The 54,003-nt window shown below is 60.4% G+C and carries 48 protein-coding genes, 1 tRNA gene and 1 pseudogene; 33 read left to right on the top strand and 17 right to left on the bottom strand.

Annotated features, from left to right (window positions below; genetic code table 11):
* Positions 1-53: 53 nt before the first annotated feature.
* Entirely contained in the window at positions 54-1,253 is a 1,200-nt protein-coding gene (gene tyrS, locus ACW9H9_RS21290) for a tyrosine--tRNA ligase (RefSeq protein WP_457345113.1), read from the bottom strand.
* Between the two features lie 208 nt (positions 1,254-1,461).
* Between tyrS and ACW9H9_RS21285 the strand changes: the two genes are divergently transcribed.
* Positions 1,462-2,880 carry a peptidoglycan DD-metalloendopeptidase family protein gene (locus tag ACW9H9_RS21285; protein ID WP_457345112.1) on the top strand — a complete coding sequence of 473 codons (1,419 nt, stop codon included), beginning with the start codon at positions 1,462-1,464 and terminating at the stop codon, positions 2,878-2,880.
* Positions 2,881-2,883: 3 nt separating this feature from the next.
* Positions 2,884-3,975 carry an anhydro-N-acetylmuramic acid kinase gene (locus ACW9H9_RS21280; RefSeq protein WP_457345111.1) on the top strand — a complete coding sequence of 364 codons (1,092 nt, stop codon included), beginning with the start codon at positions 2,884-2,886 and terminating at the stop codon, positions 3,973-3,975.
* A gap of 66 nt (positions 3,976-4,041) precedes the next feature.
* Here the strand turns inward: ACW9H9_RS21280 and erpA are convergent, their stop codons facing one another.
* Positions 4,042-4,392 carry an iron-sulfur cluster insertion protein ErpA gene (gene erpA, locus ACW9H9_RS21275; protein WP_003176443.1) on the bottom strand — a complete coding sequence of 117 codons (351 nt, stop codon included), beginning with the start codon at positions 4,390-4,392 and terminating at the stop codon, positions 4,042-4,044.
* A 133-nt stretch (positions 4,393-4,525) separates the two neighbouring features.
* On the bottom strand, positions 4,526-5,560 hold the full coding sequence (gene argC, locus ACW9H9_RS21270) for an N-acetyl-gamma-glutamyl-phosphate reductase (RefSeq protein WP_457345110.1): 1,035 nt from the start codon (positions 5,558-5,560) through the stop codon (positions 4,526-4,528).
* Positions 5,561-5,695: 135 nt separating this feature from the next.
* Between argC and hemJ the strand changes: the two genes are divergently transcribed.
* From hemJ to coq7, 6 genes are all read left to right on the top strand, one after another.
* Positions 5,696-6,124, top strand: a complete 429-nt coding sequence (hemJ, locus tag ACW9H9_RS21265) for a protoporphyrinogen oxidase HemJ (RefSeq protein WP_457345109.1) — start codon at positions 5,696-5,698, stop codon at positions 6,122-6,124.
* A 24-nt stretch (positions 6,125-6,148) separates the two neighbouring features.
* A complete protein-coding gene (locus ACW9H9_RS21260; RefSeq protein WP_457345108.1) occupies positions 6,149-7,117 on the top strand; it encodes an NAD(P)H-dependent flavin oxidoreductase in 969 nt (322 codons plus the stop codon).
* A gap of 58 nt (positions 7,118-7,175) precedes the next feature.
* Positions 7,176-8,123, top strand: a complete 948-nt coding sequence (locus ACW9H9_RS21255; RefSeq protein ID WP_457345107.1) for a DUF805 domain-containing protein — start codon at positions 7,176-7,178, stop codon at positions 8,121-8,123.
* A gap of 62 nt (positions 8,124-8,185) precedes the next feature.
* On the top strand, positions 8,186-8,974 hold the full coding sequence (locus ACW9H9_RS21250; protein WP_457345106.1) for an SDR family NAD(P)-dependent oxidoreductase: 789 nt from the start codon (positions 8,186-8,188) through the stop codon (positions 8,972-8,974).
* An 83-nt stretch (positions 8,975-9,057) separates the two neighbouring features.
* Positions 9,058-9,396 carry a histidine triad nucleotide-binding protein gene (locus tag ACW9H9_RS21245; RefSeq protein ID WP_457345105.1) on the top strand — a complete coding sequence of 113 codons (339 nt, stop codon included), beginning with the start codon at positions 9,058-9,060 and terminating at the stop codon, positions 9,394-9,396.
* A 116-nt stretch (positions 9,397-9,512) separates the two neighbouring features.
* The gene (gene coq7, locus ACW9H9_RS21240) at positions 9,513-10,160 is read left to right on the top strand and encodes a 2-polyprenyl-3-methyl-6-methoxy-1,4-benzoquinone monooxygenase (RefSeq protein WP_457345104.1); all 648 of its coding nucleotides are present in this window, start codon (positions 9,513-9,515) and stop codon (positions 10,158-10,160) included.
* Between the two features lie 48 nt (positions 10,161-10,208).
* Here the strand turns inward: coq7 and ACW9H9_RS21235 are convergent, their stop codons facing one another.
* Positions 10,209-10,631, bottom strand: a complete 423-nt coding sequence (locus ACW9H9_RS21235) for an OsmC family protein (RefSeq protein WP_457345103.1) — start codon at positions 10,629-10,631, stop codon at positions 10,209-10,211.
* 218 nt (positions 10,632-10,849) lie between these two features.
* Between ACW9H9_RS21235 and crp the strand changes: the two genes are divergently transcribed.
* Positions 10,850-11,494 (top strand): cAMP-activated global transcriptional regulator CRP, encoded by a 645-nt coding sequence (gene crp / locus ACW9H9_RS21230; protein WP_457345102.1) that lies wholly within the window; start codon positions 10,850-10,852, stop codon positions 11,492-11,494.
* Here the strand turns inward: crp and ACW9H9_RS21225 are convergent.
* Genes ACW9H9_RS21225 through ACW9H9_RS21210 form a run of 4 tightly spaced genes read right to left on the bottom strand, consistent with a single transcriptional unit; the run spans position 11,491 to position 14,677 of the window.
* Complete coding sequence (locus ACW9H9_RS21225; protein WP_457345115.1) at positions 11,491-12,168, bottom strand: lipoyl protein ligase domain-containing protein; 678 nt, start codon at positions 12,166-12,168, stop codon at positions 11,491-11,493. The genes crp and ACW9H9_RS21225 overlap by 4 nt on opposite strands.
* A gap of 20 nt (positions 12,169-12,188) precedes the next feature.
* Complete coding sequence (trpC, locus tag ACW9H9_RS21220; protein WP_457345101.1) at positions 12,189-13,028, bottom strand: indole-3-glycerol phosphate synthase TrpC; 840 nt, start codon at positions 13,026-13,028, stop codon at positions 12,189-12,191.
* Entirely contained in the window at positions 13,025-14,074 is a 1,050-nt protein-coding gene (trpD, locus tag ACW9H9_RS21215; RefSeq protein ID WP_457345100.1) for an anthranilate phosphoribosyltransferase, read from the bottom strand. The genes trpC and trpD overlap by 4 nt, the downstream gene beginning before the upstream one ends.
* A 9-nt stretch (positions 14,075-14,083) precedes the next feature.
* Entirely contained in the window at positions 14,084-14,677 is a 594-nt protein-coding gene (locus tag ACW9H9_RS21210) for an aminodeoxychorismate/anthranilate synthase component II (RefSeq protein WP_457345099.1), read from the bottom strand.
* 398 nt (positions 14,678-15,075) lie between these two features.
* Between ACW9H9_RS21210 and estP the strand changes: the two genes are divergently transcribed.
* Entirely contained in the window at positions 15,076-17,004 is a 1,929-nt protein-coding gene (gene estP, locus ACW9H9_RS21205) for an esterase EstP (RefSeq protein WP_457345098.1), read from the top strand.
* 57 nt (positions 17,005-17,061) lie between these two features.
* On the opposite strand, the gene trpE is transcribed toward estP, so the two are convergent.
* The 3 genes from trpE to rpe all read right to left on the bottom strand — a co-directional run bounded on the left by trpE (position 17,062) and on the right by rpe (position 20,101).
* The gene (trpE, locus tag ACW9H9_RS21200; RefSeq protein WP_457345097.1) at positions 17,062-18,543 is read right to left on the bottom strand and encodes an anthranilate synthase component I; all 1,482 of its coding nucleotides are present in this window, start codon (positions 18,541-18,543) and stop codon (positions 17,062-17,064) included.
* A gap of 68 nt (positions 18,544-18,611) precedes the next feature.
* On the bottom strand, positions 18,612-19,430 hold the full coding sequence (locus ACW9H9_RS21195; protein ID WP_457345096.1) for a phosphoglycolate phosphatase: 819 nt from the start codon (positions 19,428-19,430) through the stop codon (positions 18,612-18,614).
* Positions 19,427-20,101, bottom strand: coding sequence for a ribulose-phosphate 3-epimerase (gene rpe, locus ACW9H9_RS21190; protein ID WP_457345095.1), 675 nt, complete (start codon positions 20,099-20,101; stop codon positions 19,427-19,429). The genes ACW9H9_RS21195 and rpe overlap by 4 nt, the downstream gene beginning before the upstream one ends.
* 183 nt (positions 20,102-20,284) lie before the next feature.
* Between rpe and ACW9H9_RS21185 the strand changes: the two genes are divergently transcribed.
* Positions 20,285-21,259 carry an alpha/beta hydrolase family protein gene (locus ACW9H9_RS21185; RefSeq protein ID WP_457345094.1) on the top strand — a complete coding sequence of 325 codons (975 nt, stop codon included), beginning with the start codon at positions 20,285-20,287 and terminating at the stop codon, positions 21,257-21,259.
* Positions 21,260-21,299: 40 nt separating this feature from the next.
* Here ACW9H9_RS21185 and ACW9H9_RS21180 read toward each other — a convergent pair whose 3' ends face one another.
* The 3 genes from ACW9H9_RS21180 to ACW9H9_RS21170 are packed head-to-tail and all read right to left on the bottom strand — an operon-like array spanning position 21,300 to position 23,765.
* Positions 21,300-22,067, bottom strand: coding sequence for a TerB family tellurite resistance protein (locus tag ACW9H9_RS21180; RefSeq protein ID WP_457345093.1), 768 nt, complete (start codon positions 22,065-22,067; stop codon positions 21,300-21,302).
* Position 22,068: 1 nt separating this feature from the next.
* Positions 22,069-22,743 (bottom strand): N-acetylmuramate alpha-1-phosphate uridylyltransferase MurU, encoded by a 675-nt coding sequence (gene murU / locus ACW9H9_RS21175; protein ID WP_457345092.1) that lies wholly within the window; start codon positions 22,741-22,743, stop codon positions 22,069-22,071.
* The gene (locus ACW9H9_RS21170) at positions 22,740-23,765 is read right to left on the bottom strand and encodes an aminoglycoside phosphotransferase family protein (RefSeq protein ID WP_457345091.1); all 1,026 of its coding nucleotides are present in this window, start codon (positions 23,763-23,765) and stop codon (positions 22,740-22,742) included. Before ACW9H9_RS21170 ends, murU begins: the two co-directional genes overlap by 4 nt.
* A 130-nt stretch (positions 23,766-23,895) precedes the next feature.
* On the opposite strand from ACW9H9_RS21170, the gene ACW9H9_RS21165 reads away from it, so the two are divergent.
* From ACW9H9_RS21165 to ACW9H9_RS21115, 11 genes are all read left to right on the top strand, one after another.
* The gene (locus ACW9H9_RS21165) at positions 23,896-26,703 is read left to right on the top strand and encodes an LPS-assembly protein LptD (protein WP_457345090.1); all 2,808 of its coding nucleotides are present in this window, start codon (positions 23,896-23,898) and stop codon (positions 26,701-26,703) included.
* A complete protein-coding gene (locus ACW9H9_RS21160; RefSeq protein ID WP_457345089.1) occupies positions 26,684-28,009 on the top strand; it encodes a peptidylprolyl isomerase in 1,326 nt (441 codons plus the stop codon). The genes ACW9H9_RS21165 and ACW9H9_RS21160 overlap by 20 nt, the downstream gene beginning before the upstream one ends.
* Positions 28,006-28,995 carry a 4-hydroxythreonine-4-phosphate dehydrogenase PdxA gene (gene pdxA / locus ACW9H9_RS21155; RefSeq protein WP_457345088.1) on the top strand — a complete coding sequence of 330 codons (990 nt, stop codon included), beginning with the start codon at positions 28,006-28,008 and terminating at the stop codon, positions 28,993-28,995. Before ACW9H9_RS21160 ends, pdxA begins: the two co-directional genes overlap by 4 nt.
* On the top strand, positions 28,992-29,804 hold the full coding sequence (gene rsmA / locus ACW9H9_RS21150; protein ID WP_457345087.1) for a 16S rRNA (adenine(1518)-N(6)/adenine(1519)-N(6))-dimethyltransferase RsmA: 813 nt from the start codon (positions 28,992-28,994) through the stop codon (positions 29,802-29,804). Before pdxA ends, rsmA begins: the two co-directional genes overlap by 4 nt.
* Before the next feature lie 109 nt (positions 29,805-29,913).
* Complete coding sequence (apaG, locus tag ACW9H9_RS21145; RefSeq protein ID WP_457345086.1) at positions 29,914-30,294, top strand: Co2+/Mg2+ efflux protein ApaG; 381 nt, start codon at positions 29,914-29,916, stop codon at positions 30,292-30,294.
* Positions 30,294-31,145 (top strand): symmetrical bis(5'-nucleosyl)-tetraphosphatase, encoded by an 852-nt coding sequence (locus ACW9H9_RS21140; RefSeq protein ID WP_457345085.1) that lies wholly within the window; start codon positions 30,294-30,296, stop codon positions 31,143-31,145. Before apaG ends, ACW9H9_RS21140 begins: the two co-directional genes overlap by 1 nt.
* A gap of 32 nt (positions 31,146-31,177) precedes the next feature.
* Entirely contained in the window at positions 31,178-31,507 is a 330-nt protein-coding gene (gene glpE / locus ACW9H9_RS21135; protein WP_457345084.1) for a thiosulfate sulfurtransferase GlpE, read from the top strand.
* 285 nt (positions 31,508-31,792) lie between these two features.
* Entirely contained in the window at positions 31,793-33,715 is a 1,923-nt protein-coding gene (locus tag ACW9H9_RS21130; RefSeq protein WP_457345083.1) for a PrkA family serine protein kinase, read from the top strand.
* Positions 33,716-33,819: 104 nt separating this feature from the next.
* A complete protein-coding gene (locus ACW9H9_RS21125; RefSeq protein ID WP_457345082.1) occupies positions 33,820-35,091 on the top strand; it encodes a YeaH/YhbH family protein in 1,272 nt (423 codons plus the stop codon).
* Positions 35,088-36,650 carry a SpoVR family protein gene (locus ACW9H9_RS21120; protein WP_457345081.1) on the top strand — a complete coding sequence of 521 codons (1,563 nt, stop codon included), beginning with the start codon at positions 35,088-35,090 and terminating at the stop codon, positions 36,648-36,650. Before ACW9H9_RS21125 ends, ACW9H9_RS21120 begins: the two co-directional genes overlap by 4 nt.
* Positions 36,651-36,713: 63 nt before the next feature.
* Entirely contained in the window at positions 36,714-37,943 is a 1,230-nt protein-coding gene (locus ACW9H9_RS21115; RefSeq protein ID WP_457345080.1) for a multifunctional CCA addition/repair protein, read from the top strand.
* Between the two features lie 9 nt (positions 37,944-37,952).
* Here the strand turns inward: ACW9H9_RS21115 and folK are convergent, their stop codons facing one another.
* On the bottom strand, positions 37,953-38,471 hold the full coding sequence (gene folK, locus ACW9H9_RS21110) for a 2-amino-4-hydroxy-6-hydroxymethyldihydropteridine diphosphokinase (RefSeq protein ID WP_457345079.1): 519 nt from the start codon (positions 38,469-38,471) through the stop codon (positions 37,953-37,955).
* Entirely contained in the window at positions 38,462-38,815 is a 354-nt protein-coding gene (gene folB / locus ACW9H9_RS21105; protein ID WP_457345078.1) for a dihydroneopterin aldolase, read from the bottom strand. Before folB ends, folK begins: the two co-directional genes overlap by 10 nt.
* Positions 38,816-38,889: 74 nt before the next feature.
* Here folB and plsY point away from each other — a divergent pair, with 74 nt between their 5' ends.
* Positions 38,890-39,459 (top strand): glycerol-3-phosphate 1-O-acyltransferase PlsY, encoded by a 570-nt coding sequence (plsY, locus tag ACW9H9_RS21100; protein ID WP_457345077.1) that lies wholly within the window; start codon positions 38,890-38,892, stop codon positions 39,457-39,459.
* Positions 39,460-39,492: 33 nt separating this feature from the next.
* Here plsY and tsaD read toward each other — a convergent pair whose 3' ends face one another.
* A complete protein-coding gene (gene tsaD / locus ACW9H9_RS21095) occupies positions 39,493-40,518 on the bottom strand; it encodes a tRNA (adenosine(37)-N6)-threonylcarbamoyltransferase complex transferase subunit TsaD (protein ID WP_457345076.1) in 1,026 nt (341 codons plus the stop codon).
* 202 nt (positions 40,519-40,720) lie between these two features.
* Between tsaD and rpsU the strand changes: the two genes are divergently transcribed.
* The 10 genes and pseudogenes from rpsU (at position 40,721) to ACW9H9_RS21045 (ending at position 53,945) form a co-directional block, all read left to right on the top strand.
* Positions 40,721-40,936 (top strand): 30S ribosomal protein S21, encoded by a 216-nt coding sequence (gene rpsU, locus ACW9H9_RS21090; RefSeq protein ID WP_002551877.1) that lies wholly within the window; start codon positions 40,721-40,723, stop codon positions 40,934-40,936.
* Positions 40,937-41,380: 444 nt separating this feature from the next.
* Positions 41,381-43,354: a DNA primase gene (gene dnaG, locus ACW9H9_RS21085; protein ID WP_457345075.1), complete on the top strand. Its 1,974-nt coding sequence runs from the start codon at positions 41,381-41,383 to the stop codon at positions 43,352-43,354.
* Positions 43,355-43,421: 67 nt separating this feature from the next.
* A complete protein-coding gene (gene rpoD / locus ACW9H9_RS21080; protein WP_457345074.1) occupies positions 43,422-45,272 on the top strand; it encodes an RNA polymerase sigma factor RpoD in 1,851 nt (616 codons plus the stop codon).
* A gap of 117 nt (positions 45,273-45,389) precedes the next feature.
* On the top strand, positions 45,390-49,133 hold the full coding sequence (locus tag ACW9H9_RS21075) for an EAL domain-containing protein (protein WP_457345073.1): 3,744 nt from the start codon (positions 45,390-45,392) through the stop codon (positions 49,131-49,133).
* Positions 49,134-49,148: 15 nt separating this feature from the next.
* A tRNA-Ile gene (locus tag ACW9H9_RS21070) sits at positions 49,149-49,225 on the top strand.
* 125 nt (positions 49,226-49,350) lie between these two features.
* Positions 49,351-50,397: pseudogene (locus tag ACW9H9_RS21065) on the top strand (site-specific integrase); the annotation flags it as partial.
* Positions 50,398-50,504: 107 nt separating this feature from the next.
* Entirely contained in the window at positions 50,505-50,828 is a 324-nt protein-coding gene (gene tnpA, locus ACW9H9_RS21060) for an IS66-like element accessory protein TnpA (RefSeq protein ID WP_457345072.1), read from the top strand.
* Positions 50,825-51,160, top strand: a complete 336-nt coding sequence (gene tnpB, locus ACW9H9_RS21055; protein WP_457345071.1) for an IS66 family insertion sequence element accessory protein TnpB — start codon at positions 50,825-50,827, stop codon at positions 51,158-51,160. Before tnpA ends, tnpB begins: the two co-directional genes overlap by 4 nt.
* 61 nt (positions 51,161-51,221) lie before the next feature.
* The gene (gene tnpC, locus ACW9H9_RS21050) at positions 51,222-52,748 is read left to right on the top strand and encodes an IS66 family transposase (protein ID WP_457345114.1); all 1,527 of its coding nucleotides are present in this window, start codon (positions 51,222-51,224) and stop codon (positions 52,746-52,748) included.
* A gap of 657 nt (positions 52,749-53,405) precedes the next feature.
* Entirely contained in the window at positions 53,406-53,945 is a 540-nt protein-coding gene (locus tag ACW9H9_RS21045) for a plasmid mobilization protein (RefSeq protein ID WP_457345070.1), read from the top strand.
* The last annotated feature ends 58 nt before the right edge of the window (positions 53,946-54,003 follow it).

The following is a 54,003-nucleotide window of genomic DNA, read 5'->3' as shown; positions in this document are numbered from 1 at the left end:
AGTGGGGCGAATTATAGACAGATATAATTCGCCGTCAACCCTTTATTTCGCTTTTATTCAGCCTTGAGCGTAATACGCGCAAAGGCCTTCTTGCCGGCCTGGCAAACATGGGTAGCGCCCAGCTCGTATATAAAGGTGCGATCAACGACCTCACCATCTATACGTACGCCGCCAGAACCCAGCAGGTCGCGGGCCACCGCCGAGTTTTTCACCAAGCCCGCCTTATTAAGGACAGCCGCAATCGGCATCGCCTCGGCAGCAGTCAATTCAATCTCTGGCAGATCGTCCGGCAGTTCGCCATCCTTCATGCGATTGCCTGCACCGCGGTGAGCATTGGCCGCAGCCTCCTCACCATGGAAACGCGCAACAATCTCTTCAGCCAGCTTGATCTTCACGTCCCGCGGGTTAGCCCCCGCCTCAACCTCTGCACGCAAAGCGTTGATCTCATCCATCGAGCGGAAGCTCAGCAACTCGAAATAACGCCACATCAGCGCATCCGGAATCGATACCAGTTTGCTGTACATCACACCCGGCGCTTCCTGGATACCCACATAGTTACCCAAGGACTTGGACATCTTCTTGACGCCATCCAACCCCTCCAGCAACGGCATGGTCAGAATGCACTGAGCCTCCTGCCCATACGCACGCTGCAGCTCGCGCCCCATCAGCAGGTTGAACTTTTGATCGGTACCGCCCAGCTCGACATCTGCCCGCAGCGCTACGGAGTCATACCCTTGCACCAACGGGTACAAAAACTCATGGATAGCGATTGGCTGATTGGTGGAGTAGCGCTTATCGAAGTCATCGCGCTCGAGCATGCGAGCAACGGTGTATTGAGACGTCAGGCGAATGAAGTCAGCCGGCCCCATTTGATCCATCCAGATGGAGTTGAACGCCACCTCGGTCTTGGCAGGATCGAGAATCTTGAATACCTGAGTCTTGTAAGTCTCGGCGTTATCCAGAACCTGTTCACGGGTCAACGGTGGACGGGTGGCACTTTTGCCGCTGGGGTCACCGATCATCCCGGTGAAGTCACCGATAAGGAAGATCACCTGATGCCCCAGCTCCTGGAACTGGCGCAGCTTATTAATAAGGACGGTGTGCCCCAGGTGCAAATCCGGCGCCGTAGGATCGAAGCCGGCCTTAATACGCAGGGGTTGGCCACGCTTGAGCTTTTCGACCAGCTCGGCTTCGACCAACAGTTCTTCCGCACCACGTTTGATCAGCGCTAGCTGCTCTTCAACCGACTTCATAACAGACCTGCAAGGCTCAGTTTCAAAAAGGAACCAACCATACAAGATCAGGGACTAATTACAAGTTTTGCCCTACATACGGGCACCGTTCAGCGAGCTTCGCGTCCGCAAGCTTGCACCACAGATGATTTGGTTATATTTTATACAGTTATTTCATCTTCATCATGTCATTCATCTTTTCCATTTCATCTTCAAAGTCAAATTACTTATGACCACTGAACCGTCTAAAGCGCCACCGCTTTACCCGAAAACCCACTTGCTGGCCGCCAGTGGGATCGCCGCCCTCCTGAGCCTGGCGCTGCTGGTATTCCCTTCCAGCGACGTAGAAGCAAAACGAACAACCCTGAGCCTTGACCTGGAAACCCCTGCCGATCAACTGACACAACATCAAGACGCTTCCGACGCCGAACAAGCCACAAATGGCCCGGTCGAATCACCGTTCGCCCAGATCGAAGACACCACCGAAGACACACCAAAGACCGCTCAGGAGCAGCCCGCCCCCGCCCCGCAAGTCGCCAGCAACCCACAACACCGCGAAGTCATTGTTGCCAAGGGCGACACCCTGTCGACACTGTTTGAAAAGGTTGGCCTGCCTGCGACCACCGTGAATGACGTACTGGCCAGTGACAAGCAAGCCAAACAATTCACCCAACTCAAGCACGGCCAGAAGCTTGAGTTTGAATTCACCCCCGACGGCCAACTGAACAACCTGCACAGCAGCGTGAGCGACCTGGAAAGCATCACCCTGACCAAAGGTGCGAAGGGTTTCGCGTTCAACCGCGTCACCACCAAGCCTGTGATGCGCTCCGCCTATGCCCACGGCGTTATCAACAGCTCACTGTCGCAATCAGCTGCCCGTGCCGGGCTGTCACACAGCATGACCATGGACATGGCCAGCGTGTTTGGTTATGACATCGACTTCGCCCAGGACATCCGCCAGGGCGACGAATTTGACGTGATCTACGAGCAGAAAGTCGCCAACGGCAAAGTGGTCGGCACCGGCAATATCCTCTCGGCGCGCTTTACCAACCGCGGCAAGACCTACACCGCCGTGCGCTACACCAATAAACAAGGCAATAGCAGCTACTACACCGCCGACGGCAACAGCATGCGCAAGGCGTTTATCCGCACGCCGGTAGACTTCGCCCGTATCAGCTCGCGGTTCTCCATGGGTCGCAAGCATCCCATCCTGAACAAAATCCGCGCCCACAAAGGCGTCGACTACGCCGCCCCACGCGGTACGCCCATCAAGGCCGCCGGTGACGGCAAAGTGTTATTGGCAGGCCGTCGCGGTGGTTATGGCAACACCGTGATCATTCAGCACGGCAACACTTACCGCACGCTTTACGGCCACATGCAGGGGTTTGCCAAAGGCGTGCAAACCGGGAGCAACGTCAAGCAAGGCCAGGTGATCGGTTATATCGGCACCACCGGCCTGTCTACCGGCCCGCACTTGCACTACGAGTTCCAGGTCAATGGCGTTCACGTTGACCCACTGGGCCAGAAACTGCCAATGGCCGACCCGATCGCCAAGGCCGAACGCGCGCGCTTCCTGCAACAAAGCCAGCCGCTGATGGCCCGCATGGATCAGGAACGCACCACGTTGCTGGCCTCGGCGAAGCGCTAGGCCATGCCGCTCTATATAGGTGTGATGTCCGGGACCAGCCTTGATGGCCTGGACATTGCGCTGATCGAACAGCGCCAGGCGATCAAGCTGGTCGCCACCCATTACATCCCCATGCCCGAGCCCCTGCGCGCCGAACTGCTGGGGCTGTGCGCCAGCGGCCCGGACGAAATTGCCCGTTCGGCCATTGCCCAGCAGCACTGGGTCACCCTCGCCGCCCAAGGTATTCACGCCTTGCTGGGCCAGCAAAAACTCAGCCCCCAGGATATTCGCGCGATCGGCAGCCACGGCCAGACCATTCGCCACGAACCGGCGCGTGGCTTTACCGTGCAAATCGGCAACCCCGCCTTGCTGGCCGAACTGACGGACATAACCGTCGTCAGCGACTTTCGCAGCCGCGACGTCGCCGCCGGTGGCCAGGGCGCGCCGTTGGTGCCCGCCTTCCACGAAGCCTTGTTTGGTGAGCAGGACGGCAACCGAGCGGTCTTGAATGTGGGCGGCTTCAGCAACCTCAGCCTGATCGAACCCCATAAACCCGTGGCGGGCTTTGATTGCGGCCCCGGTAACGTGTTGCTCGATGCCTGGATCTACCAGCAGCGCGGCGAGCATTTTGATCGCGGCGGCCAATGGGCCGCCACGGGCCGGGTGGCGCCCACGCTCCTCAAGGCACTGCTCAGTGACCCGTTCTTCTTGACCCAAGGCCCCAAAAGCACCGGTCGCGAAGTGTTCAACCTCAGCTGGCTGCACCACCACCTTGCCCGCCTGCCAACGCTTGCCCCGCAAGACGTACAAGCCACGCTGCTGGAACTCACCGCCTTGACCATCGTCGAGTCCCTGCAAACCGCTCAACCCACCACACAAACCCTGTTGGTCTGCGGCGGCGGCGCCCACAACGCCACCTTGATGAGCCGCCTGGGCGCTTTGCTGCCCGCCACGCAGGTCAGCAGCACCGCCACTTACGGCGTAGATCCCGACTGGGTAGAAGCCATGGCCTTTGCCTGGCTGGCCCATTGCTGCCTCGAAGGCATTGCCGCCAATCGCCCAAGCGTCACCGGCGCACGCGGGCTGCGAGTGCTGGGCGCGATCTACCCCGCCTGAACCCCACACAGCAAAACGCCGCTTGGCCCGCAAGGCCAAACGGCGTTTTACAAAAACCGCTATCGATCAGATCGAGAACGAAGACCCGCAACCACAGGTCGTGGTGGCATTGGGGTTCTTGATCACGAAACGCGAACCTTCCAGACCTTCCTGATAATCCACTTCGGCTCCTGCCAGGTACTGGAAGCTCATCGGGTCCACGACCAGGCTCACGCCCTCGCGCTCGACGATGGTGTCGTCATCTGCCACGTCTTCATCAAACGTGAAACCGTACTGGAACCCTGAACAACCGCCGCCCGTAACGAATACGCGCAGCTTCAAGCGATCATTACCCTCTTCATCGACCAGGCTCTTCACCTTGTGCGCGGCACCGTGGGTGAATTGCAAAGCCGTGGGGGTGAAGGATTCAACGCTCATGCTGGTAATCTCCCGGCGTAATGCCGACAACTGCGTAATGGCGAGCATTATCCGCTTCTCCTAGAAAAGCGGTCAACTATTAAGCGAGCAGCGGCAAGCCCCAAGCCATCGGCTTCAAGCGTGCCGCCGACTGTTAAGGCAACATACCGGCGTGGGACAAGCCGAGCTTTTCATCCAGGCCGAACAGGATGTTCATGTTCTGCACCGCCTGGCCCGATGCGCCCTTGACCAGGTTGTCGATTACCGACAACACCACCACCAGATCACCGTCCTGCGGGCGATGCACGGCGATACGGCACACGTTGGCACCGCGCACGCTGCGGGTTTCCGGGTGGCTGCCGGCAGGCATCACGTCAACGAACGGTTCGTTGGCATAGCGTTTTTCAAACAACGCCTGCAGGTCGATCGACCGATCAACCACGGCTGCATACAGCGTGGCATGAATGCCGCGAATCATCGGCGTCAGGTGCGGCACAAACGTCAGGCCAACCTCCTTGCCCGCCGCATTGCGCAGGCCCTGGCGGATTTCTGGCAGGTGGCGGTGCCCTTTGACGGCATAAGCCTTCATGCTTTCCGACGTCTCGGAGTACAACGAACCTACTGCCGCACCGCGGCCAGCACCGCTGACGCCCGACTTGCAGTCAGCGATCAGGCGCGAAGCGTCTGCCAGACCGGCTTCCAGCAATGGCAGCAGCCCCAACTGGGCCGCGGTGGGATAGCAACCGGGCACGGCAATCAAACGGGCTTGCTTGATCCGCTCGCGATTGACTTCCGGCAGGCCGTACACCGCCTCTTCCAGCAATTGCGGAGCACCGTGCGGCTGGCCGTACCACTTGGCCCACTCATCGGCGTCCTGCAGACGGAAGTCCGCAGACAGGTCGATCACCTTCGTACCGGCTGCCAGCAATTCACCGGCCAACGCATGGGCCACCCCGTGCGGCGTGGCGAAGAACACCACGTCGCAAGCGCCCAGGGTCTTGATGTCCGGCACGCTGAAAGCCAGGCCGTCATAGTGGCCGCGCAGGTTGGGGTACAGGTCTGCAACGGCAAGGCCCGCCTCGGATCGAGAGGTGATGACCACCACCTCAGCTTGCGGATGCTGAGCCAACAGACGCAGCAATTCGACACCGGTGTAACCCGTGCCGCCGACGATACCGACCTTGACCATAAACCTGCCCTCAACGAACCCACTGGAAAGCCGTTGATAATAGGGGCCGCATCGTCCTGCGACAACCGTCAACGTGACGTATGGACGCCCCAGCCACTACTATCGTCAGCTACCGTGAACCTGGGAATAACTAAAATGCTCTATCTATGGGTCAAAGCGTTTCATATCGTCAGCATCGTCTGCTGGTTTGCCGGCCTGTTCTACCTGCCGCGCCTGTTCGTCTACCACGCACAAAGCGAAGACACCGTCAGCAAAGAACGCTTCAGCCTCATGGAGCGCAAGTTGTATCGCGGCATCATGGGCCCGGCGATGATCGCAACCCTGGTGTTCGGGATCTGGCTGATCGCACTCAACCCTTCCATCTTCAGTTCCGGCGCATGGATTCACGCCAAGCTGACCCTGGTGGTGCTGTTGATCGGCTATCACCACATGTGTGGCGCGCAGGTAAAACGCTTTGCCCGTGGCGAAAACACCCGCAGCCATGTCTTTTATCGCTGGTTCAATGAAGTGCCGGTTCTGATATTGCTGGCTATCGTAATTTTGGTCGTGGTCAAACCGTTTTAATGCCTATTACTCGGGGGACTTCCCATGTCGCTGCCCGCTTTGCTTGAACAACGCCTGCGCCTGCCCGCCGTGGTGGCGCCGATGTTTCTGATTTCCAACCCGCAGTTGGTCCTGGCGTGCTGCCGCAACGGCGTGGTCGGCAGTTTCCCGGCCCTCAACCAGCGCGAAAGCAGCGGTTTCAAGGCCTGGCTGCAAGAGATCGAAGCGGGCCTGGCGCTGCTGGATAACCCTGCGCCCTATGCAGTCAACCTGATCGTGCATCACAGCAACCCACGGGTGGAGGCCGACCTTTCGATCTGCGTCGAGCACAAAGTGCCGATCGTGATCACAAGCCTGGGCGCGGTGAAGGAGCTGGTCGACGCGGTGCACAGCTACGGCGGCCTGGTGTTTCACGATGTGACCACCCGAAGACATGCCGAGAAGGCGGCCGAGGCGGGCGTCGACGGCCTGATCGCCGTCGCTGCCGGGGCCGGTGGGCACGCCGGGACCTGGAGCCCGTTTTCGCTGATCGCGGAAATTCGCCAATTCTTCGACAAGACCCTGCTGCTGGCGGGTTGCCTGAACCACGGCCACGAGATCCTGGCGGCCCAGCTGCTCGGCGCAGACCTGGCCTATTTCGGCACCCGTTTTATCGGCACCACCGAAAGTCACGCCCCGGATGCTTATAAAGAGATGCTGCTCACATCCCGCGCCGCCGACATCGTGCACACTCCCGCCGTGTCCGGCGTGCCCGCCAGTTTTATGCGCCAGAGCCTGGAAAACGCAGGGTTTGACCTGGCGGCCCTACAAGGCAAAGGCGACGTCAACTTTGGCGCCAAACTAAAACCCCTCAAAGACGAAGCCAAGGCCTGGAAGACGGTCTGGTCAGCGGGCCAGGGCGTAGGGCAGATCAACGACTTGCCCAGCGTCGATGAACTCGTCGCCCGCCTGGATGCCGAATACCGCAAGGCGCTTGAGCACGCAGCCCAACTGCCCAAACGCTGGCCCCGTTGACCGGCGGCCATGGCAGCCCACCCCTTAACCCTATTACCGATGTGACAAGGACGCCCGCATGAGCGATAAACGTTTCGCGATTATATTTGATGGCCTGTTGCGCCCCGGTGTCGAAAGCACCACCGCCCGGCTGAACCTGGCCGAACTGTTCAAGACCGATGTCGAGTCGATCGAGCGACTGTTTACCGGCCGCCCGGTCGCCGTCAAACATGACCTGTCCCACGCCGATGCCCAAACCTATCTGCTCGCGCTGAACAACGCAGGCGTAGAAGCCCGCATCGAAGCCCAGCAGTCAGCGGCTTTCAGCCTGAACGAAATCCAGGAAACCGCCGCCAGTGACGCCAACGCCTCACCGTATGCGCCGCCCCGCGCGGCGGTGGGCGAAAACCTGCCGGAATTCTCCACCTTAAAGGTCTTCACCCTGCGCGGGCGTATCGGCCGCCTGCGCCTGTTGGCATGGACACTGGTGCTGACCCTGGTGGTGTTTGCCATCAGCGGCGTGCTGATTACCGTCGGCCTGGGCGTTGCCGCCGTATCGCCCACGGCGGCGACCGTGCTGGGTGTTCTGCTCGGCATTGCGTTAGTCATTGCTTTTTTCTGGATCAACATACAGATCAGCGTGCAACGCCTGCATGACCTTGGTTGGTCTGGCTGGCTGTGGTTCCTGCACCTGGTGCCCTTCGTCGGCAGCATCTTCCCGTTCCTGTTGTTGGTCTTGCCGGGTAACGCGGGCGCCAACCAATACGGCCCCCCGCCGCCACGCAATAGCACTGCGGTCAAAGTCCTGGCCACGCTGTGGCTGGCGTTCCTCCCGCTGTTACTGGTCGGCGGCATCATCCTGGGCATGAATGGCTACCTGGACCGGTTTGAAAACAGCGTCGACAGCCACTACGAAAACAGCTCCCTGAACTACGAGCAAGAAGGCGACGACACCACCGTAGTGGAGGAAGTGGACGTGCACAGTGCTGACGACGCGGCCGAACCTGTAGACTCTGCGCAAGAATGAAGAAACGCCCTACGCCTGTGATGCTTCCGTCCCAGGCGTAGCGCGTTGCGATGGAGAACTGCATGACCCGTTACGCTCTGATCACCGGTGCCTCCAGCGGCATCGGCCTGGCCTTGGCCGAAGCACTCGCCCGTCGGGGCCGTAGCTTGATTCTGGTGGCCCGCCAGCGTGATCAGTTGGAAAGCATTGCAATTGAATTGACCCAACGCTTTGGCGTCGAGGTGCTGTTTCGCGCCTGTGACCTGAGCGAGCCGCTGCGACTCTCGGGGTTTCTGCTGGAACTTGAAGAGGGCGAGCGTCAGATCGACCTGCTGGTCAACTGCGCCGGCATCGGCACCAGCGGCCCGTTCCTGGCACTGGACTGGATGACCGAACAGGACCTGATCGAAGTCAACATCCTGGCCCTGACCCGCATGTGCCATGCGCTGGGCAATGCCATGGCCTTGCACGGCGGCGGGCAGATTCTCAATGTGGCCTCGGTCGCCGCCTTCCAGCCCGGCCCCTGGATGAGCAGTTACTACGCCAGCAAGGCCTACGTGCTGCATTTCTCCGAAGGCTTGCGCGAAGAACTCAAAAGCTGTGGCATCAAGGTGTCAGTGCTGTGCCCTGGCCCCACGCGCACCGCGTTTTTCAGCACGGCGCAAATGGACACCGCCAAGCTCGACCGCAGCCAGCAACTGATGAGCCCCGAAGAAGTCGCGCTGTACGCCGTACGCGCCCTGGAGAAAAACAAAGCCATCATCATCCCCGGCCGTCGCAACCGCTGGCTCACGTTCAGCCCGCGCCTGAGCCCGCGCTGGCTTACCCGGAAAATCGCCGGTGCCATCAACAAGGCCTATTGCTCACGCTGATATCACCCACTCCCGCTGAGGGCTGGGCGAGCGCAGATCGCCTGAGTACACTCAGCCTGCACTTTCACTATGGAGAAACAGCTGTGGATACTCTGTTCACCAAGATCATCAACAGAGAAATACCTGCCGACATCATCTACGAAGACGACCAGATCCTGGCGTTCAAGGACATCCACCCGGCGGCGCCCGTGCATTTTCTGGTCATCCCGAAGAAACACATCCCCACCCTTAATGACCTGACCGAAGAAGACAAGGCCCTGGCGGGCCACATCCTCTTCACCGCCCAGCGCCTGGCGGTGGAACAAGGTTGTGAAGAAGGCTTTCGCGTGGTGATGAACTGCAACCCGAAAGGCGGGCAGACCGTTTATCACATTCACATGCATGTGCTGGGTCAGCGCCAGATGAACTGGCCGCCGGGCTGATTGCACCGTACGCACGGTCGCGGCACCCGGCTGCGACCTTTTGTGCCGCCCCCGGCATAAACGCTTTGTCTTCTCTTGCGGTAAACTGGCCGCCGAGATTTTTCCCGGAGGTCAGCATGACTACCCAACGTCACTACTCGCCGATTGACCGTCTGTTACTGCAAGCCGACATGGCCATGCGCACATTGCTGCCGTTCAGCGGCCAGCCCTACCGCCCTTCCCCCGCGCTGCTGCAGCCGGAAGCGGTGATGAGTGAAACCGACACCCGCCACGTCGTCGGCCTGATGCGTATCAACCACACCGGCGAAGTCTGTGCCCAGGCGCTGTACCAGGGCCAGGCCCTGACCGCCAAGCTGCCGCAAGTGCGCGCCGCGATGGAGCATGCCGCCGAAGAAGAAATCGATCACCTGGCCTGGTGCGAGCAACGCATTCGCCAGCTGGGTAGCCACCCCAGCGTGCTCAATCCGATTTTTTATGGGCTGTCGTTTGGGATCGGTGCCGCCGCCGGGCTGATCAGCGACAAAGTCAGCCTGGGGTTCGTCGCCGCCACCGAGCACCAGGTGTGCAAGCACCTCAATGAACACCTGGAACAATTGCCGGCCGAGGACGAAAAGTCCCGGGCGATTCTTGAGCAGATGCGTGTCGATGAAGAACACCACGCCGAAAGCGCGCTGGATGCGGGCGGCTTTCGTTTCCCGGCGCCGGTGAAGTTCGGCATGAGCCTGCTGGCCAAGGTCATGACCAAAAGCGCTTACCGGATCTGAATAAAAAGGGCGCTTTCACAGCGCCCTTTCTTTTTGCCCGATGAGGGATCAACCCAGCTCGATGATCTCGTAATCATGGGTAATCGCCACACCGGCAGCGCCCAGCATGATCGACGCCGAGCAGTACTTCTCGGCCGACAGCTCGATGGCCCGCTTGACCTGGGCTTCTTTCAGCGCCCGGCCCTTGACCACGAAATGCATGTGGATCTTGGTGAACACCTTCGGGTCTTCGGTTGCGCGCTCGGCTTCCAGGAACGCTTCGCAGCTTTCTACCGCCTGACGCGCCTTCTTCAAGATGCTGACCACATCGAAATTGCTGCAACCGCCTACACCGAGCAGGAGCATTTCCATCGGGCGTACACCCAGGTTCCGACCACCGGCTTCCGGCGGGCCGTCCATGACCACCACATGGCCACTGCCCGACTCACCGAGGAACATAGCCTCGCCCGCCCATTGGATGCGTGCCTTCATCGCCCAGACTCCACTGCTAAAAAAGGGTCGCCAGCTTAGCACAGGGCCCAGGCAGCGCAGTGCTGCCATGAAAGCGATCAACGACCGGGTTTACCGGGTAAATTCCCGCATATGGCAAGAATGTGTCTGTTAAGCTGGCGCCAATTCAATGGCGCTTTGCCATCGAGTGGATAAAAAATAAGCTGAACCACACTGTGCAGTCTTTTCGGGATACAACCATGGTTGCTCTTACTCCCACACACAAAATCAAAAACCTCGACAAACTACTGATGCACTGTCAGCGCCGGCGCCATCCGGCCAAGCACAACATCATCTGCGCGGGTGAGCGCGCAGAAAGCCTGTTCTTCATTATCAAAGGCTCGGTCACCGTGCTGATCGAGGATGACGACGGCCGCGAAATGATCATCGCCTACCTCAACAGCGGCGATTTCTTCGGGGAGCTGGGGCTGTTTGAACAGGCTGGCAAGGAGCAACACCGCAGCGCGTGGGTGCGCACCAAGGTCGAATGCGAAGTGGCCGAGATCAGCTATGTAAAATTCCGCGAGCTGGCGCAACAGGACCCCGACATTCTTTACGCCCTCAGCGGCCAAATCGCACAGCGTCTGCGCGACACCACCCGCAAGGTCGGCGACCTGGCGTTTTTCGATGTCACCGGCCGCGTCGCCCGGTGCCTGCTGGAGCTGTGCAAACAACCCGACGCCATGACCCATCCCGACGGCATGCAGATCAAAATCACCCGTCAGGAAATCGGCCGGATCGTGGGGTGCTCGCGAGAAATGGTGGGCCGCGTCCTCAAGGACCTGGAGGAGCGCAACCTGGTCCACGTCAAAGGCAAGACGATGGTGGTATTCGGCACCCGTTAGCCGGCCAGCAATGCCGCCAGCGTCTGGCGGTACAGGGTGTCGAGTCGGCCCAAGGCGTGTGGCGCGGCAAAGGCTTCATGCAGGGCGATATGGCTTTCGGCCCGCACCCGCTGCGCCAGGCCACACGCCTCGTTGAAACGGTTGACCGCCGCAATCAACTCGATGCGATCGTTCTCCAGCAACAACGCCCCATGCACCAACCCCACCGGGCGCCCGCCGCTCTGGCGCCAACGTTGGGCGGTGCCCACCATCTTGCGGCCATTGAGGTTGACGTTGTAACGCCCGTCGCAAAAGGCGCCGTCGATTTCACCGACGGAGGCCTCGCCTCCTAGCTCAATGAGCACGTCGCAAATGGGTTGGCACAACCGCAGGTAGGCGGTTTCGATGCGGTTCTGGTCACCCTCACTGCGAGGCGGCGCGTAGACCAGCGCGATATTGACGGTCGCGGCCGACTGCGGCACCGGCTCACCGCCGGTTTCGCGCAGCAGCACCGGCCACCCCGCCTCGGCCGACACCTGGCTCGCCGCCTCAAACGCGGGAAGCCGGCTCAACCGACGCGGCATCACCAACGCTTGATCGGTGGGCTGCCAGAACAGCAGCCCGAACGCTTGCTCGCCCGCACAGACGGCCGCGAGCAAGGCCTGCTCGGCAGCCAGGCCCGCTTCAACGGTCATGGGCACCGGGCGCACGGCAATCAGTCCAGTGTCGAGCCGGTGATCGGTGCCGCACCCCGCTCGGGGAAAAACAGACGCTGCAACTCCGCCCCCGGGCTTTCCGCCCGCATGAAGGCCTCGCCCACCAGGAACGAGTACACCTCACTGATTTCCATCAGCTCAACGTCCGCCCGGTTGAGGATGCCGCTCTCGGTGATCACCAGGCGATCGCGAGGAATGCGCGGCAACAAATCGAGGGTGGTTTCCAGGCTGACTTCAAAGGTGTGCAGGTTGCGGTTGTTCACCCCCACCAACGGTGTGTCGAGGGTTTTCAGCGCACGCTCCAGCTCGTCGCCATCGTGCACTTCTACCAGCACATCCAGGCCAACACCTTTGGCGACGGCGGCCAATTCGGCCATTTTCACGTCGTCCAGTGCGGAGACAATCAGCAACACACAATCGGCGCCCAATGCGCGGGCTTCGACGATCTGGTACGGGTCGACCATGAAGTCCTTGCGGATCACCGGCAACTTGCACGCTGAGCGAGCCTGTTGCAGGTAAAGGTCGGCGCCCTGGAAGTAGTCGATGTCGGTCAGTACCGACAGGCACGTCGCGCCCCCCTTCTCATAGCTGACCGCAATTTCTTGTGGCACAAAGTGCTCGCGAATCACACCCTTGCTTGGCGAGGCCTTTTTGATCTCGGCGATCACCGCTGGCTGCTTATCCTTGGCTTGCTTGATCAGCGCATGGGCGAAACCCCGCGGGGCGTCCGCCGTTTTTGCCAGGCTTTCCAGCTCGGCCAGGCTCACACGGGCGCTGCGTTCGGCCACTTCTTGCGCCTTGCGGGCCAGGATTTTTTCCAGAACGGTCGGGACACTCATCCTTCATTCTCCACTTTGAACACCGCAGTAAAGGCACCCAGCTCTTCGAGCTTCTCGCGTGCAAGGCCGGTGTGCAACGCATCATGGGCCAGGGCAACGCCCTCTTTGAGGCTGTAGGCGTGGTCGGCGGCATACAGGGCCGCACCAGCGTTGAGCACAATCATTTCCGCTGCTTTCTGACCGTTTTCGGTTTTGCGACGCCCCAGGGCATCACGGATCAATTCAAGGGAGGCGGCCGGGCTATCTACCGACAAACCATGCAGGCTCTGGCTTTTCATGCCCAGGTCTTCGGGCTCGACCCAGTATTCGGTGACTTGGTCATTCTTGAGCTCGGCCACGAACGTGGGGGCGGCCAGGCTGAACTCGTCCAGGCCGTCCTTGGAGTGCACCACCAGCACATGCTTGCTGCCCAGACGCTGCAAGACTTCAGCCAACGGTCGGCACAGGGCCTGGTTGAATACACCCACCACCTGATGTTTCACGCCGGCCGGATTCGTAAGCGGGCCGAGCATGTTGAACAGGGTGCGCAGGCCCAGGTCCTTGCGTGGACCCGCCGCGTGCTTCATCGCCCCGTGATGGGACTGGGCAAACATGAAACCGATGCCGACGTTGTCGATGCACCGCGCCACCTGCACCGACGTCAGGTTGAGATAAATGCCCGCCGCTTCCAGCAAGTCGGCGCTGCCGCTCTTGCCGGACACCGCACGGTTACCGTGCTTGGCCACGGTGCAACCCGCCGCCGCCACCACAAAAGAAGAGGCCGTGGACACGTTGAAAATGTTCGCACCGTCGCCGCCGGTGCCAACCACGTCCACTACGCCGTCGAGGGTTTTGAGTTCGACCTTGTCTGCCAGCTCGCGCATGACGGAGACGGCGCCGACGATTTCGTCGATGCTCTCGCTTTTCATGCGCATGGCCATCATGAACGCGCCAATCTGCGCGTCAGTGCATTGGCCGGTCATGATCTGACGCATCACATCGCTCATTTCAGCGGTGCTCAGGTCCAGGTGGCCGACGATCCGGCTCAGGGCAGTCTTGATATCCATAAAATGTCCTTAGCGCGTGCCGCCGCTCTGCTTGAGAAAGTTGGCGAACAGCTCGAACCCCTGCTCGGTCAGAATCGATTCGGGGTGAAACTGCACCCCTTCGACGTTCAACGTCTTGTGCCGCAGGCCCATGATCTCGTCGACGGAGCCGTCTTCCAGTTGGGTCCAGGCGGTCAGCTCCAGGCAATCGGGCAGGGTGTCACGCTTGACCACCAGCGAATGGTAGCGGGTGACGGTCACGGGCAGGTTCAGCCCCTGGAATACGCCCTGGTCATGGTGAAAGACCGGGCTGGTCTTGCCGTGCATGACTTGACGGGCACGCACCACGTCGCCGCCAAAGGCCTGGCCAATCGACTGATGGCCCAGGCACACGCCCAGGATCGGCAGCTTGCCGGCGAAATACTGGATGGCTTCCAGCGACACGCCCGCTTCGGTCGGCGTGCAGGGGCCCGGGGAAACCACAATGCGCTCGGGGTTCAAGGCGGCGATTTGCGCAACGGTCAGTTCATCGTTGCGCACCACCTTGACCTCGGCACCCAGTTCGCCCAGGTACTGCACCACGTTGTAGGTAAAGGAGTCGTAGTTATCAATCATCAGCAACATATGGGTAAACCTCTTGAGTTCGCTGATTTCGAATGACGGCCTTCAAACACAGTGTCCGCTGCTGGGCACACTTGCACAGGAACCGGCAAGGGGCGTCAAGCAAGGCGTGAAGAAGGCGAATCGGTACAGGTCCGGCCGGGCCGGTAGAGAAAAGTCAGGCGCGCCAACGCCAACGGGCGTGTGCCTTGACTACTCGCATCAAGAGTTTGCTGATGGTCAACACGGGGAGGGTCTCGTTCATAGTTCCGGAACAGTAACGTAGCCACTGCCCGGGTGCAATATGGTGCCGAAAATACGGGGGTCGTCCGACCGTTCTTTATTTGACGTCAAACTTTTCAGAACCCAGGGCAGGACGCTAGAGTCTCACCTGCTGACAAAAACAAATCATGGACTGACATATGCGCAAAAAGCCCTACTTCGCCCCTCTTATCAGCGGTCTGTTGACGCTCGCCTGCTCACAGGCCTTCGCTGCACCGTCGCCTTACTCAACGATGGTGGTGTTCGGCGACAGCCTGAGTGACGCCGGCACCTTCGCCGACCCTGGCGCGCCACCCGGCTCGACCTTCCGCTTCACCAACCGAACCGGCCCGACGTACCTCAACAACGGCACCGAAAGTACCGGCCTGGTGTCCTCGACACTGCTGGGCACAAAACTGGGCGTGGCGGCCGGTGACCTCAACGCCTCGACCTCGCCACAGCGCGCCGCCCAAGGTCAGGCAGACGGCAATAACTGGGCGGTAGGCGGCTATCGCACCGATCAGATCCTCGACTCCATCACCTCGACCTCCGAGGTGGTCGACTCGGACACCGGCGCAGTGCTGCGCAGTAAACCCGGCTACCTGACGGCAACCGGCGGCCGTGCAGACCCCAATGCCCTGTATTTCATCTCGGGCGGCGGTAACGATTTCCTTCAGTTTTTGGTGACTAACCCTACACAAGCGGCGGCCGCTGGCGACCGCCTGGCGGACAGCGTCCAGGCCCTGCAAAGCGCGGGCGCACGTTACGTGATGGTGTGGCTGTTGCCGGATCTTGGGCTGACACCGGCCCTGAACGGCACGCCCCTGCAAGGCCTGTCCAGCAACTTGAGCGGCGTGTTCAACCAATCGCTGGTGCAACGCCTGTCTGCTATCAACGCCCAAATCATCCCGTTGAACGTGCCGCTGCTGTTGAAGGAAACCTTCGCCGACCCGGGCCGCTTCGGGTTTGCCACCAACCAGAACCTCAACCAGACCTGTTTCAGCGGCGACAAATGTACCGCCAACCCGGTGTACGGCGTGGGGGGCACCACCCCTGACCCGACCAAACTGGTGTACAACGATTCGGTCCACCCTACCGAATCCGCGCAAGTCCTGATCGCCGACTACGCCTACTCGCTGCTCTCCGCCCCTTGGGAAATCACCCTGCTCCCGGAAATGGCCCAAGGCACCTTGCGCGCCCATCAGGATGAGTTGCGCAACCAATGGCAAGCCGACGCGGGCAACTGGCAGGCCGTGGGCCAATGGCGAGCCATTGTCGCGGCGGGCGGTCAGCACCTGGACTTTGACAACCAGAACAGCTCGGCCAGCGGTGATGGCAGTGGCTATAACCTGAACATCGGCGGCAGCTACCGGCTCAACGAAGCCTGGCGCGTGGGCGTGGCGGCGGGCTTGTATCGCCAGAAACTGGAGGCCGGCCCGAGGGATTCGGACTACACGCTCAACAGCTACATGGGCACAGCTTTCGCCCAGTACCAGCAAAACCACTGGTGGGCCGATGCCGCACTCACCGGCGGGCAGTTGGACTACGACAGCCTCAAGCGCAAATTTGCCCTGGGCATCAGCGAAGGCTCCGAAAAAGGCGACACCGACGGCTGGCTGTGGGCCCTGAGCGCCCGCGTGGGCTATGACATTGCCCAGCCGGGCAGTGAATGGCACCTGTCGCCGTTCATCAGCGCCGACTACTCACGGGTAGAAGTGAAGGGTTACACGGAAAAAGACGCCCGCTCCACCGCCCTGAATTACGACGACCAACAGCGCGACTCCAAGCGCCTGGGCCTGGGCCTGCAAGGCAGCTACCGCATCACGCCGCAGACACAGGTGTTTGGCGAAGTGGCCCACGAGCATGAGTTTGAAAACGACACCCAGCGCGTGAACATCGCGTTGAACAGCGTGCCAGGGGTCGACTTCAAGCTGGACGGTTACACGCCGCGCACCAACGCCGACCGCCTGAGCCTGGGGGTCAGCCACACGCTGACGAAGGAGCTGGTGCTGAGCGCCGCGTATAACGTGAGGAAAGAGGACGGACTGACCCAGCAAGGGGTCAATGTCGGGGTGAGCCTGAGCTTCTGACCGGGCGTTTACAAGCCACGGAACCTTAGGGGAGCGGGTCCGCTCCCCTATAGGCGATTATGGCTGCGGCGTTTGCTCGGCCAGCGCCACCGCACGGAACATGGCGCGCCGTTTGTTCAGGGTTTCTTCCCATTCAAGGGCCGGCACCGAGTCGGCGACGATCCCGCCGCCTGCCTGCACATGCAACTCGCCGTCCTTGATCACTGCCGTACGGATGGCAATGGCCGTGTCCATGTTGCCGTTCCACGCAAAATAACCCACCGCGCCGCCGTACACGCCCCGCTTGACCGGTTCGAGCTCGTCGATGATTTCCATTGCGCGAATTTTCGGGGCGCCCGACAACGTGCCCGCCGGCAGAATCGCGCGCAGGGCGTCCATGGCGGTCAGCCCGTCCTTCAATTGGCCGGTGACGTTGGACACAATGTGCATCACATTCGAGTAGCGCTCGATCACCATCTTCTCGGTGAGTTTGACCGAGCCGATTTCCGACACGCGCCCGGTGTCATTGCGGCCCAGGTCGATCAGCATCAGGTGCTCGGCGATTTCCTTGTCGTCCGACAGCAGGTCTTGCTCCAGCGCCAGGTCTGCTTCCTCAGTCGCGCCACGCGGGCGGGTGCCAGCAATCGGGCGCACGGTGATCAGGTTGTCTTCTACCCGCACCAGCACTTCCGGCGAACTGCCCACGACGTGGAAGTCACCAAAGTTGAAGAAGTACATGTAGGGCGTGGGGTTGAAGCACCGCAGTGCGCGGTACAAATCGATGGGCGCGGCCTTGAAGTCGATGGACATCCGTTGCGACGGCACCACCTGCATGCAGTCGCCCGCCAGGATGTACTCCTTGATCGTGTCCACCGCCCGCTCGTAGTCATCCTGGGTAAAACTTGAGCGAAACACCGGGTCGGCGGCCGGTGCACGGCCCAGGTCCAGGCCACGACGTGGCGTGATGGGCTGGCGCAGTTTTTCCAGCAGCGCTTCCAGGCTGGCCTGGCCCTGCTCGAAGGCGTCCGCCTGGGACGGGTCGGCCAGGACGATGGCGTGCATCTTGCCAGCGAGGTTATCGAACACCACCACCGCATCGGACACCATCAACAAAATATCCGGCACGCCCAGCGGGTCCGGGTTCGGGCATTTGCCCAGGCGTTTTTCCACATAGCGCACGCAGTCATAACCGAAGTACCCCACCAGGCCGCCGTTGAAACGCGGCAGGCCAGCGATGGTCGGGACGTTGTAACGGGCTTTGAACCGCTCGACGAAATCCAGCGGGTCTTCAACGTCGTGGCTTTCGATCTCGACCCCATCAAGCGTGATGCTCACGTGGTGGTCGTGCACCCGCAGCACCGTCCGGCACGGCAGGCCAATGATCGAATAACGCCCCCATTTCTCGCCGCCCTGCACCGACTCCAGCAGGTAGGAATTGGGCTCGTCGGCCAGCTTGAGGTAAATCGACAGCGGCGTGTCGAAGTCGGCCAGGGTTTCGCAGGCCATGGGGATACGGTTATAGCCAGCAGCGGCCAAACGCAGGAATTCTTCGCGGTTCATAAGGTGCCTCGTGGCGTGAGGAGCAAACAGTCAGGTGTGCAAACGTGCCGCAGCGCGGCCGGGATCAGTCAGGCGCGCCAACGCCAGCGGGCCAGGGCCTTGATGACTTTCATCCAGAGTTTGCGGGTGACTACCACGATGGGGTTTCCAGAAGGGGATGGAACGGCGTCGGGCAACGTTATCTCAGCGCCCGCTCCCAGGCAACCGGGGATTAACAGGCGCAGGTCATCGATCACCAGCGCGGGCGACTCCTCGGCAATCGGTCGGCCATGGTTGTAGCCATAGCTCAAGGCCACGCACTTGACCCCCGCCGCCTTGGCCGCCAGCACGTCGCTGCGCGAATCGCCGACGAACAATGACTGGGAGGCCGGGATATTGGCCATTTTCATCACAAAGAACAGCGCCGCCGGATCGGGCTTTTTCTGCGCCAGGGTATCGCCGCCGATGATCCAGCGGAAATAACGGCCGATCTTCATCTGGTCCAACAACGGCGCGACAAACCGCTCCGGCTTGTTGGTGATCAGGGCCATTTCGACACCTTGTTTATGCAGCCACTTGAGCGTGTCGCGTACGCCGGGGTACACCACGGTCAGCTCATGGCCGCTCTCATAGGCTGCATTGAATATTTCCAGCGCATGCTCGGCCTCCACCTCATCGACGCCCTGGGCATCCATGTGATTGGCCAAAGCTCGGCGCACCAGCATCTGCACGCCATTGCCCACCCACAGGCGCACCGCGTCGACGCCGGCCGGCTTGCGGCCCAGCTTGAGCAGCATCTGATCCACCGCCGCGGCCAGGTCTGGCACGGAGTCGATCAACGTACCGTCCAGATCGAACATCACCAGCCGTGGCAATTTGCCGGGGAACAACTGCTCAAAGCCGCTCATGGACGCGCCAGCGCCAGTTCCGCACGCATCTGGGCGATCACTGCCGGGTAGTCCGGCGCATTGAAGATGGCGGACCCGGCCACAAACGTATCGGCACCGGCGGCGGCGATTTCACGGATGTTGTTGACGTTGACCCCGCCGTCGATCTCCAGGCGGATGTCACGCCCCGACGCATCGATCAGCGCCCGCGCTTCACGCAGTTTGTCCAGGGTGCCGGGGATGAATTTCTGCCCGCCAAAGCCTGGGTTGACGCTCATCAGCAGCACCATGTCGACTTTGTCCATCACGTACTTGAGCACGTCCAGCGGAGTGGCCGGGTTGAACACCAGGCCCGCCTTGCAACCACCCTCGCGGATCAGTTGCAGGCTGCGGTCGACGTGCAGCGTGGCTTCGGGGTGAAAGGTGATGTAGGTCGCGCCAGCGTCAATGAAGTCGCCGACGATGCGGTCCACGGGGCTGACCATCAGGTGCGCATCGATCGGCGCGGTCACGCCGTATTTACGCAGCGCCGCGCACACCATCGGGCCGATGGTGAGGTTGGGCACGTAGTGGTTGTCCATGACATCGAAGTGTACGAAGTCGGCACCGGCGGCCAACACGTTGTCCACTTCTTCACCCAGGCGGGCGAAGTCGGCGGAGAGGATCGATGGAGCAATAACGAAGGGCTGCATGACGCACCTTTTTTGAGCTAAATCACGATGGCGCGCATTGTATACCTCAAGGTTCGCCACGCGCACCGTGACCTCGCTCAATGGTCAGCGTGGTGCCACTTCAAGGGAACCCGGCAGTGGCCGATAGCCTCTCACTGACAAACCCATTAGGCTGCCGGAACCACTTCCGGCCGGAAAACCACGATGCCCCTTGCTCATCGACCCGCATTGCCAGCGCTGTGCCTGTGCCTGCTATTGACCAGCCCCTTTTATGTCACGGCTGCCGAGACACCGGCCACGGCGCCGGAAAAACCCGTGCAACGCCAACCCTTGCCGGAGCGTAGCCAGGAAGAAGCCAGCGCTCTTGAGCGAAAAGTCCCGCAACAGGAGCAGCAACAGTTACAGGCAGGCAGCGATTCGTTCCTGGCCTTGTGGAAGCCTGCCAACAGTGGCGAGCCCGAAGGCGTGGTGATTATCGTGCCGGGCGCCGGAGAAACCGCCGACTGGCCTCAAGCAGTCGGCCCACTGCGCCAGAAACTGCCGGACACCGCGTGGGGCACCCTCAGCCTGTCGTTGCCGGACTCGACCGTGGACACCTTGCCGCCCCGGGTGATCGAAACGCCCAAAGCGGCGGTCGATACCAGTAGCAAAGAGGCGAGCACCGTGGCCAAGCCCGTCGAGCAAGCCGCCAGCGCCGAAGCCGAAGGCACCGACCCCGCCGTGGTGCCGGGCGCCAATGAACAGGACAAGACCGACGCCACCCGCATCTTTGCCCGCATCGACGCGGCCGTAGCGTTTGCACAGACCCAGAGCGCCCCGAGTGTGGTGTTGCTCGGCCATGGCACCGGCGCCTGGTGGGCGGCGCGTTACCTGAGCGAAAAACAGCCGGCCCAGGTGCAAAAGCTCATCATGGTGGCGGCGCAGACACCGCCCAATCGCCAGCCAGACCTGCAACAACTGGCGCCTGCGCTGAAACTGCCCACGGCGGATTTCTTCTATCAAGACACACCGCTGTCGCGCAAAACCGCACAGGACCGCGCCCAGGCCAGCAAGCGCTTGAAGAATGAAGGCTACAAACAAATTGCCCTGAAGGCGTTTCCTGGCAACAGTCCCGACGGCCAGGAGCAGTTGTATCGCCGGGTGCGCGGCTGGTTGAGCCCACAGTCGCCCGAGCGCTGATCGCACAGCCGGTGAGGGAGCAGGCGTGCGCCCCCACCAGTTAACGAAAGTCCCGCCGCTCACGAATCAACGTGTAGGCGTTGTGCAACTCCCGCGTGCGCTCGGTGGCCTCGCGCACCTGGGCCGGGCTGGCGCCGCTGCCGGCCACTTTGTCCGGATGGTGGCGACTGAGCAGACGCCGATACGCCCGCTTGATCACCGAAGGTTCGGTGGTCGCCGTGACGCCCAGGACCCGCAAGGCCTCCTGATAAGCCCCGCCCCGATTGGCCAGCGGTTTGCGCTCAGGCTCAAAGTCGGCGGCCAGGGCCTGCACCTGTTGCGGGGTCCAGCCCAGCCACTTGCCCCATTGCACGATCAGCTCGCGTTCGGCGGTTCCTGCCTTGCCGTCCGCCCAGGCCATGCGCCAGCAGGCGCGCAAAACACCTTCTGCGGCATGGGGTTGGGCCTTGAGCACGCGCAAATAACCCCGCACGCGGTCCGCGCCAGACTTGCCCCGGTTGAACGCGGCAATCGCCCGCCGCTGCGCTGGCTCGGACATGTCCAGCGCGCGCATTTCCTGGCGCGCCTGCTGGATATGCCCGTCCACCACCCGACCATTGCTCTTGGCCAGGCGCCCGAGCAACACGAACAGCAATTCGTCATTGCGCAGCGCCGGCCGGCCACCCAAGCGCTCGCGCAAGTGCGCCCAACTGTGCAATTGCAGGCGCCGGTCCAGCGCCTGCCCCAGCAGTGCGCCCAACATGGCACCCGGAATACTGGCAATGGCAAAGCCTGCCCCGGCACCGATCAGCGTTCCCGGCCACAGCATCTTACTGCCCCGCTGTCAGCAAGTTTTCCACCTGGGCCAGCCGCTCCAGCGTGCCGACGTCGATCCAGCGTCCACTCATGTGTTCTCCCGTCACCTGCCCCTGGGCCATGGCGTCACGCAGCAGCGGCGCCAGCTTGAAAGCACCGGTGCTGCAACCCGCGAACAACTTGGGGTCGAGCACTGAAATGCCACTGAAGGTCAGGTTATCGGCACCGGGCGCGGCATCATGAAGCAAGCCGTCCTTGAGGTAGAAGTCGCCACCCGAGGGGTGATGAGGCGGGTTATCGACCATCACCAGGTGCGCCAGGCCGTCAAGCGGGCGCACAAGGCGCGTAAACGCGTAATCGGTCCAGATATCGCCATTGACCACCAGAAACGGCTCATCCCCCAACAACGCCAATGCCTGGAAAATCCCGCCGCCGGTTTCCAGCGGCTCGCCTTCGGCCGAATACTGGATGCGCACGCCGTATTGCGAGCCGTCACCCAGGTAGGCTTCGATTTGCTGGCCGAGCCAGGCATGGTTGATGACGATCTCGGTGATACCGGCCTTGGCCAATGCCTCAAGGTGATACTCGATCAGGCGCTTGCCGCCCGCCTGCACCAACGGCTTGGGGGTGTGCAAGGTCAACGGGCGCATGCGCTCGCCTTTGCCCGCCGCCAGAATCATGGCTTTCATACGCGGGCCTCGGCGGTCTGGGGCAGGCTGGCCAACAGCTCACCCAGCTCGCTCAGCTCGGGCCGGTCGGCCAGCACGGCTTCTATATAAGCAAAAAAGCGTGGCACGTCGGCCAGGTAGCGCGGCTTGCCGTCGCGGTGGCAGATCCGCGCGAAAATCCCGATGACCTTCAGGTGGCGCTGCACGCCCATCAGGTCGCTGGCGCGCAGGAAGTCGTCAAAATCAGCCTGCACGGGAATGCCCAACTGGCCGGCACGCTCCCAATAATGGCGCTGCCATTGCTGCACCCGTGCTTTTGGCCAACTGAGGAACGCGTCCTTGAACAGGCAGGTGATGTCGTAGGTCACAGGCCCGTAGACCGCGTCCTGAAAGTCCAGCACGCCGGGGTTCGGCTCGCTGAGCATGAGGTTGCGCGGCATGTAATCGCGGTGCACCAGGACGCTGGGCTGGGCTAGGGCGCTGTCGATCAGTCGCTGGCTGACGCGTTGCCACAGGGCCAGTTGTGCGGCGTCCAAGTCAATCCCCAACTCGCGGCGCACATACCACTCGGGGAACAATTCCAGCTCGCGGCGCAGCAACGCGACGTCATAGTGGGGCAGCGGTGCGTCCATGGGCAGTTGCTGGAATGCCAGCAATGCGTCGATGGCATCGGCAAATAATGCGTCGGCGTTTTTGTCGTCGATCACATCCAGATACGTCTTTTTGCCCAGGTCACTGAGTAAAAGAAAGCCGCGTTCCAAATCTTGTGCATAAATTTCTGGAACATTTATTCCCGATTTCGCGAGCAAGTGGGCGATATCGACGAAAGGTTTGCAGTTTTCCTGAGGGGGCGGCGCGTCCATCACGACAAAGCTGCGACCACCGCCTTCCCAACGGAAATACCGCCTGAAACTCGCGTCGCTGCTGGCTGCGGTCAATGTGGCCGGGGGAACGCCGCCCCAGCCTTGCGTGGTAAAAAGGCGGGGTAATTGCTCATCGAGCCAGGCGTTGAGCTGTTGCAAACGTGGATCTTGGTCGGGCATTACAAGGGTCTCCGACGGCGCTAGCCGTCAAGCGGGTCATGCTTTATTATCACGCATCTTTTTCAGACCATCGAGAGGCGTGCGGCCCACACCGCGGGCAGATGGCACGCAGGAAGCCCGGACTAATAAGATGGCATTGAAATCCCCCGCGTTTCGTAGAAAATTTCCGTTGCTGGTAACCGGCAGTCTGCTGGCCATGCAACCTTTCGCCACCTCATTCGTGGTCGCCGCGGAACAGTATGACTGCTCAGTCTCTGCTTCGGGTGCCTGGGATTGCGCGCCAAAAACGGCTGCTGTCCCGCTGCCACCGCGCCCGGTACATGACGGCAGTGCCGTCAGCTCGGCCAACGGCACGCCGCAAGGCGACGCCGGCGCCGAGGCCGTACCTCAGAATAAACTGGTGACCGAAGCCAAAGGCCGCGGCCTGCGTTCGCGCAGCGCCGACTACAGCCATTTGGACTGGGTCCCACGCGACAAGCTCACCGCCGCGCAATTGGCCGAAACCGGTCCTTATTGCTCCGGCGCGTATATCGAGCCCCCTCGCCCTGGCATGAACGACAAGTCGAACAAAAGCGACTCGCCGACCTTCATCGGGGCCAAGGCTTCGCGTTACGAGCAAGAACAACAGATCGCTTCTTTGGCCGGTGACGTAGTCATGCGCCAGGGCAGCATGCAGGTCGAGGCCGACGAGGCCAACCTGTACCAGGCCGAGAACCGTGGCGAGCTCAACGGCAATGTCCGTCTGCGCGACAACGGCGCGCTGCTGGTGGGTGATCACGCCGAAGTCCAGCTGGACACCGGTGCGGCCAAGGTCGACAACGCCGAATACGTGATGCACAAATCGCGCATCCGCGGTAACGCGCTGTATGCCAAGCGTGCCGAGAACGCGATCATCCGCCTCAAGGACGGCACCTACACCACCTGCGAGCCAAACAGCAACGCCTGGCAGCTCAAGGGCAACAACATCACGCTCAACCCGGCGACCGGTTTCGGTACGGCGACCAACGTGACGTTGCGGGTCAAGGACATTCCGATCCTTTACACCCCGTACATCTACTTCCCGATCGACAACCGTCGTCAATCCGGCTTCCTGCCGCCGAGCTTCAGCACCGGCAATGAAACCGGCTTTACCCTGGTAACGCCGTACTACTTCAACCTGGCGCCAAACTACGATGCCACGTTGTATCCGCAGTACATGACCAAGCGTGGCTTGTTGATGGAAGGCGAGTTCCGCTACCTGACCAAGTCCAGCGAAGGCCAGATTGGCGGCGCGTACCTGAACGATGACAGTGACGAGCGCAAAAAGCAGACCGACTACGAAAAAACCCGCTACATGCTCAATTGGCAGCATAAGGGTGGCCTGGATTCGCGCGTATTCACCCAGGTCGACTACACCAACATCAGCGATCCGTATTACTTCCAGGACTTGAGGTCTTATCAGGAAGGGATCAAGAACCAGGATTTCGTGAACCAGCAGGGTTCCGTGACCTACCGGGGCGACAGCTATCAGGCTCGCCTGAACCTGCAGTCGTATCAGCTGGCGACGATTTCCCAGATCACGCCGTATGACCGCCTGCCGCAAATCACGTTTAACGGCCAGTTGCCATTCCACCCGGCGGGCTTGAATTTCGATTACGAAACCGAAGCCGTTCGCTTTGATCGCGACCTGGAAAATGGCACGTTCACCGACAAAGACGGGGTGACTGTTACTCCTCGTCTAGACACGTTTGTCACTGGCTTGACCCGAGCCAACGGTACTCGCCTGAACGCAGCGCCCAGCGTTTCGTTGCCACTTAACTGGACCTACGGTTTCGTGACACCCAAGCTGAAGTATGTCTACACCAAGTACGACCTGGACCTGGACAGCACCGGCAAGAATCAGATTATCGCCGCGCAAAATGCAGCCACGGCGGCCAACCCGTATGCAGGCGGCGTCTTCAAGAGCTCGCAAGACCGCGCCGTTCCAATTGCCAGCGTGGACAGCGGCCTCTACTTCGACCGTAATACCCAGCTGTTCGGCGACAACTACCGTCAGACCCTGGAACCGCGCCTGTTCTACCTCTATGTACCAGAGAAGAACCAGGAAGACATTCCCGTCTTTGACACCAGTGAGTACTCGTTCAACTACGCTTCGCTGTTCCGGGACAACCGCTTCAGCGGCTCCGACCGTATCGGCGATGAAAACAAGTTGTCCCTGGGTGTCACCAGCCGCTGGATCCAGGACAACGGTTTTGAACGTCAACGCGTGAGTGTCGGCCAGGCCCTGTACTTCAAGGACCGCGAAGTTCAATTGCCGGGCATCCTGGCAAGCGACCGCGCCGACGCCAGCTCGAACGTTTCGCCGATCGCCCTGGACTACGAGTTCCGCTTCAACCGCGACTGGCGTGCCACGGCCGACTACAACTGGGACACCGACAGCCACAGCCCGCGTTCGGGCAGTGCGATGTTCCACTACCAACCGGAAGATAACCCCAACAAGGTTATCAACGTTGGCTACCGCTATCGTAACGACCAGGTGGTCTACAACCAGCTGACCGGCAAATGGCAGTTCGGCGGAGACTTCGGTCAGCCGGGCGACCCGAACTTCGTGAAGGATTACTACAAAATCCAGCAACACGATTTCTCGATGATGTGGCCGATCGTTCCGCAGTGGAACCTGATCACCCGCTGGCAGTATGACTATGCCCGCAACCGTACCCTGGAAGCCTTTGGTGGTTTCGAGTACGACAACTGCTGCTGGAAACTGCGTGTTATCAACCGTTACTGGGTCTCCAACGACGAATACACACAGATCGCCCCTCTTAACGAAAAGGGTGACCACGGGCTCTTCTTCCAGATCGTCCTCAAAGGACTCGGCGGCCTGACCGGCGCCAAGGTAGAGAGCTTCCTCGAAAAAGGCATTGAAGGTTATCGTGAACGTGAAGACCAAGCTTTCTGATTGTCTGCGCCCGCTGATGCTGGGCGCGCTGTTCCTGGGTACCGCCGCAGCACACGCTGCGGTCCAACCGCTGGACAAGGTAGTGGCCATCGTCGATAACGACGTGATCATGCAGAGCCAACTGGACCAACGGGTCAAGGAAGTTCAGCAAACCATCGCCAAGCGTGGCGGTGGTGTACCACCTACCAGCGTGCTGGACCAGCAGGTGCTGGAACGCCTGATCGTCGAAAACCTGCAACTGCAGATCGGCGAGCGTTCCGGTATCCGCATCAGCGATGAAGAACTGAACCAGGCCGTCGGCACCATCGCCCAGCGCAACAACATGAGCGTTGACCAGTTCCGCGCAGCCCTGGCCCATGATGGCTTGTCGTTTGACGATGCCCGTGACCAGATCAAGCGTGAAATGATCATCAGCCGTGTACGTCAGCGCCGTGTGGCCGAGCGTATTCAGGTGTCGGAGCAGGAAGTGAAGAACTTCCTGGCCTCGGACCTGGGCAAGATGCAGTTGTCCGAAGAGCTGCACCTGGCCAACATCCTGATCGCCACACCGGACAGCGCCAGCGCCGAGCAATTGAACGCTGCGGCGGCCAAAACCCAGGCGATCTATGACCGCCTCAAGGCCGGTGCAGACTTCGCCCAGATGGCCATCGCCCAGTCCGGCAGCGACAACGCCCTGGAAGGCGGCGATATGGGCTGGCGTAAAGCCGCCCAACTGCCACCACCGTTCGACCGCGAGTTGAGCGCCATGGAAGTCGGCGGCATCACCGAACCTGCGCGTACCCCGGGTGGTTTCATCATCCTCAAGTTGCTGGAAAAGCGCGGCGGCGAAACCTCGATGAAAGACGAAGTGCACGTTCGTCACATCCTGGTCAAACCCAGCGAAATCCGCACCGAAGCGCAAACCAAGGAACTGGCCCAGAAGCTCTATGACCGCATTCAAAGTGGTGAAGACTTCGGCGAACTGGCCAAGACCTACTCGGAAGATCCAGGCTCTGCCCTTAACGGTGGCGACCTGAACTGGATCGACCCGAAGGCGCTGGTTCCAGAGTTCCAGGACGTCATGGCCAAAACCCCGCAAGGCGTATTGTCCAAGCCGTTCCGCACCCAATATGGCTGGCATGTCCTGGAAGTCCTTGGCCGTCGCGCCACCGACAACACCACCCAGGCCCGCGAGCAACAAGCCCTGAACGTGCTGCGTAACCGCAAATACGACGAAGAGCTGCAAACCTGGTTGCGTCAGATCCGTGACGAAGCCTATGTAGAGAACAAGCTGCCTGGCGCCGAGCAGACAGGCACCGATCAGTGAAACCCCAGCGTTTCGCATTAACACCCGGCGAGCCCGCCGGCATTGGTCCAGACCTGTGCCTGCTGCTCGCCTCGCATCCCCAGCCACACCCCCTGATTGCCATTACCAGCCGCGACCTGCTCCTTGAGCGGGCCGCGCAGCTGGGGGTGGTTGTCGATCTGCTACTGGTAGGCCCGGGCAACTGGCCCGACCAGCCCGCGCCCGCCAACAGCCTGTACGTGTGGGACACCCCGCTGGCCGCCCGCGTCGTCGCCGGGCACTTGGACACCGCCAATGCCGCCTTTGTATTGCAAACCCTGACCCGCGCCGGCCAGGGCTGCATCGACGGCGACTTTGCCGGCATGATCACCGCACCGGTGCACAAGGGCGTGATCAATGAGTCGGGGATTGCGTTCTCTGGCCACACCGAATTTTTGGCCGAGCTGACTCACACTTCGCAAGTCGTAATGATGCTGGCCACCCACGGCCTGCGCGTGGCCCTGGTGACCACTCACCTGCCCCTGCGCGAGATTGCCGATGCAATCACCGCCGAGCGCGTGGAACGCGTCACCCGGATTCTGCACGCCGACCTGCAACAAAAATTCGGCATCGCCCAACCCCGTATCCTGGTGTGCGGGCTCAACCCCCATGCCGGTGAAGGCGGGCATTTGGGCCACGAAGAAATCGACATCATCGAGCCTACCCTGGCGCGCCTGCGCCAGGAGGGCATGGACCTTCGCGGCCCGTTGCCCGCCGACACGCTGTTTAACCCCAAATATCTGGAGCACTGCGACGCGGTGCTGGCGATGTACCACGACCAGGGGCTGCCCGTACTGAAATACAAAGGTTTCGGCGCCGCCGTCAACGTGACACTGGGCCTGCCGATCATCCGCACGTCCGTCGACCATGGCACCGCCCTGGATCTGGCAGGCAGCGGCAAGATCGATACCGGCAGCCTGCACGTGGCCCTGGAAACCGCCTATCAGATGGCCGAGACCCGTATATGACCGAGCAATACCAACACCGGGCGCGCAAGCGCTTCGGGCAGAACTTCCTGCACGACGCGGGCGTTATCGACCGCATCCTGCGCTCCATCAACGCCAAAGCCGATGACCGCCTGCTGGAAATCGGCCCGGGCCAGGGCGCGTTGACCCAGGGCCTGCTCAACAGCGGTGCACAACTGGACGTGATCGAGCTGGACAAGGATCTGGTGCCGATCCTCAACCAGATGTTTGCCGGCAAGACCAACTTCCAACTGCACCAGGGCGATGCCCTGAAGTTCGACTTCAATAGCCTGAACGCCGCGCCCAACAGCCTGCGCGTGGTCGGCAACCTGCCGTACAACATCTCCACGCCGCTGATTTTTCACCTGTTGAACAACGCGGGCATCATCCGCGACATGCACTTCATGCTGCAAAAAGAAGTGGTCGAGCGTCTAGCAGCGGGGCCTGGCGGCGGCGATTGGGGCCGTTTGTCGATCATGGTCCAGTACCACTGCCGGGTCGAACACCTGTTCAACGTCGGCCCGGGTGCGTTCAACCCGCCGCCCAAGGTGGATTCGGCCATCGTTCGCCTCGTGCCGCACAGCGTGCTGCCCCACCCGGCCAAGGACCATCGCCTGCTCGAGCGGGTGGTGCGCGAAGCGTTCAACCAGCGCCGCAAGACCCTGCGCAACACCCTCAAGGCCCTGCTCAGCAACGCCGAGATCGAAGCCGCTGGCGTCGACGGCGGCCTGCGCCCCGAGCAACTGGACCTGGCCGCGTTCGTGCGCCTGGCCGACCAACTGGCGATCCAGCCAACGCCCGTCGCCGAATAAACAGCGGGAGCCGGCAAGCCGGCTCCTTCACTGGCCGAACGCCCGGCAATTAGCCTAGACTGACCGCCATCTGCAGTCCTTCCCCGTTCCTGCTTTTAAGGCCTCTTGCATGTCCGATCCTCGTTATCAGATCGACGTCAGCGTCGTTACCCGCTTTTTGGCGGAACAATCGCAACCCGAGCAGAACCGCTTTGCGTTCGCCTACACCGTGACCGTACAGAACAACGGCGAACTCCCGGCCAAACTGCTTTCACGCCACTGGGTGATCACCGACGGTGACGGCCAGGTCGAAGAAGTACGCGGCGCGGGTGTGGTCGGGCAGCAACCGTTGATCGCCCCCGGCAAGAGCCACACCTACAGCAGTGGGACAGTGATGACCTCCCGCGTAGGCAATATGCAAGGCAGCTACCAGATGCTCGCCAACGACGGTAAACACTTCGACGCCATCATCGCCCCGTTCCGCCTCGCGGTGCCCGGAGCCCTGCACTGATGGCGACATACGCGGTCGGCGACCTGCAGGGCTGCCTGGAGCCCCTCAAGTGCCTGCTGGAACGGGTCGCCTTTGACCCGGCCAACGACCGCCTGTGGCTGGTCGGTGACCTGGTCAACCGGGGGCCGGACTCCTTGGGAACCCTGCGCTTCCTGTACGCCATACGCGACTCGCTGGTGTGCGTGCTGGGTAACCATGATCTGCATTTGCTGTCGGTCGGCCATAACAGCGAGCGTCTGAAAAAGGGCGACACGCTGCGGGAAATTCTTGAAGCCCCCGACCGCGCCGAACTGCTTGGCTGGCTGCGTCGGCAAAAAATCATGCATTACGACCCAAGCCGTGACATCGCCCTGGTGCATGCGGGCATTCCCCCCCAATGGACCCTGAAAAAAGCCCTCAAGTGCGCCGCCGAAGTCGAAGCCGCGCTGGCCGACGACACGCTGTACAGCGCCTATCTGGACGGCATGTACGGCAACGAACCGGCCAAATGGGACAACGACCTCAGCGGCGTCACCCGCCTGCGCGTGATCACCAACTGCTTCACCCGCATGCGCTTTTGCACCGCCGACGGCAAACTGGACCTCAAAAGCAAGGAAGGCGCCGACACAGCGCTGCCCGGCTACAAACCCTGGTTTGCACACAAAGAACGCAAATCCGGTGATACACAGATTATCTTTGGCCACTGGGCGGCGCTTGAAGGCCAGTGCGAGGAGCCCGGCGTATTCGCCCTCGACACCGGCTGCGTGTGGGGCGGCGCCATGACCCTGATGAATATCGACACCGGCGAGCGCTTTAGCTGCGAGTGCCAAGCCCCCGTTCCAGACCCATTACCGGCCGACCTCAAGCGCTGACACGCGCGTCTTCCCGGCCTCAGGAGCCTTTCATGACCGAATTCAAACGCATCCCTCCCGAACACGCCCAAACCCTGCGCGAGAACGGCGCGGTGGTGGTGGACATCCGTGATCCCCAGACCTACGCCTTGAACCACATCAAGGGCGCCCAGCACCTGGACAACCACAACATTGCCGACTTCATCCGCGCCGCCGACCTGGATGCGCCGGTGATCGTCGCCTGCTATCACGGCAATTCCAGCCAGAGCGCGGCGGCTTACCTGGTGAGCCAGGGCTTTTCCGACGTGTATAGCCTCGATGGTGGCTTTGAGCTATGGCGTACGACCTATCCTGCAGAAATCGCCTCGGGCGATTCGCAATAATTTTTTTCGCTCCCCGCGACCCCGCGTGATGCTTGGCCTTGCGCCGTTTCTGACGAACGGCGCAGGCAAACTAATTACGCATCCCGCCTTGACCTCCCCGATTCCGAACTATCCTTAAGCGCAGGCCATCCAAAACAGGGGAGAGCCGGTACACCGGCGTGCGGGTCATCGGTAGCGTTTCAGGGTGTTCTGGGGGGAAAACGGCCGTTGGTGTCCACCAATAGCTGCCAGCATCGACTGATTGATCCGGCGTCGGCTCCACGTATCGAGCGAGGTGACGACGTCATGAGTATTTTTAGCCACTTCCAACAACGCTTCGAGTCCACACGCCAGGAAGAGCTCACACTCCAGGAGTACCTCGAGCTGTGCAAAAAGGACCGCAGCGCCTATGCGTCTGCTGCCGAGCGCCTGCTGCTGGCGATCGGCGAGCCTGAGCTGGTGGACACGTCCAACAACTCACGGTTGTCGCGGATCTTTTCCAACAAGGTGATTCGCCGCTATCCGGCCTTTGAAGACTTCCATGGCATGGAAGAATGCATCGACCAGATCGTCTCCTACTTCCGCCACGCCGCCCAAGGCCTGGAAGAGAAGAAACAGATCCTCTACCTGCTCGGCCCCGTAGGCGGCGGCAAGTCGTCCCTGGCCGAAAAGCTCAAACAACTGATCGAAAAGGTGCCCTTCTACGCCATCAAGGGGTCGCCGGTCTTCGAGTCGCCGTTGGGGCTGTTCAACGCCACGGAAGATGGCGCGATCCTTGAAGAAGACTTCGGCATCCCGCGCCGTTACCTCAACACCATCATGTCGCCATGGGCCACCAAGCGCCTGGCCGAGTTCGGCGGGGATATCAGCCAGTTCCGCGTTGTGAAACTCTACCCGTCGATCCTCAATCAGATCGCCGTGGCCAAGACCGAACCTGGCGATGAGAACAACCAGGACATCTCGGCGCTGGTGGGCAAGGTCGATATCCGCAAGCTGGAAGAATTCCCGCAGAACGATGCCGACGCCTACAGCTATTCCGGTGCACTGTGCCGGGGTAACCAGGGGCTGATGGAGTTCGTGGAGATGTTCAAGGCGCCGATCAAGGTGCTGCACCCCCTGCTCACCGCCACCCAGGAAGGCAACTACAACAGCACCGAAGGCCTGGGCGCGATTCCGTTTACCGGCATCTTGCTGGCCCACTCCAACGAATCGGAGTGGCACACCTTCCGCAACAACAAGAACAACGAAGCGTTCATCGACCGGATCTACATCGTCAAAGTGCCGTACTGCCTGCGGGTAAGCGATGAGGTGAAGATCTACGACAAGCTGCTGTTCAACAGTTCGCTGTCCAAGGCGCATTGCGCCCCCGACACCCTGAAAATGCTCGCCCAGTTCACCGTGCTGTCGCGTCTCAAGGAGCCGGAAAACTCCAACATCTACTCCAAAATGCGGGTGTACGACGGCGAAAACCTCAAGGACACCGACCCCAAGGCCAAGTCGATCCAGGAATACCGCGACGCCGCCGGTGTAGACGAGGGCATGAACGGCCTGTCGACTCGCTTTGCGTTCAAGATCCTGTCCAAGGTCTTCAACTTCGACCCGCACGAAATCGCCGCCAACCCGGTGCACCTGCTCTACGTGCTGGAGCAACAGATCGAACAGGAACAGTTCCAGGCCGAAACCCGCGAGCGCTACCTGCGCTTTCTCAAGGAATACCTGGCGCCGCGCTACATCGAGTTCATCGGCAAGGAAATCCAGACCGCGTACCTGGAGTCCTACAGCGAATACGGTCAGAACATCTTCGACCGTTACGTGCTGTATGCAGACTTCTGGATCCAGGACCAGGAATACCGCGACCCGGAAACCGGCGAAATCCTCAACCGCGTGGCCCTGAACGAGGAGCTGGAAAAGATCGAAAAACCAGCCGGCATCAGCAACCCGAAAGATTTCCGCAACGAAATCGTCAACTTCGTGCTGCGCGCCCGCGCCAACAACAACGGCAAGAACCCCACCTGGCTCAGCTACGAGAAGCTGCGGGTGGTCATCGAGAAGAAAATGTTCTCCAACACCGAGGATCTGCTGCCGGTCATCAGCTTCAATGCCAAGGCCAGCAAGGAGGATCAGCAAAAACACAACGACTTCGTCACACGCATGGTGGAGCGCGGCTACACCGACAAACAGGTACGACTGCTCTCCGAGTGGTACTTGCGGGTGCGCAAATCGCAATAAGAGCAGCAGCTGCAAGCTTCTAGCTCCACGCTGCAAGGAAGAGCCGCGCAGGCTCTCACTTGCAGCGTGAGGCTTACGTCTTGAAGCTCCCCGGAGGGGCCCCCATGAGCTATGTGATTGATCGACGCCTCAATGGCAAGAACAAGAGCACGGTAAACCGCCAGCGTTTCCTGCGGCGTTACCGTGACCATATTAAAAAGGCCGTCGAAGAAGCCGTCAGCCGCCGCTCCATCACCGACATGGAGCATGGCGAGCAGATCAGCATTCCCGGCCGGGACATCGACGAGCCGGTGCTGCACCACGGTCGTGGCGGCAAGCAAACGGTCGTGCACCCGGGCAACAAGGAGTTCACCAGCGGCGAACATATCCAGCGCCCCCAAGGCGGCGCGGGCGGTAAAGGCCCTGGCAAGGCCGGCAATTCCGGCGAGGGCATGGACGAGTTCGTGTTCCAGATCACCCAGGAGGAATTCCTGGAGTTCATGTTCGAGGACCTGGAACTGCCCAACCTGGTCAAACGCAACCTCACCGGCATCGAAACCTTCAAGACGGTGCGGGCCGGGATCAGCAACGAGGGCAACCCGTCGCGGATCAACATCATCCGCACCCTGCGCTCAGCCCATGCAAGGCGGATCGCCCTGACGGGCAGCAGCCGCGCCAAACTGAAGATCGCCAAGGAAGAACTGGCGCGATTGAAGCGCGAAGAACCGGACAACTTCGGCGATATCCAGGAAATCGAAGCAGAAATAGAAAAGCTCAGCGCACGGATTCATCGCGTGCCATTCCTGGACACGTTCGATCTCAAGTACAACCTGCTGGTCAAGCACCCCAAGCCCAGCTCCAAGGCGGTGATGTTCTGCCTGATGGACGTGTCCGGCTCCATGACCCAGGCGACCAAGGACATCGCCAAGCGCTTCTTTATCTTGCTGTACCTGTTTTTGAAGCGGAACTACGACAAGATCGACGTGGTGTTCATCCGCCATCACACCAGCGCCCGGGAAGTCGACGAGGAAGAGTTTTTCTACTCGCGGGAAACCGGCGGCACCATCGTGTCCAGCGCCCTGAAGCTGATGCAGGAGATCATGGCCGCCCGCTACCCAGCCAATGAATGGAACATCTACGCAGCGCAGGCTTCCGATGGCGACAACTGGAACGACGACTCGCCCATCTGCCGCGACATCCTGATCAACCAGATCATGCCGTTCGTCCAGTACTACACCTACGTGGAAATCACCCCCCGCGAGCACCAGGCCCTGTGGTTTGAATACGAGCGCATCAGCGAAGCGTTCGCCGACACCTTCGCCCAGCAACAACTGGTTTCGGCCGGTGATATCTACCCGGTCTTCCGTGAACTCTTCCAGCGCAGGTTAGTGTCATGACTGCCAAAGCGCATAAGCGCCAACCCCTCTCCACAGGGTCCGAATGGACCTTTGAACTGATCCAGGCCTATGACCGGGAAATCAGCCGTATCGCGGCCGGTTATGCCCTGGACACCTACCCCAACCAGATCGAAGTGATCACCGCCGAGCAAATGATGGACGCCTACGCCTCGGTGGGCATGCCGCTGGGCTATCACCACTGGTCCTACGGCAAACACTTCCTCAGCACCGAAAAGTCCTACAGTCGTGGCCAGATGGGCCTGGCGTACGAGATCGTGATCAACTCCGACCCGTGCATCGCCTACCTGATGGAAGAAAACACCATCTGCATGCAGGCACTGGTGGTGGCCCACGCCTGCTACGGGCACAACAGTTTCTTCAAGGGCAACTACCTGTTTCGCACCTGGACCGACGCCAGTTCGATCATTGATTACCTGGTGTTCGCCAAGCAGTACATCATGCAATGCGAGGAACGCCACGGCATCGACGCGGTGGAGGACCTGCTCGACTCCTGCCATGCGCTGATGAACTACGGCGTGGACCGTTACAAGCGCCCCTACCCCATCTCCGCCGAGGAGGAACGGCTGCGCCAGAAGGATCGCGAAGAGCACCTGCAGAAACAGATCAACGACTTGTGGCGCACCATTCCCAAGCGCGCGGGTAAAAACAGCGATAAAGACAACGCGCGCTTTCCGGCAGAGCCGCAGGAAAACATCCTGTACTTCATCGAGAAACATGCACCGCTGCTGGAGCCGTGGCAGCGCGAAATCGTGCGCATCGTGCGCAAGATCGCGCAGTACTTTTACCCACAGCGCCAGACCCAGGTGATGAACGAAGGCTGGGCCACGTTCTGGCACTACACCCTGATGAACGACCTGTATGACGAGGGCCTGGTGACGGATGGCTTCATGATGGAGTTCCTCACCTCACACACCAGTGTGGTTTTCCAGCCGGGCTTCGACAGCCCCTACTACAGCGGCATCAACCCGTATGCGCTGGGTTTTGCCATGTACCGCGACATCCGGCGCATGTGCGAAAACCCGACCGACGAAGACCGCCGCTGGTTCCCCGACATTGCCGGAAGCGACTGGCTGTCAACCATCAAGTTCGCCATGAGCAGCTTCAAGGACGAAAGCTTCATCCTGCAGTACCTGTCCCCCCAGGTGATTCGCGACTTGAAGCTGTTCAGCATCATGGACGACGACCTCAAGGACGACTTGCTGGTGCCCGCCATCCATGACGAAGATGGCTACCGCACCATCCGCGAAACCCTGGCCGCCCAGTACAACCTGGGCAATCGCGAACCCAATGTGCAGATCTACAGCATCGACGTGCGCGGCGACCGCTCGCTGACCCTGCGCCACCAACAGCACAACCGCAAACCCTTGGGAGAGTCCACCGACGAGGTCCTCAAGCACCTGCATCGGCTGTGGGGGTTCGACATCCACCTCGAAACCCTGCAAGGCGACCAGGTGATGAAAACCCACCATGTGCCGCCGCGCACCGAGCACGGTGACGGCGATTACGGTCGCCTGGACCTGGCCGTCGTCCACCTGTGACACGACGAAGCCTCCATTGGCGGGTCGCAGGCGTTATCCTGTACCGCTAACGGAGGCTTTTTCATGCACATCTACAAAGTCGGCGGGGCGGTACGTGATCGCCTGCTGGGCATTCCCGTCACCGATATCGACCGCGTCGTGGTCGGCGCCACCACCGAGCAAATGCTCGCCAAGGGCTTCAAGCCGGTCGGCGCGGATTTCCCCGTGTTCCTGGACCCGAAAAACGGCGACGAATACGCCTTGGCCCGCACCGAGCGCAAGAGCGGCCGGGGTTATGGCGGCTTTGTGTTTCACGCCAGCCCCGAGGTGACACTGGAAGAAGACCTGATCCGCCGCGACCTGACCATCAACGCGATGGCCGAAGACGACGACGGAAACATTACCGACCCCTATCACGGCAGGCGCGACCTTGAAGCACGCCTATTGCGGCACGTTTCCCCCGCGTTCGCCGAAGATCCGCTGCGAGTGCTGCGCGTGGCCCGTTTTGCGGCCCGCTATGCGGGGATGGGATTTACCGTCGCGCCGCAAACCCAGGCACTGATGCGCGAACTGAGCGAATCCGGCGAGCTGGAAGCCTTGACGCCTGAGCGCAGTTGGAAAGAAATTTCCCGCGCCTTGATGGAAGATCAGCCACAGGTCTTTATCCAGACGCTGCGCGATTGTGGCGCACTCAAGACCCTGATACCGGAAGTGGACGCCCTATTCGGGGTGCCGCAACCGCCTGCCCACCACCCCGAAATCGACACCGGCGTGCACACCCTGAGCGTGCTGGAACAGGCTGCCCTCCACCGCCAGCCCTTGACCGTACGCTGGGCTTGCCTGCTGCACGACCTGGGCAAGGGCGTCACGCCTGTGGATAAGTTGCCGCAGCACATTGCCCATGAACATCGCGGCCTGAAGCTGATCAAAGCCGTCAACGAACGCTTCAAAGTGCCGCGGGACTGCCAGGAGCTGGCGTTGCTGGTGGGCGAATATCACACCCACGGCCACCGGGCGCTAGAGCTCAAAGCCTCGACATTGCTGGAGTTGCTGCAAAGTTTCGACGCGTACCGTCGCCCGCAGCGCTTTGAAGAATTTATCGTCGCCTGCGAAATGGACGCCCGAGGCCGCAAAGGCCTGGAGCAGCGAAGTTATCCACAGGCGGATTATTTACGCGGCGCGGCGCAAACGGCCCGTGAGGTGGCGGTTGCCCCGCTGCTGGAAAAAGGCTTTAAAGGCCCCGCGCTGGGAGAAGCGCTTAAACGCGAACGCCTCAATGCACTGAAAGCCTACAAGGCGCAACGCGCCTCGTAGGCAGGCGGGTTACAGCAGCTCGGCGGGCGTCAGCGGCTGCGCCCGCCACTGGAAAGCCACAGGCGCCAAGACCTGATCGATCGGTGTATCGCGCCACAGCGCCGCAAACGTCTTGCCGGCTTGTGGGTGTACCCGCTCGGGCGCCATCAACGACAGTGGCCACAGCACAAAGGCGTTCTTCAGGATCTCGGCACGCGGCAGGATCAGCCCGTCAAAATTGCCCACCAGATCGCCATACAGCAACACGTCGATATCCAGCGGCAAGCCCTTGCGGTTTGGGGCATAGCGGCCATTGTCGGCTTCGATGAATTTCAGTCGACGGTCCAGCTCCAGCAACGGCAAGTCGGTAGACGCCGACACCACCAGGTTGAAGAACGGGCCACTTTTGATGCCCACCGGCTGGCTCTCGAAGACCGGCGAGCAGCGCATGTCCGTCAGGAAGCCCGACAGGGCATCCAGGCCCGCGCACAGATGGACCTCGCGCTCGATATTGCTGCCCAGGCCCAGGTAAATCCGCGTTAGCGACATCCGCGCTCGATCTCCACGCCCACGCCTTTGGCCGCCGCAACGGCGCCGGGCTTGGTCAGTTTGAGGTGCAGCCAGGGAATCTGGAACTCGCTCATCAGCACCTCGGCCAGGCGCTCGGCGAACGTTTCCACCAATTGGAACTGCGCCTGCTCGGCAAAGGCCTGGATGCGCGTGGACACACTGGCGTAGTCCAGCGCCAGGGTCAGGTCGTCACCGGCGGCGGCCGGGCGGTTGTCCCAGGCGAAACTCAGGTCCAGGCGCAGGCATTGCCGGATGCCCCGCTCCCAGTCGTAGGCCCCGATTACGGTGTCAACTTCAAGGCCTTCGATAAACACTCTGTCCAAGCACTCTTCTCCGCTGCACGACAAGGGCGCAATGCGCCGTTAGAATCAGGGCACCCTCGCCCGGAATAGTTAGCATGTTTTGGTTACTGGCGATTTTCGCCTACCTGCTCGGCTCTCTGTCCTTCGCCATTTTGCTCAGCCGCCTGACGGGAAACCCCGACCCGCGAATGAGTGGCTCGGGCAATGCCGGGGCCACCAATATGTTGCGCCTGGCGGGCAAAAAACTCGCCGTGCTTACGCTGTTCGGCGACGTGTGCAAGGGCCTGCTGCCCGTACTCATCGCCACGGCCTGCGGCCTTTCGCTGCAACAGCAGGCCTGGATTGGCGTCTGCGCCGTGCTCGGCCATTTGTTCCCGCTGTACTTTCGCTTTCGCGGCGGCAAAGGCGTTGCCACGGCCGCGGGCATGTTGCTGGGCATTTATCCGCCAGCCGCGCTGTTGGCCATACTGGCGTGGCTGCTGACGTTCTACCTGACCCGCACCAGCTCACTGGCCGCGTTGATCGCCACACCGCTGACCCTGCCATTACTGGCCTGGCAAGAACCGGCGGCGCTGGTGCCGATGAGCGTATTGACGCTGCTGATCGTCTGGCGCCACCGGGGCAATTTACGCGACCTGTTTGCCGGGCGCGAACGGCATTTTTAAATACCCCGGACGCACCCGGCTCACACGCGTTGATTACAACGCCGACAACTGCTCCATCGGCCAGCGCGCCTGCACGCTGATCGCCAGGCTTTCCTGCTGCCCGGCCTTGAGCCGCTGGCAACCGGCGTAGGCGATCATGGCGCCGTTGTCGGTGCAGAATTCGGGGCGGGCGTAGAACACTTCGCCCTGCATATCGCCGAGCATTTTTTCCAGCGACAGACGCAATGCTTTGTTCGCACTCACGCCACCTGCGATCACTAGGCGCTTCATACCGGCCTGTTTCAGGGCGCGCTTGCACTTGATGGTCAAAGTCTCCACCACGGCCTGCTGGAACGCCAGAGCGATGTCGCAACGGGCTTGCTCGCTGTCGTCTGCGGCACTGACGCACTGTTGCCAGGTCGTCAGGGCGGCGGTTTTCAGGCCGCTGAAGCTGAACATCAAGCCAGGCCGGTCACACATCGGACGCGGGAAGGTAAAACGCCCTTCAACGCCGCTGTTGGCCAGCCGCGCGATTTCCGGGCCTCCGGGGTAATTGAGCCCCATCATTTTTGCGGTCTTGTCGAACGCTTCGCCCGCCGCGTCGTCCAGGCTCTCGCCCAGCAACGTGTACTGACCGATGCCGTCGACCTGAACCAGTTGCGTATGCCCACCCGACACCAACAAAGCGACGAACGGAAACTGAGGCGGGTTTGCTTCCAGCATAGGTGCCAGTAAATGGCCTTCCATGTGGTGCACGCCCAGCGCGGGAATGTCCCAGGCAAAGGCCAGCGCCTGCGCGCACGAGGCGCCCACCAGCAGCGCACCGACCAGCCCCGGGCCCGCGGTGTAGGCAATGGCGTCGATCTCGGTCGGCACGCAGCCGGACTGGTCCAGCACCTGGCGGATCAACGGCAGCATGCGCTTGACGTGATCGCGGCTGGCCAGCTCCGGCACCACGCCGCCGTAGGCGCGGTGCAGGTCGATCTGGCTGAACAGCGCATCGCCCAGCAGCCCGCGCTCACTGTCGTAAAGTGCGACGCCGGTTTCGTCGCAGGAGGTTTCTAATCCCAGTACTAACATGGGTTTGCGCCTTGTAGAGGCTGAATTCGAAGGCGCGCATAATAGTCGTCGCTCTCCCTTCCGACTAGCGGTTTTCGATCAGAGGCTTTGCATTCCTGCCAATGAGGGGTTAACATCCGCAACCCTTAAAAACCGACGACCTCAGCCGCGAATTTTTTGCGACGAGAACGTTGATCCCGGTAATGAATGAAGGTAGCTCTGGATGCCAGCCGTCAAAGTTAAAGAGAACGAACCCTTCGACGTAGCTCTGCGTCGTTTCAAGCGCTCCTGCGAAAAAGCCGGTGTTCTGGCTGAAGTTCGTAGCCGCGAATTTTACGAGAAGCCGACTTCCGAGCGTAAGCGCAAAGCAGCAGCAGCTGTTAAGCGTCACGCCAAGAAAGTTCAGCGCGAGCAGCGCCGCGCCGTTCGTCTGTACTAATACACAGACGTTCGTAGCAAGCTTCTGCCAAGCCCGGCCCTCAGCCGGGCTGTTGGCATTTGCGGATATCGCTTGATGCTTCACGTCAACGCCGCCCATGCGACCGCGACGAACTGCTTCACCACGTCAGACCTGGCTCTTTTGCCAGCGGTGCACGTCTCTTCTGACGAGCCTTACAAGGCTACTGACGAGCACACTTATTTTGTAAACAGGCGATCAACCCGGTCGACTGCGCCCACGACAGGCTTCCGCGACCACCTTGGGTCGACACCGGACTTGCAGGCAACCTGTTCACCCCGCCGAAGACTGATTGGTACTAACGTCAGTGGATGCTCGGCAGATACACTCCCTGACAGCCCAAGCAGACGATTGATGATCGAGCCGCCCCACAGGCGCGCCTGAACTTCACGGGCCTCATTGACACGCAGTGATGACGAGAACGCCATGGCCGGGCTAATTCCCCAGAGCTTTATTGACGACCTTCTGAACCGCACCGACATCGTCGATGTTGTCAGTTCGCGCGTGCAAATGAAAAAAGCCGGCAAGAACTACACCGCCTGCTGCCCGTTTCACAAGGAAAAGACCCCGTCATTCAGCGTCAGCCCCGACAAGCAGTTCTATTACTGCTTTGGTTGCGGCGCGGGCGGCAACGCCCTTGGCTTCATCATGGACCACGACAACCTGGACTTCCCCCAGGCTGTCGAGGAACTGGCAAAAGCCTGCGGCATGGAAGTGCCCCGCGAAGACAGCGGCCGCTCGCACAAACCGCGCCAGCCCACCGACTCGCCGCTGTACCCGCTGCTCACCGCCGCCGCCGAGTTTTATCGCCAAGCCCTCAAGGGCCATCCGCAGCGCCGCGCGGCCGTCGAATACCTCAAAGGTCGCGGCCTGACCGGCGAGATTGCCCGCGACTTCGGCCTGGGCTTTGCCCCGCCAGGCTGGGACAACCTCTACAAACACCTGAGCAGCGACACACTCCAGCAAAAGGCCATGATCGACGCCGGCCTGCTGGTGGAAAATGCCGAAACCGGCAAACGCTACGATCGCTTCCGCGACCGGGTCATGTTCCCGATCCGCGACAGCCGCGGCCGCATCATTGCCTTTGGTGGCCGGGTTTTGGGGGACGACAAACCCAAATACCTGAACTCGCCGGAAACCCCGGTGTTTCACAAGGGCCAGGAACTCTACGGGCTGTTTGAGGCCCGCAAGCACAACCGCAACCTCGACGAGATCATCGTGGTCGAGGGCTACATGGACGTGATCGCCCTGGCCCAGCAAGGCCTGCGCAACGCCGTGGCCACCCTGGGCACCGCCACCAGCGAAGAGCACTTGAAACGCCTGTTTCGCGTGGTGCCCAGCGTATTGTTCTGCTTTGACGGCGACCAGGCAGGCCGCAACGCCGCCTGGCGCGCGCTTGAGTCCACGCTGTCGAGCCTGCAGGACGGGCGCCGCGCCCGCTTCCTGTTTTTGCCCGAAGGCGAGGACCCGGACACCCTGGTGCGCTCCGAAGGCACTGACGCCTTCCGCGCCCGCATTCATCAGCACACGCAGCCGCTGGCCGATTATTTCTTCCAGCAGTTGACCGAAGAAGCCGACCCGCGCTCGCTTGAAGGCAAGGCGCACATGGCCACGCTCGCCGCGCCGCTGATCGACAGGATCCCCGGCGCCAACCTCAAGGCCCTGATGCGCCAGCGCCTGCTGGAAATCACCGGCCTGAGCGGCGAAGCGGTCAGCCAGCTGGCACACAGCGCACCTCAGCACGCGCAACCGGCGTACGACCCGGGCATCGACTACGATGCCATGCCGGACTACTCGGACTTTCACCAACCGCAGGACGCCTACGCCCCCCAACAGCAAGAGTGGGCCCCGAAGAAATCTGGCGCTGGCGGCAAGAAATGGGATAAGAAACCCTGGAACAAAAACGGCAAGCGCGGTGATCGCGACGAGCCCTATGCACCCCGCACCCCCGTCGCGGTGGAGGCGCCCACGCTGATTGCGTTGCGCACGCTCATTCACTACCCGCAACTGGCGGGCAAGGTCGAGAGTGCCGATCACTTTGCCAACGAGAGCAACACCTACGCTCAGGTGCTGATTGCCCTGATCGAGGCCGTGCAGAAAAATCCTAAGCTAAACTCCATTCAGCTCATGGCCAGGTGGCATGGCACCGAACAGGGGCGTCTTCTCAAAGCACTCGCGGAAAAGGAGTGGCTAATTGACGGAGATAACCTTGAACAACAGTTTTTAGACACCATTACTAGGTTATCCGCGGGTCAGCACACACAGACCCTTGACGACCTCATCAAAAAAGCAAGGCAGCCGGGCTTGTCGGCTGAAGAGCAGATTCAGATAGCAAAGCAGATGCGCGACCTCTTAAAACAGAACGTTTGCACATCAAACCCGACCTCAGCTGGCGTGTGAGGTCATAGCTCGGGTATAATCCTCGGCTTGTTTTTTGCCCGCCAAGACCTTCAGTGGATAGGGTGTTATGTCCGGAAAAGCGCAACAGCAGTCTCGTATCAAAGAGTTGATCACCCTTGGTCGTGAGCAGAAGTATCTGACTTACGCAGAGGTCAACGACCACCTGCCTGAGGATATTTCAGATCCAGAGCAGGTGGAAGACATCATCCGCATGATTAACGACATGGGGATCCCCGTACACGAGAGTGCTCCGGATGCGGACGCCCTTATGTTGGCCGACGCCGATACCGACGAGGCAGCCGCTGAAGAAGCCGCTGCAGCGCTGGCAGCGGTAGAAACCGATATCGGCCGCACCACCGACCCCGTGCGCATGTACATGCGCGAAATGGGCACGGTCGAGCTGCTGACACGTGAAGGCGAAATCGAAATCGCCAAGCGTATCGAAGAGGGCATCCGTGAGGTGATGAGCGCCATCGCGCACTTCCCCGGCACCGTTGACCACATTCTCTCCGAGTACACCCGCGTCACCTCCGAAGGCGGTCGCCTGTCCGACGTCCTGAGCGGTTATATCGACCCGGACGACGGCATTGCCCCGCCGGCGGCTGAAGTTCCGCCGCCGATCGACACAAAAACCGCGAAAGCGGACGACGATTCCGACGACGAAGACGGCGAATCCAGCGGCGATGACGAGGAAGAGGCCGAAAGCGGCCCGGACCCTATCGTGGCTGCCCAGCGTTTTGGTGCGGTTTCCGATCAAATGGAAATCACCCGCAAGGCCCTGAAAAAGCACGGTCGCAACAACAAGGCGGCCATCGCCGAGCTGTTGGCGCTGGCCGAGCTGTTCATGCCGATCAAGCTGGTACCCAAGCAATTCGAAGGCCTGGTCGAGCGCGTTCGCAGCGCCCTTGAGCGTCTGCGTGCTCAAGAACGCGCCATCATGCAGCTGTGCGTGCGTGATGCCCGTATGCCACGTGCCGACTTCCTGCGCCAGTTCCCGGGCAACGAAGTTGACGAAAGCTGGACCGACGCGCTGGCCAAAGGCAAAAGCAAATACGCTGAAGCCATTGCCCGCCTGCAACCGGACATCGTTCGCTGCCAGCAAAAGCTGACCGCGCTCGAAACCGAAACCGGTCTGACGATTGCCGAGATCAAGGACATCAACCGTCGCATGTCGATCGGTGAGGCCAAGGCCCGCCGCGCGAAGAAAGAGATGGTGGAAGCCAACTTGCGTCTGGTGATCTCCATCGCCAAGAAATACACCAACCGTGGCCTGCAATTCCTCGACCTGATCCAGGAAGGCAACATCGGCTTGATGAAGGCGGTGGACAAGTTCGAATACCGTCGCGGCTACAAGTTCTCGACCTATGCCACCTGGTGGATCCGTCAAGCGATCACTCGCTCGATCGCCGACCAGGCCCGCACCATCCGTATTCCGGTGCACATGATCGAGACCATCAACAAGCTCAACCGTATTTCCCGGCAGATGCTGCAGGAAATGGGTCGTGAACCGACCCCGGAAGAGCTGGGTGAACGCATGGAAATGCCTGAGGACAAGATCCGCAAGGTATTGAAGATCGCCAAAGAGCCGATCTCCATGGAAACCCCGATCGGTGATGACGAAGACTCCCACCTGGGCGACTTCATCGAAGACTCGACCATGCAGTCGCCTATCGATGTCGCCACTGTTGAGAGCCTCAAGGAAGCGACTCGCGACGTACTGTCCGGCCTCACTGCCCGTGAAGCCAAGGTACTGCGTATGCGTTTCGGCATCGACATGAATACCGACCACACCCTTGAGGAAGTCGGCAAACAGTTCGATGTGACCCGTGAGCGGATCCGCCAGATCGAAGCCAAGGCGTTGCGCAAGCTGCGCCACCCGACGAGAAGCGAGCACCTGCGCTCCTTCCTCGACGAGTGACCACAAAACCCCCGGCCCAGCCGGGGGTTTTGCTTTCTACCGTTTGAATCCCCCGCCTTTCCTCCCCCGCATTGCCGTCTACACTCGAAACATTCCCCGTGCCATAACGAGACCGTTATGCCCAGATTGTCGACCGTGTGGCTGCTGTCGCTCATAACCTGGACCGCAACGGCTGGCGCGTTGACTCTCACCCCTGAAGAGCGTGGCTGGTTGGCGGACCACCCAGAACTGCGCCTGGGCGTCGACGCCTCGTGGCCGCCCTTTGAATACCGTGACGAAAAAGGCCACTACCAGGGCCTGGCCGCCGATTACGTGCGCCTGATGCAGGATCGCCTGGGCGTGAGGATCACCCTCATAGAGCCGGCAAACTGGAACGCGGTGCTGGACCAGGCCAGGCACAACCAGATCGACCTGTTGCCCGGCATCATGTCCACCCCCGAGCGCCAGAGTTTTTTGGCGTTTACCCGGCCCTACCTCGACTTCCCGATAGTGATCCTCGCCCACGAAGGCGGTGCCCAACCCCGCACGCTCAAAGACTTGTACGGGCTCAAAGTGGCGGTAGTGGAAAACTACGCCCCCCACGAACTGCTGCGTACCCACCACCCGGATCTCAACCTCGTCGCCCTGCCCAACGTGAGCTCGACCCTGCAGGCCCTGGCCACCGACGAAGTAGACGCAGTGGTCGGCGACCTCGCCTCCAGCGTGTGGAGCTTGCGCCAGCTCAAGCTCGACGGCCTTTACGTCAGCGGCGAAACGCCCTACCGCTACCAGTTGGCCATGGGCGTCCCCCGAGACAACAAGATGCTGGTGAGCATCATCGACAAAGTCCTGGCCGACCTGAGCCCCACCGAAACCGAGGCCATCCAGCAGCGCTGGGTCGGCAACGTCATCGATCACCGCACAATCTGGACCGACTTGCTGCTGTACGGCCTGCCTGCGGTGCTGCTGTTGAGCACCGTGTTAGCCATTGTTATTCGGATCAATCGCAGGCTCAGTTCGGAAATTTCCCGCAGGGTCGCCCTCGAACAGGAACTGCGCAGCAGCGAATACCATTACCGTGGCCTGGTGGAGAGCCTGTCCGCCATTGCCTGGGAAGCCAACGTCAGCGATTTCACCTACAGCTACGTGTCGCCGCATGCCGAAGAACTGCTGGGCTACCCGCGCGCCCACTGGCTGATCCCGGGCTTCTGGCGCAACATCATCCACCCCGCCGACCTGACCCGCGCCGAAGCCTACTGCTACCGCGAAACCCGCGCCAACCGCGACCATAGCCTGGACTACCGCGTCATCACCGCCGACGGTCGGTGCCTGTGGGTACGCGACATCGTCAGCCTGATTGAACACGGCCATGAGCCCGTTCTGCGCGGCCTGATGATCGATATCAGCGAGGCCAAGCGCACCGAAGAGGCCCTGCAACTCTCGGAGCAAAAATTTGCCTCGGTGTTCCAGCAATGCCCGGACATTCTGGTTATCGCCCGCCTGTCCGACGGCTGCCTGCTGGAGGTCAACAAGGCCTTTGAGGATCAAATAGGCCTGAGCGCCGACGACGTCATCGGCAAGACCGCGTCCGAGTTGAACATATGGGGCATCCAGGGCGTAGGCCCGAGGTTGTTGCAACGGATACAGACCACCAGCGTGCGCAACCTGGAAATGCCGTTCCTGCGCAGCAACGGCCAGGCCTTTACCGGGCTGATTTCCGCCGAGCCGTTTCAACTCGACACCACCGAAGCCCTGGTGGTTGTGGTGCGCGACATCACGCAGTTGAAGGAAACCCAGCAGCTGTTGCAGACCTCCGAAGAGAAATTCGCCAAAGCCTTTCACGCCTCCCCTGATGGCCTGTTGCTCAGCCGCCAGCGGGACGGGCTGCTGATGGAGGTCAATGAAGGCTTCAGCCGGCTGACCGGCTTTAACAGTGCCATGTCGCTCGACCAGTCCGCGCTGGACTTGGGTATCTGGGTCGACCTCAACGAGCGCAAGCACATGCTCGAGCTGATGCAGCGCGACGGGCTGGTGCGGGACTTTATCTGCCACATCCGCCGCAGCGACGGCCAGATTCGCCTGTGCGAAGTGTCCAGCCGCCCGCTGCCCATCGGCGAAGACGACTGCATGCTGACCATCGCCCGTGACATCACCGAGCGCCAGCTGATGCAGGAAAAACTGCAACAAGCCGCAACGGTATTTGAAAGCACGGCCGAAGGCGTGTTGATCACTGACATCCGGCAACACATCAGTGCGGTCAATCGTGCGTTCACCGAAATCACCGGCTACAGCGAAACCGAAGCCCTCGGCCAGACCCCGCGCCTGCTTGCTTCCGGCCAGCACGACAGCGCTTTCTACGCGGCCATGTGGCACCAACTGACCACCCATGGCCACTGGCAGGGCGAGATTTGCAACCGACGCAAGAACGGCGAGTTGTACCCCAGCTGGCTCACCATCAGCGCCGTGCGCAATCGCGAGCAATCGATCACGCATTTCGTTGCCGTATTTGCCGACATCTCCAGCCTCAAGCACGCCCAGGCACGCCTCGACTACCAGGCCCACCACGACCCTCTGACCGGCCTGCCCAACCGCACCCTGTTTGAAAGCCGCCTGCAGGCCTCGCTCAACAATCAACAAGAGACCGGCAGCCAGGGCGCCGTGCTGTTTCTCGACCTCGACCGCTTCAAACACATCAACGACAGCCTCGGCCACCCGATTGGCGACCTGCTGCTCAAGGACATCGCCGTACGCCTCAAGGAACAACTGCGTGACATCGACACCGTCGCCCGCCTGGGCGGCGACGAATTCATCATCTTGCTACCCGGCCTGCAACAAGCCAGCGACGCCGAAACCCTGGCCAATAAACTGCTGGCCTGCTTCGCGCCGCCCTTCCAGGCCGGCGAACACGAGTTCTTCATGACCGCCAGCATCGGCACAAGCTTTTACCCACAGGACGGCACCGACGTCGCCACGCTGGTCAAAAACGCCGACGCCGCCATGTACCGCTCCAAGGCCAAGGGCCGCAACCGGGTCGAAAGCTACACCCAGGACCTCACCGCCGAAGCCAACGAACGCGTGGCCCTGGAACACGAACTGCGCCGCGCCCTGGAGCGCAATGAATTGTCCCTCTACTACCAGGCCAAGCGCAGCCTGGACACCCACGAACTGATCGGCGCCGAAGCCCTGATCCGCTGGCACCACCCCACCTTTGGCGACGTCCCGCCCGAACACTTCATCGCCCTGGCCGAAGAAAACGGCATGATCCTGCAAATCGGTGACTGGGTCCTGGAACAGGCCTGCCAGCAACTGCAGGCCTGGCAAACCCACTTCCATGACTTCGGCCCGCTCTCGGTCAACCTGGCCGGCGCACAACTGCGCCACCCCAACCTACTGGCCCGCATCGAACAGCTGCTGCGCGACTACGAACTCGAACCCGGCTGCCTGCAACTGGAGATCACCGAAAACTTCATCATGAGCCAGGCCGAAGAAGCCCTGGAAGTGCTGCATCAGCTCAAACACCTGGGCGTACAACTGGCCATCGACGACTTCGGCACCGGCTATTCGTCCCTCAGCTACCTGAAGCGCCTGCCCCTGGACTTCCTGAAAATCGACCAATCCTTCGTCCGCGGCCTGCCCGACGACCCCCACGACGCCGCCATCGTGCGCGCCATCATCGCCTTGGGCCACAGCATGCAATTCACCATCATCGCCGAGGGCGTGGAGACAACCGCCCAACAAGCCTTCCTCGCCGCCGAAGGCTGTGAACAGATGCAAGGCTACATCGTCAGCCTGCCCCTGCCCGCCGAGTTATTCGCCGAGACATTCCTTCGCATGCGGGTTTCAGATTTTTCGGATAGCACAGCGAGGAATCCATCGCTATAATCCGCGGCCTACTGAGGGCCTATAGCTCAGTTGGTTAGAGCAGAGGACTCATAATCCTTTGGTCCACGGTTCGAGTCCGTGTGGGCCCACCAACTCCAAAGCCGCGCATTGCGCGGCTTTCGCGTTTCTGGCTGGTCCACCACAGATTCAGTCCTATGGTCCAAGGGTACAATTTAGGTACAGTGCTGGTTCGCCAGCCGCCTAGGAGACCCCTCTCATGGCTACTCTCGTCAAAACCCCTTCCGGCACATGGAAGGCGCTCATTCGTAAAAATGGCTGGCCCACTGTCGCCAAAACCTTTCGCACAAAACGTGATGCGGAGGACTGGTCGAGGCGTACCGAAGAAGAAATGGTGCGTGGCGTGTACATCCGGCGCAGCGGCTCCGAGAAAATGACGCTAGAGGCTGCACTCAAGCGCTATCTGAGCGACATAACCCCTACAAAGAAGCCCAGCACTCAACGTGGCGAAACCTCGAAAGCCAAGAAGCTGATCGAGCACTTGGGCAAATACTCCATGGCTGCCCTCTCCGCTGAAATCATCGCCGGCTATCGCGACAAGCGCCTGAACGAACCGAGCCGTGAGGGGACCATCAGCAACAACACCGTGCGCCTCGAACTTGCGCTGTTGAGCCACCTGTACACGGTAGCGATTCAGGAATGGGGTTTGGGTCTTACGTTCAACCCAGTGCTGAACATCCGAAAGCCAAGCCCTGGGGATGGTCGTGACCGAAGATTGTCTCCGGAGGAAGAACGCCTTCTGCTCGCGGCGGTGAATCGACACAGCAACCCTATGTTGGGCTGGATTGTGTGCATCGCTCTGGAAACGGGTATGCGCTCGTCAGAGATCTCATCCCTACGCCGCCCTCAAGTGGATTTGGCAAAGCGCGTCATACGTCTCTCAGACACAAAAAACGACGGCTCGCGCACCGTGCCTCTCAGCAAGCGTGCCACCGAAGTATTCAAAGCTGCGATGGATAATCCGGTGCGACCAATCGACTGCGATCTGGTGTTTTTTGGTGAGCCTGGAAAGGATGGGAAGCGTCGGCCGTATACCTTCACCAAGATTTGGGGACAGCTCAAGAAGAAGCTCGACCTACCTGACTTCAGGTTTCATGACCTGCGCCATGAAGCAGTAAGTCGGCTTGTCGAAGGTGGGTTATCGGATCAAGAGGTTTCTGCCATCAGTGGTCATAAGTCGATGCAGATGCTCAAAAGGTATACACATTTGAGAGCCGAAGATTTGGTCGGTAAATTGGACAACATCAAGAGTATGCGTCCGGCCAAGTCATCTACCCGACCCCACGAAGCCAGGACATGGTGTGCACTTAAATTTAAGTGGACACCAGTCCTAGCCTTTTAAGCGGGTATTTCATGCAGCCGACACGCCGTTCGTATTCCAAATCCTTCAAAGCCCGGGTCATTCAAGAGTGTGTTCAACCCGGCGCTTCGATTGCCAGCGTTGCCCTCAGCCATAGCCTCAACGCGAACCTCGTCCACAAATGGATTCGGGTGCAAGCGCAGAAAAGCACGGCGCTCCAACCTGCATTCATCCCGTTGCCTATACACGAAACAGTCCACGGATCTTCAGCGAATATCAGCATTAAGATTCTGCACCCGCGCGGCACCGTCAAAGTGAACTGGCCAACCGATAATGCTGCTGCCTGTGCCGCATTCCTTCGAGACCTTTTGCGATGATCCGCATCGACGCCATCTGGCTTGCCACCGAGCCCATGGACATGCGCGCCGGAACTGAAACGGCGCTGGCCAGAGTGATCGCGGTGTTCGGTGCGGCGAAGCCGGACTGCGCCTATCTGTTTGCCAATCGCCGCGCGACTCGGGTCAAGGTGCTGGTACACGATGGGGTTGGCGTCTGGCTGGCGGCACGCCGCTTGAACCAAGGCAAGTTTCACTGGCCAGGCATTCGACAAGGCAGCGAAATGCAGTTGGATACCGAACAACTTCAGGCCTTGGTACTCGGCCTACCTTGGCAACGTGTTGGCGCTGGCGGTGCAATCACGCTGCTTTAAAAACTGTAATTGAGGTCTCGGCTTGCTGTCGCATACGGTCTGCTTTGGTAAAATCCACGGCATGACTTCCTCGCCTAATCTCGATCAAATGACTCTCGACCAACTGCGTGCATTCGCTGCGCAGTTGCTGTCGCAAGTCGAGACCATGGGCAGGAAGATCAACCGCGATCAAACGGTGATCGAGAAGCTGACCCACGAGATCGCACAGCTCAAGCGTTTGAAGTTTGCCAAGCGTAGTGAGCAGATGAGTCCTGATCAGGCCAGCCTGCTTGATGACCTGATCGATACTGATATCGCGGCGATTGAGGCCGAGCTTCAGGCGTTGCAAATAGCACCTGCGGCGACCGGGGAAAAGCAAAAGCCCAAGCGCAGGGCATTGCCGGCAGAATTCCCTCGCACGTTGATCCATCACGAACCGGACAACACCCACTGCCTGTGCGGTTGCGCACTCAAGCGTATCGGTGAAGATGTCAGTGAAAAGCTGGACTACACGCCGGGCGTGTTTACCGTTGAGCGCCATGTTCGTGGCAAGTGGGTATGCGATGACTGCGAAACGCTGATCCAGGCGCCGGTGCCGGCGCAGGTCATCGACAAAGGCATCCCGACGGCCGGGTTACTTGCTCACGTCATGATTGCGAAGTTCGCTGACCATCTTCCGCTTTACCGTCAGGAATCGATTTTTGGTCGTGCCGGCTTGGCGATTCCACGCTCCACGTTGGCTCAGTGGGTTGGTATGACAGGCGTGCAGTTGCAGCTCCTGGTCGATGCCTTGCGGGACGTAGTGATCGGGCAACAGGTCATGCACGCGGATGAAACACCCGTGCAAATGCTTGCTCCAGGCTCGAAAAAAACTCACCGATCTTATGTTTGGGCGTACGCCACCAGCCAGTTCTGCGAGACAGCCGCTGTCGTCTACGACTTCAGCCCGAGCCGCGCTGGCGAGCATGCTCGTAACTTCCTTCAAGGCTGGAAAGGCAAGTTGGTCTGCGATGATTTTGGCGGTTACAAGGCCAGCTTTGAACTGGGCGTGACCGAGATCGGCTGCATGGCCCATGCCCGGCGCAAGTTCTTTGAGTTGCACGCAACCAACAAGAGCCAGATCGCCGAGCAGGCCCTGCACTACATCCAGCTGTTGTACGAAGTCGAGAGCGAAGTGCGTAACCTAGAGCCGGATTTGCGGCGCCGAATACGGCAAGAAAAAGCCGAACCGGTGATGGATAGGTTGCATGCCTGGATGATCGCGCAGCGTGATGTTGTACCCGAAGGGTCGGCTATCAGCAGAGCACTCGATTACAGCCTCAAACGCTGGGCAGCGCTGTCGCGCTACCTCGATGACGGGGCGGTTCCCATTGATAATAATTGGGCGGAAAACCAGATCCGACCATGGGCTCTGGGGCGCAAAAACTGGCTCTTCGCCGGGTCGCTACGCAGCGGAAAACGGGCTGCGGCGATCATGAGTTTGATCCAGTCAGCGCGGCTGAATGGCCATGATCCGTACGCCTATATAAAGGATGTTCTCACGCGGCTGCCGACGCAGCGGGCGAGCGAAATTGAGCAGTTGCTTCCGCATAAGTGGCAGCCGGTTTAATCACGCAAGGTGTGATGCCCGGACGCATACGCTACGCCTTCCTAAGCAACTAAAGAAAGGAGATCGCGCATGGATCGTTCAGCTCTTGGAGGACATTCCAAGGTATGACCATCAAATACTCCTTGATGAGCTTTCGGAGGCACTCAGATCTGGAAAAATTACGACAACACCACAGCGGTGGTTTTATGGATTGAAGAAAAACTATTTGAAGGGCAGCTTTTGCCCTCTCGCGAGGCCGAGCAAGTCGAAATCAATAACCGACCCAACCCTCATCACGCACAGCAACGAAAGACGATCAACAATGAGTCGTGAAAACAAACAAGAACACATAAACGCTTTGAAGTTATTGACTAGAAACATTGTACGACCTCAGTGATCACCGACGATTAGAGCCGCAAATCAAATCAACAGAACGACGATCCAAGCGCATGGAGACCTAATGCAGGATAGGCAAATCGTCGGGTTAGCGTATGACAAAGCACTCCCGTAGCAGCAGTTCTCTTGTTCATGAACAAGTACTGAGGCCCATGGAGATCTAGTGCAGGATAGGCGTTCGCCGGTAAATTGTGGTTCACTACCTGCATGATCAGTCGCTGATTTCGAAGAGGGATTCACATGCCGCGCAAAGCTAGTATCGGAGCCACAAGGGATAGTGCCGTGTACCGTGTACGTATACCGGCCGACCTGAAATCAGAATGGGAAACACACTGCGAGAAAAAAGGCAGCTCCCAGCACGGCATGATCCGAGCGCTAATGCGCTACGTCATTCAAGACGAAATGGCCCCTGACGTTCAGGATTGGATATCCGGACAAATCGCAGGAGAACCTGACGAAGGTCCGAAACAGCGGCTTGAGGTTCGACTCACACCGACTGAGTATCATGAGATCGTAGAGCGTTCAGAAGCCGAGGGATGCTCCCCTCAACGCTGGGTAATCAATTGCGTTCGCGCCAGCTTGACCAACCACCCTCAATTCACGATGCAGGCTACAAAAGCCCTGTGGGAGTCCACAGGACAGCTTCGCGCCATTGGGAGAAACCTGAACCAGATAGCAAAAAAACTGAATGAAGGCGTTGGTGAAGCACTTCCCGCGAAGGAAATAAAAAGCATTTCTGACTATATCTATGGCCATACCGAAGCGGTTTCCAAGCTCCAAGACGCAAGCTTGAGTCGATGGAAAATCATCTCCTCAAGCTAGATAAGGATCGTGTCCCTGGAAGTGGTGTAACTCATCATGGCCTTGGCCGCTGAGTTTG

The sequence above is a fragment of the Pseudomonas sp. SDO5215_S409 genome (genome assembly GCF_054071325.1).
This window is presented reverse-complemented; position numbering and strand designations above follow the sequence as displayed.

Excerpts from the sequence above, each read along its gene's own strand:
- tyrS (WP_457345113.1), bottom strand. The coding sequence starts at position 1,253 with ATGAAGTCGGTTGAAGAGCAGCTAGCGCTGATCAAACGTGGTGCGGAA.
- ACW9H9_RS21285 (WP_457345112.1), top strand. The coding sequence starts at position 1,462 with ATGACCACTGAACCGTCTAAAGCGCCACCGCTTTACCCGAAAACCCAC.
- ACW9H9_RS21280 (WP_457345111.1), top strand. The coding sequence starts at position 2,884 with ATGCCGCTCTATATAGGTGTGATGTCCGGGACCAGCCTTGATGGCCTG.
- erpA (WP_003176443.1), bottom strand. The coding sequence starts at position 4,392 with ATGAGCGTTGAATCCTTCACCCCCACGGCTTTGCAATTCACCCACGGT.
- argC (WP_457345110.1), bottom strand. The coding sequence starts at position 5,560 with ATGGTCAAGGTCGGTATCGTCGGCGGCACGGGTTACACCGGTGTCGAA.
- hemJ (WP_457345109.1), top strand. The coding sequence starts at position 5,696 with ATGCTCTATCTATGGGTCAAAGCGTTTCATATCGTCAGCATCGTCTGC.
- ACW9H9_RS21260 (WP_457345108.1), top strand. The coding sequence starts at position 6,149 with ATGTCGCTGCCCGCTTTGCTTGAACAACGCCTGCGCCTGCCCGCCGTG.
- ACW9H9_RS21255 (WP_457345107.1), top strand. The coding sequence starts at position 7,176 with ATGAGCGATAAACGTTTCGCGATTATATTTGATGGCCTGTTGCGCCCC.
- ACW9H9_RS21250 (WP_457345106.1), top strand. The coding sequence starts at position 8,186 with ATGACCCGTTACGCTCTGATCACCGGTGCCTCCAGCGGCATCGGCCTG.
- coq7 (WP_457345104.1), top strand. The coding sequence starts at position 9,513 with ATGACTACCCAACGTCACTACTCGCCGATTGACCGTCTGTTACTGCAA.
- ACW9H9_RS21235 (WP_457345103.1), bottom strand. The coding sequence starts at position 10,631 with ATGAAGGCACGCATCCAATGGGCGGGCGAGGCTATGTTCCTCGGTGAG.
- crp (WP_457345102.1), top strand. The coding sequence starts at position 10,850 with ATGGTTGCTCTTACTCCCACACACAAAATCAAAAACCTCGACAAACTA.
- ACW9H9_RS21225 (WP_457345115.1), bottom strand. The coding sequence starts at position 12,168 with ATGACCGTTGAAGCGGGCCTGGCTGCCGAGCAGGCCTTGCTCGCGGCC.
- trpC (WP_457345101.1), bottom strand. The coding sequence starts at position 13,028 with ATGAGTGTCCCGACCGTTCTGGAAAAAATCCTGGCCCGCAAGGCGCAA.
- trpD (WP_457345100.1), bottom strand. The coding sequence starts at position 14,074 with ATGGATATCAAGACTGCCCTGAGCCGGATCGTCGGCCACCTGGACCTG.
- ACW9H9_RS21210 (WP_457345099.1), bottom strand. The coding sequence starts at position 14,677 with ATGTTGCTGATGATTGATAACTACGACTCCTTTACCTACAACGTGGTG.
- estP (WP_457345098.1), top strand. The coding sequence starts at position 15,076 with ATGCGCAAAAAGCCCTACTTCGCCCCTCTTATCAGCGGTCTGTTGACG.
- trpE (WP_457345097.1), bottom strand. The coding sequence starts at position 18,543 with ATGAACCGCGAAGAATTCCTGCGTTTGGCCGCTGCTGGCTATAACCGT.
- ACW9H9_RS21195 (WP_457345096.1), bottom strand. The coding sequence starts at position 19,430 with ATGAGCGGCTTTGAGCAGTTGTTCCCCGGCAAATTGCCACGGCTGGTG.
- rpe (WP_457345095.1), bottom strand. The coding sequence starts at position 20,101 with ATGCAGCCCTTCGTTATTGCTCCATCGATCCTCTCCGCCGACTTCGCC.
- ACW9H9_RS21185 (WP_457345094.1), top strand. The coding sequence starts at position 20,285 with ATGCCCCTTGCTCATCGACCCGCATTGCCAGCGCTGTGCCTGTGCCTG.
- ACW9H9_RS21180 (WP_457345093.1), bottom strand. The coding sequence starts at position 22,067 with ATGCTGTGGCCGGGAACGCTGATCGGTGCCGGGGCAGGCTTTGCCATT.
- murU (WP_457345092.1), bottom strand. The coding sequence starts at position 22,743 with ATGAAAGCCATGATTCTGGCGGCGGGCAAAGGCGAGCGCATGCGCCCG.
- ACW9H9_RS21170 (WP_457345091.1), bottom strand. The coding sequence starts at position 23,765 with ATGCCCGACCAAGATCCACGTTTGCAACAGCTCAACGCCTGGCTCGAT.
- ACW9H9_RS21165 (WP_457345090.1), top strand. The coding sequence starts at position 23,896 with ATGGCATTGAAATCCCCCGCGTTTCGTAGAAAATTTCCGTTGCTGGTA.
- rsmA (WP_457345087.1), top strand. The coding sequence starts at position 28,992 with ATGACCGAGCAATACCAACACCGGGCGCGCAAGCGCTTCGGGCAGAAC.
- apaG (WP_457345086.1), top strand. The coding sequence starts at position 29,914 with ATGTCCGATCCTCGTTATCAGATCGACGTCAGCGTCGTTACCCGCTTT.
- ACW9H9_RS21140 (WP_457345085.1), top strand. The coding sequence starts at position 30,294 with ATGGCGACATACGCGGTCGGCGACCTGCAGGGCTGCCTGGAGCCCCTC.
- glpE (WP_457345084.1), top strand. The coding sequence starts at position 31,178 with ATGACCGAATTCAAACGCATCCCTCCCGAACACGCCCAAACCCTGCGC.
- ACW9H9_RS21130 (WP_457345083.1), top strand. The coding sequence starts at position 31,793 with ATGAGTATTTTTAGCCACTTCCAACAACGCTTCGAGTCCACACGCCAG.
- ACW9H9_RS21125 (WP_457345082.1), top strand. The coding sequence starts at position 33,820 with ATGAGCTATGTGATTGATCGACGCCTCAATGGCAAGAACAAGAGCACG.
- ACW9H9_RS21120 (WP_457345081.1), top strand. The coding sequence starts at position 35,088 with ATGACTGCCAAAGCGCATAAGCGCCAACCCCTCTCCACAGGGTCCGAA.
- ACW9H9_RS21115 (WP_457345080.1), top strand. The coding sequence starts at position 36,714 with ATGCACATCTACAAAGTCGGCGGGGCGGTACGTGATCGCCTGCTGGGC.
- folK (WP_457345079.1), bottom strand. The coding sequence starts at position 38,471 with ATGTCGCTAACGCGGATTTACCTGGGCCTGGGCAGCAATATCGAGCGC.
- plsY (WP_457345077.1), top strand. The coding sequence starts at position 38,890 with ATGTTTTGGTTACTGGCGATTTTCGCCTACCTGCTCGGCTCTCTGTCC.
- tsaD (WP_457345076.1), bottom strand. The coding sequence starts at position 40,518 with ATGTTAGTACTGGGATTAGAAACCTCCTGCGACGAAACCGGCGTCGCA.
- rpsU (WP_002551877.1), top strand. The coding sequence starts at position 40,721 with ATGCCAGCCGTCAAAGTTAAAGAGAACGAACCCTTCGACGTAGCTCTG.
- dnaG (WP_457345075.1), top strand. The coding sequence starts at position 41,381 with ATGGCCGGGCTAATTCCCCAGAGCTTTATTGACGACCTTCTGAACCGC.
- rpoD (WP_457345074.1), top strand. The coding sequence starts at position 43,422 with ATGTCCGGAAAAGCGCAACAGCAGTCTCGTATCAAAGAGTTGATCACC.
- ACW9H9_RS21075 (WP_457345073.1), top strand. The coding sequence starts at position 45,390 with ATGCCCAGATTGTCGACCGTGTGGCTGCTGTCGCTCATAACCTGGACC.
- tnpA (WP_457345072.1), top strand. The coding sequence starts at position 50,505 with ATGCAGCCGACACGCCGTTCGTATTCCAAATCCTTCAAAGCCCGGGTC.
- tnpB (WP_457345071.1), top strand. The coding sequence starts at position 50,825 with ATGATCCGCATCGACGCCATCTGGCTTGCCACCGAGCCCATGGACATG.
- tnpC (WP_457345114.1), top strand. The coding sequence starts at position 51,222 with ATGACTTCCTCGCCTAATCTCGATCAAATGACTCTCGACCAACTGCGT.